Origin of the sequence: Rufibacter ruber, from assembly GCF_001647275.1 — a bacterium.
GTDB classification, from domain to species: Bacteria; Bacteroidota; Bacteroidia; order Cytophagales; family Hymenobacteraceae; genus Nibribacter; species Nibribacter ruber_C.
Map to the genome: position 1 here is coordinate 1 of NZ_LRMM01000047.1, position 40,389 is coordinate 40,389.

The 40,389-nt window shown below is 54.2% G+C and carries 28 protein-coding genes; 12 read left to right on the forward strand and 16 right to left on the reverse strand.

From position 1 onward, the window contains the following. The 3 genes from A8O25_RS15715 to trxA form a co-directional block, all read right to left on the reverse strand. On the reverse strand, positions 1 to 872 hold an 872-nt coding region (locus tag A8O25_RS15715), incomplete at its 3' end, for a TonB-dependent receptor (RefSeq protein ID WP_241499050.1). Positions 873 to 1,087: 215 nt separating this feature from the next. After that, the gene (locus A8O25_RS15720; protein ID WP_066836599.1) at positions 1,088 to 2,956 is read right to left on the reverse strand and encodes a M61 family metallopeptidase; all 1,869 of its coding nucleotides are present in this window, start codon (positions 2,954 to 2,956) and stop codon (positions 1,088 to 1,090) included. Positions 2,957 to 3,213: 257 nt separating this feature from the next. Beyond that, positions 3,214 to 3,552: a thioredoxin gene (gene trxA, locus A8O25_RS15725; RefSeq protein WP_277620019.1), complete on the reverse strand. Its 339-nt coding sequence runs from the start codon at positions 3,550 to 3,552 to the stop codon at positions 3,214 to 3,216. A gap of 160 nt (positions 3,553 to 3,712) precedes the next feature. On the opposite strand from trxA, the gene A8O25_RS15730 reads away from it, so the two are divergent. After that, on the forward strand, positions 3,713 to 4,915 hold the full coding sequence (locus A8O25_RS15730) for an alpha/beta fold hydrolase (RefSeq protein WP_161947768.1): 1,203 nt from the start codon (positions 3,713 to 3,715) through the stop codon (positions 4,913 to 4,915). A 254-nt stretch (positions 4,916 to 5,169) separates the two neighbouring features. Here the strand turns inward: A8O25_RS15730 and A8O25_RS15735 are convergent, their stop codons facing one another. Beyond that, positions 5,170 to 6,420, reverse strand: a complete 1,251-nt coding sequence (locus tag A8O25_RS15735; RefSeq protein WP_241499051.1) for an MFS transporter — start codon at positions 6,418 to 6,420, stop codon at positions 5,170 to 5,172. 288 nt (positions 6,421 to 6,708) lie between these two features. On the opposite strand from A8O25_RS15735, the gene A8O25_RS15740 reads away from it, so the two are divergent. Beyond that, positions 6,709 to 7,017, forward strand: a complete 309-nt coding sequence (locus A8O25_RS15740; protein WP_066836606.1) for an HNH endonuclease — start codon at positions 6,709 to 6,711, stop codon at positions 7,015 to 7,017. A gap of 306 nt (positions 7,018 to 7,323) precedes the next feature. On the opposite strand, the gene A8O25_RS15745 is transcribed toward A8O25_RS15740, so the two are convergent. The 3 genes from A8O25_RS15745 to A8O25_RS15755 all read right to left on the reverse strand — a co-directional run bounded on the left by A8O25_RS15745 (position 7,324) and on the right by A8O25_RS15755 (position 12,455). Continuing rightward, the gene (locus A8O25_RS15745; protein ID WP_066836608.1) at positions 7,324 to 7,611 is read right to left on the reverse strand and encodes a DUF1456 family protein; all 288 of its coding nucleotides are present in this window, start codon (positions 7,609 to 7,611) and stop codon (positions 7,324 to 7,326) included. 172 nt (positions 7,612 to 7,783) lie between these two features. Further along, the gene (locus A8O25_RS15750) at positions 7,784 to 10,285 is read right to left on the reverse strand and encodes a TonB-dependent receptor (protein WP_066836609.1); all 2,502 of its coding nucleotides are present in this window, start codon (positions 10,283 to 10,285) and stop codon (positions 7,784 to 7,786) included. Positions 10,286 to 10,610: 325 nt separating this feature from the next. Further along, the gene (locus tag A8O25_RS15755; protein WP_066836640.1) at positions 10,611 to 12,455 is read right to left on the reverse strand and encodes an outer membrane protein assembly factor BamB family protein; all 1,845 of its coding nucleotides are present in this window, start codon (positions 12,453 to 12,455) and stop codon (positions 10,611 to 10,613) included. Positions 12,456 to 12,716: 261 nt separating this feature from the next. Between A8O25_RS15755 and A8O25_RS23880 the strand changes: the two genes are divergently transcribed. Next, positions 12,717 to 13,007, forward strand: coding sequence for a YciI family protein (locus A8O25_RS23880; protein WP_074987990.1), 291 nt, complete (start codon positions 12,717 to 12,719; stop codon positions 13,005 to 13,007). A 35-nt stretch (positions 13,008 to 13,042) separates the two neighbouring features. Beyond that, positions 13,043 to 14,161, forward strand: coding sequence for a toxin-antitoxin system YwqK family antitoxin (locus A8O25_RS15765; RefSeq protein WP_066836610.1), 1,119 nt, complete (start codon positions 13,043 to 13,045; stop codon positions 14,159 to 14,161). 60 nt (positions 14,162 to 14,221) lie between these two features. Here the strand turns inward: A8O25_RS15765 and A8O25_RS15770 are convergent, their stop codons facing one another. Further along, positions 14,222 to 15,583 carry a mechanosensitive ion channel family protein gene (locus tag A8O25_RS15770; RefSeq protein ID WP_082893693.1) on the reverse strand — a complete coding sequence of 454 codons (1,362 nt, stop codon included), beginning with the start codon at positions 15,581 to 15,583 and terminating at the stop codon, positions 14,222 to 14,224. A gap of 238 nt (positions 15,584 to 15,821) precedes the next feature. Next, a complete protein-coding gene (locus A8O25_RS15775; RefSeq protein WP_066836612.1) occupies positions 15,822 to 16,334 on the reverse strand; it encodes a DUF2628 domain-containing protein in 513 nt (170 codons plus the stop codon). A 523-nt stretch (positions 16,335 to 16,857) separates the two neighbouring features. Between A8O25_RS15775 and A8O25_RS15785 the strand changes: the two genes are divergently transcribed. Then, positions 16,858 to 18,408 (forward strand): glycoside hydrolase family 10-like protein, encoded by a 1,551-nt coding sequence (locus tag A8O25_RS15785; protein ID WP_066836616.1) that lies wholly within the window; start codon positions 16,858 to 16,860, stop codon positions 18,406 to 18,408. Positions 18,409 to 18,719: 311 nt separating this feature from the next. Here A8O25_RS15785 and A8O25_RS15790 read toward each other — a convergent pair whose 3' ends face one another. From A8O25_RS15790 to A8O25_RS15820, 7 genes are all read right to left on the reverse strand, one after another. Continuing rightward, the gene (locus tag A8O25_RS15790; RefSeq protein WP_241499052.1) at positions 18,720 to 19,148 is read right to left on the reverse strand and encodes an HD domain-containing protein; all 429 of its coding nucleotides are present in this window, start codon (positions 19,146 to 19,148) and stop codon (positions 18,720 to 18,722) included. A 358-nt stretch (positions 19,149 to 19,506) separates the two neighbouring features. Next, positions 19,507 to 19,737 (reverse strand): hypothetical protein, encoded by a 231-nt coding sequence (locus A8O25_RS15795; protein ID WP_066836618.1) that lies wholly within the window; start codon positions 19,735 to 19,737, stop codon positions 19,507 to 19,509. Between the two features lie 598 nt (positions 19,738 to 20,335). Next, entirely contained in the window at positions 20,336 to 20,752 is a 417-nt protein-coding gene (locus tag A8O25_RS15800; RefSeq protein ID WP_066836620.1) for a hypothetical protein, read from the reverse strand. A gap of 217 nt (positions 20,753 to 20,969) precedes the next feature. Further along, positions 20,970 to 21,362 (reverse strand): hypothetical protein, encoded by a 393-nt coding sequence (locus tag A8O25_RS15805; protein ID WP_066836622.1) that lies wholly within the window; start codon positions 21,360 to 21,362, stop codon positions 20,970 to 20,972. 478 nt (positions 21,363 to 21,840) lie between these two features. After that, on the reverse strand, positions 21,841 to 23,568 hold the full coding sequence (locus A8O25_RS15810; RefSeq protein WP_066836624.1) for a lysophospholipid acyltransferase family protein: 1,728 nt from the start codon (positions 23,566 to 23,568) through the stop codon (positions 21,841 to 21,843). Positions 23,569 to 23,965: 397 nt separating this feature from the next. After that, positions 23,966 to 24,982: a PorP/SprF family type IX secretion system membrane protein gene (locus A8O25_RS15815; protein ID WP_066836626.1), complete on the reverse strand. Its 1,017-nt coding sequence runs from the start codon at positions 24,980 to 24,982 to the stop codon at positions 23,966 to 23,968. A gap of 6 nt (positions 24,983 to 24,988) precedes the next feature. After that, positions 24,989 to 31,339, reverse strand: a complete 6,351-nt coding sequence (locus tag A8O25_RS15820; RefSeq protein WP_066836628.1) for a T9SS type B sorting domain-containing protein — start codon at positions 31,337 to 31,339, stop codon at positions 24,989 to 24,991. Between the two features lie 934 nt (positions 31,340 to 32,273). Between A8O25_RS15820 and A8O25_RS15825 the strand changes: the two genes are divergently transcribed. The 7 genes from A8O25_RS15825 (at position 32,274) to A8O25_RS15855 (ending at position 40,262) form a co-directional block, all read left to right on the forward strand. Continuing rightward, positions 32,274 to 33,029 carry a phosphatase PAP2 family protein gene (locus A8O25_RS15825; RefSeq protein ID WP_066836630.1) on the forward strand — a complete coding sequence of 252 codons (756 nt, stop codon included), beginning with the start codon at positions 32,274 to 32,276 and terminating at the stop codon, positions 33,027 to 33,029. A gap of 195 nt (positions 33,030 to 33,224) precedes the next feature. Further along, positions 33,225 to 33,857 (forward strand): hypothetical protein, encoded by a 633-nt coding sequence (locus tag A8O25_RS15830; protein ID WP_066836632.1) that lies wholly within the window; start codon positions 33,225 to 33,227, stop codon positions 33,855 to 33,857. Positions 33,858 to 34,011: 154 nt separating this feature from the next. Further along, entirely contained in the window at positions 34,012 to 34,278 is a 267-nt protein-coding gene (locus A8O25_RS15835) for a hypothetical protein (RefSeq protein WP_066836633.1), read from the forward strand. Between the two features lie 124 nt (positions 34,279 to 34,402). Continuing rightward, positions 34,403 to 35,398, forward strand: a complete 996-nt coding sequence (locus A8O25_RS15840) for a hypothetical protein (RefSeq protein ID WP_153042785.1) — start codon at positions 34,403 to 34,405, stop codon at positions 35,396 to 35,398. A 317-nt stretch (positions 35,399 to 35,715) separates the two neighbouring features. Further along, entirely contained in the window at positions 35,716 to 37,947 is a 2,232-nt protein-coding gene (locus A8O25_RS15845) for a glycoside hydrolase family 2 protein (RefSeq protein ID WP_153042786.1), read from the forward strand. An 82-nt stretch (positions 37,948 to 38,029) separates the two neighbouring features. Further along, a complete protein-coding gene (locus A8O25_RS15850) occupies positions 38,030 to 38,692 on the forward strand; it encodes a hypothetical protein (RefSeq protein WP_066836635.1) in 663 nt (220 codons plus the stop codon). Positions 38,693 to 38,795: 103 nt separating this feature from the next. Then, positions 38,796 to 40,262: a sulfatase family protein gene (locus A8O25_RS15855; RefSeq protein WP_066836636.1), complete on the forward strand. Its 1,467-nt coding sequence runs from the start codon at positions 38,796 to 38,798 to the stop codon at positions 40,260 to 40,262. Positions 40,263 to 40,389 lie beyond the last annotated feature (127 nt).

Below are 40,389 nucleotides of genomic sequence, written 5' to 3' on the forward strand. Positions count from 1 at the left end.
TTGATCATGCGGGTGAAAACATCTACGTAGGTGCGGCGGCCAGACACTATAAAAGAGGATTTGTCTTTCTGGATGGGGCCCTCTACGGTGAGGCGGGAGGCAATGAGGCCAAGGCCGCCGGTCACGTCATATTCCTTCCGGTTGCCGTCCCGCATAGAAACGTCCAGCACGCTGGAAAGGCGTCCGCCAAATTGTGCCGGAAAACCGCCTTTATACAGTTCCACGCCCCGCACCGCGTCTGGGTTGAACACACTGAAAAACCCGAACAGGTGACTGGGGTTGTACACCAGGGCATTGTCTAAGAGCACCAGGTTCTGGTCATTGCTTCCGCCGCGCACAAAGAGGCCGCTGGTGCCCTCCCCACCTGACTGTATGCCCGGTTTGAGCTGCAGGGTTTTCACAATGTCTACCTCGCCAAACAGGGCCGGCAGCAGCTTGGCCTCGCGGGAGGTGAGGGTTTCTACGCTCATTTGCGGGGTGGAGAGCCGCTCCTGAAACCGGTTCCGGTCAGACTCTATCACCACCTCATTGAGTTGGGTGTTGGCGGGCTGGAGCTCCACGTTGAGCCGGGTGTTTCCTCTAAGCCTGATTTCCCTGATCAGGTTCTCAAAGCCCAGGTAAGAGAACTGGATTCTGTAAGTGCCGGGGGCAACGCTGAGGGTGTAGGAACCACTCTCATTGGTGATGACCCCGCTAGACGAACCCACTACCGCCACGCTGGCCCCAATCAGCGGCTCACCGGTGCCTGCTGAACGTAACGTGCCGCTGAGAGATACCTGCGCCTGCGCCTGAGCGGCGAAAGGAGTGAGGCCAAACACGGTGAGTAGAAGTAGAAAGAGCCTGATAGGTACTTGTTTAACCAAAGAATACACAAACAATTCGTTCAGATTTTTTAGGATAACGCCTAAAGGGATGATATGTTTTTAAGGTAGGAACTTTAAACCTGGTTTCCTAGAAAGGAGAGACAGGTGAAGCGTCCGTATCCCCTAAAGCGCCGCCGGATTGGGCTCTAAAAAGAAATTTCCGTTTTGGGCTGTTTTTTGAAAAACAGCCCCAAAACGGAAATCAAAAACATGTGCCAATATGGTTACAGGCCAGAGTACAGCCACGCTTGCTGCAGCGCTTTCTGTGCCGCGGTGGCGTTAGGGTCTGGGGTCAGCAAATGTGAAACGGTTTCTTCGGCCGGTACTAGTTTGGCTTGCAGTTTCACCGGTTTTACTTCGCCGTTGGCGTCTTTGCGGCCTACGGTAAGGGTGAGCATTTCGCCTTCTTTACCATTGATCACGTACTTGTTGATCAAATCTGTGGCGTTGCGCAGGGTTACGTCTTCCCCGTTGATCTGCCACAGCTGGTCTCCAACCTTATAGCCCAGTTGCTTGCCAAACGCGGTAAGGTTTTCAGTGCTGGCTACAATGATGTGCCCAGAAGGCTGGTCATACCCCAGGGTGGGTTTACCCAAAGAAATGCGTTTCTGCACGCCTGACGGCTGATACGTCACCCCCACTTTCTGGAACAGCTCAGCATACGGCAGCGGCTCATTGCCCTCAACGTACTTCCGGAAGAAGTCCCTGATCTCAGGATAGGTCAACGAGGCAATTTTATCAAACAGCTCCTCATCTTTGAATGACACATCTTTGCCATAGGTGCGGCTCAGGTCTTTCATTAAGTTGCGAAGGCCGTATTTACCGCCAGACAACTCTCTCAGCCTGATGTCTAAGGCCATGTTGAGGAGCGCGCCTTTCTGGTACACGTTGCCGTACTCCTTCTCATACTTGTCAAGAGCACCTAGGCTGAGCTCAGTAAAGGCCAGGTCATCATTGTACTGCTGCTTAGAGGCAATGATCTTGTCGCGCATCTCCTTCAGAAAACCGGTCAGGTCAGTCAGTTTCTGGTTCACCTGCACGTGGTGGGCAAAGTACTCCGTGGCGCCTTCATACATCCAGAGGTGCTTAGACATCTTGGGGTTGCTGAAGTCAAAGTTGCCAATTTCCTCTGAGTGAATGTTCAGCGGGGTCACAATGTGGAAGAACTCGTGCGCGGCAATGTTGCGCACCTGCTCAGCCAGCATGGCAGGCGGCATCTCAGGGAAATAATACACAGATGAGTACGAGTGCTCTAACGCGCCGTACGCGCCCGTGCGGTTCTGTTTGTTGTCAATGTAAATCAGGAACGCATATTTGTCTACCGGCAGAGTGCCGCCCAGGTAGTTTTTCTGCGCCTCCAGAATGGTTTTGATGCTTTGCGCCAGGTTTCTGGAGCGCTGCCCGCCGCCGGCGGCATAGGTGGAGATCAGCACCTCTGCGTTGCCCACCTTCAGCATGGCTGTGTCAGGGCGGCTGTAGAGCATAGGGGCGTCTACCAGGTCATTGTAGTTGGCCAGGCGGTAGGTGTCTGAGGTAGGGGTGCTGCTCACGGTGCGCAGGGAGGTGGCGCCGTAGAACTCTTTGGGTTTGTTCACCTGAATCTGGTAGGGCTCTTTGGTCAGACCGTCAAAATACCCGAAGAAGCCGTGCGTGTTGATCAGGAACACTTTGCCCTCCTCAATGTCTGTGGCGGCCGGTTCAAACACAATGTCTTCTTTCTTAGGCGTGTCCCAGGTGTCGTTGACCAGATAGGTGATCTTGGCAAGTTTTTTCGCCTTTTTGATTTTCCAGCTGTTCTGGTCTACCCGCTCCACGTCCAGCTTTTTGCCTTTTTTGTCATAGGCGGCAAAGTCCTCAATAAACTTCCCGAAGTCATACACCGCATAGGTGCCCGGTACCATCTTGGGCATGTGGTACACCACCTCGTCTTTGTCAAAGTCTGGGGTGAGCAAAGACACCTGCAGTTTGTCTCCTTTTACCTGGCCCAGGTCAACAGAAAAACGGTAAGTGGGGGCAGATTTATCTTGCGCCTGCATAGGGGCCTGCAAGAGCACGGCCAATCCTAGTGCCGCCAAAGATCTTTTTAACATCATATTAGTTGAATAGAATGATCAGAAAACGAAAGATACAAGCTTTCAGGGCGAGTCTTTGCAAAATCCTTGCCTTTTCAGGGCTGTACAGTTCCTTTCTGCTTCTTTAGTCGGTGGGGCGGGCTAAAAATTACACGGCAGCCGGCTAAAAATAACCCCGTGAAATGGGCCGTGATGGGGCCGGGCGCTTGCAGAGGGTCTTGGAGAAAGAGCGAAAGCTTTCTGTTTTTGGCCTGTTTTCCAGAAAACAGGCAAAAACACTACGGCAGGTGCTGCTGCACCACCTGGGCCAGTTGCTGCGGCGGCACCACGCCAGACTGCCGCCAGAGCTGTTTGCCCTGGTGAAACAGCAGGAGCGTGGGTATGCCCTGCACCCGGTACTGCTGCGCCACTGCCGGGTTCTTGTCTACGTCAATCTTGATCACCTTCAGCTTGCCCTGAAACTGCTGGGCCACCTGCTGCAGAATGGGGGCCATGGTTTTGCAGGGGCCGCACCAGTCGGCGTAGAAGTCTACCAGCACCGGCATGCCGGGGCTGTTGATCAATTCCTGAAATGATTTCTTGGCCATGTCTGTTGCACGTTTAGTACAGGCAAGTATACGGAAAAAGCCAATTCCAGATCAAGCCATTCGCGTAAAAAGAGGGATTCTGTTTTAGGCCTGTTTTGGCGAAAACAGCTCCAAAACATCTCGCTGTAGAAGGAACTTAAATGTGGGGGAGATCCTTGAGAAAGTATAACTTATGAAAGGAAGGAAAGCGTTGAAAACTATATTATTATCTGCGGTGCTGGCCATGTCTGGCTGGTTTTCGGGGTGCAAAGAGGCCGAGGTGCTGGAAGAGAAGCCGGTGCAGGAGGTCCAGAAAGACCTGCTGGTGTCGGCAGAGAAACTGACCACTATTCAGGCCGCCAGCCTGCGCCAGATTGCGGTGTCTAACGGGCAGTCACAGCTGGCCACCCTGGTGAAGTATGACGTGGACGTGTACCGGTTGACGTACCTCACCACCTACAACGGGCAGGAGATGAAAGCCTCCGGGCTGATGGTGTTGCCGTTGAACCTGACATCGGCGGCACCGATATTGAGTGCCCACCACGGTACCACGTTTGACCAGAAATACGCGCCCAGCAATTTCCAGCTGAGCTCTTTGACAGGTTTTGAAGCCTTCGGCGCAGCCGGATACCTGACGTTGGTGCCTGACTTTATTGGTTATGGCGTCTCCAGGCAGGTTCTGCACCCGTACTATGACATGAAGCACTCAGGCACGGCGGTGGTAGACATGATCAAGGCGGGCAAATCTTTTTTCAGGAAGAACAACATCAAGGCGTCTGACAAGCTGTTCCTGGCCGGTTACTCTGAGGGCGGCTACGTGACGCTGGCGGCGCAGAAGGAGCTGGAGGAGCACCCGGAGCACGGGTTAACAGTCACGGCTTCGGGCGCGGGGGCCGGGGGCTATGACCTGGAGGGCATGCTGGGCCGGGTGGTGTCAGGCAAGCCGTATGATTATCCCGCCAATCTGGCGTTCATCCTGCAGGCCTACAACCAGACCTACGGCTGGAACCGCCCGCTCACCCACTTCTTCCGGGAACCCAACGCCACGCGCATTCAGGAGCTGATTGACGGTACCCGCACCAGCGGCTCCATTAACAGTGCCCTGGACAAAGACCCGGCTAAGCTGTTCAACCCTACGTTCCTGGCGGCCTTGAAAGGCGATGGCGAGCAGGCGTTGAAGCAGGCATTGAAGCGAAACAGCCTCAAGAACTGGGAGCCTAAAAGTCCCACCAGACTTTACCACGGCACCGCTGATACCATGGTGCCCTTTGAGAACTCGCAGGTGACGGTTGACGCCATGAAAGCGGCCGGAGCCCCTGATTTGAAGTTTATCCCTATCAAAGGCGGTACGCACTTCAGCAGTCTGGAGCCCATGATCAAAGACCTGATTCCCTGGATGGAGGGCATGAAGTAGCAGACAATAGCCTTCTCTGGCAAACAGCAATCCCCGCCGGGTTCCCGGCGGGGATTGCTGTTTTTGGCCTGTTTTCAGGAAAAGAGGCCAAAAACAGCTTTCCTTATTATGGTAGGGCGTATTTTCTATTTGCTCATTCGCCAGGGTATGGCCGAGTCTGCCGACTCAACATGCGTGGGCACAGGCGTATGCTAGCGTGAGAGAACGCTTCACTGTTTTGAACCTGTTTTCAGGAAAATGGCCCCAAAACAGACTTAACTCACCTGTTTCAGTTTGCCCACCACCAGCATAGAAAGCAGGGTGAAGACGGTGGCAATGATGCCCACGGTGCCAAAGCCCATTAATTGCTGAGAACCGGGGGCGTTGGTGATGACCAGACCTGAAAGGAAGGCGGCCAGCCCAGACGCCAACTGCTGCACAGACGAATTAACGCTCATGAAGCTACCGCGCAGGCGCGGTTCTACGCTGGAGGTAATCATGGACATGGCCGGTACAAACCTGGCCCCAAACACTATGAAGAACAGCGTGGTCACTATAAAGGCCTGCCAGTGCGGCACCTGGGGCAAATGCGTGACAATGAGAATGGGGATCACCGAAAAGACCGCGGCCACCATGAATACTTTCTTCTTGCCAAACCTGTCGGCCAGGCGGCCGGCCCATTGGGAGGTCACCACCGTCGCCAGCCCCCCAAAGAGGTAGATGTAGCTCAGCTCCGCCTCGGCGAAGCCCACGTTGGCCACCATGTACGGGCTCAGGAACGGCACCACGGTAAAGCCCGCCAAAGAGAGCACCACCATGAGGGCGAAGGCCCATAGGCAGTTGGGCCGGGTGAAAATGGCCTTGAGCACCTGCGCCGGGTGCTGCGGAACATGGTTCAGCAGGTGGTTGCGCATGGGGGGCAGCAGGCGCCAGGCCATGAGCAGCACCAGCACGCAGAGACCGGTCAGCAAAAAGAAAGGCGCGTGCCAGCTGGCGTGGCTGGCCAGGTACAACCCCAGCGGGATTCCGCCAATAGAGGCAATGGAAAACGCAGCCATTACTTTGCCCGTGGCGGCCCCGCGCCGCTGCTCCGGTACGGTATCCCCAATAATAGCCAGCACCATGGCCCCTAACACCCCTCCAAAAGCGCCGGCAAAGATGCGGGCGGCCATCAGGAATTCAAAGGTGGGCGCCAGCGCGCAGGCCAGGGTTCCTGCGGTGAAGCCCACGTAGAGCGCCAGCAGCGCAATCTTCCGGTCAAAGCGGTCAATAAAAAAGGCACTCAGCAAACCAGAGAGGGCCGCACTGAACGTATAGGCTGAAACCAGAAACCCAAACTCACGGGGGCTGATTTGAAAAACACGCATGAGCTGGGGCCCCAGCGGCATCATGATCACAAAGTCCATGATGTGGGTGAACTGAATGGCGGCCAGTATAAAGATTAACCAGCTTTCGCGCAGGGCGGGGGCTGGGGTCTGTGACGATAGCGGTGGGGAAAGTGACATCTTCAAAGTAAGTAAGCCCAAAGCTGTACGCGGTTAAGTAGGAGAGGTTTAGGCCGCCCGTACAGCAGGGCCGCGAAGGTAAGGATTTTGTCTTGACCTGAAACAGGCCGGGGGCAAAAGTTGTTTAGGGCATGTGTAGGCCAGGCCAGAGCAAGGTTCTTCAATAGCAGTTCTTCAGCAGCTTTGCAGCGCTAGAAGGGCAAAAGCGGGTTCCTGCCATAGGTTTAAAATAATGTACCCAGGCACCTGACCAGCCAGTTGCGTTTACCAAATCAAATTGTAAACACGCTTTTACCACACAGAAAGACCGTGGCGAAGAAGAAAAAGAAACCAGTAGAGAGCGCTGACCCCACCTGTGCTTTGTGTGGCCGGGAAGTGGGCTTTACCACGCTGCACCACCTGATCCCGCGGGAGGAGGGAGGCCGCCACGGCCCCACCGCCCCGCTTTGCCAGCCCTGCCACAGTACCGTGCACCTCACGCACACCAACAAAGAACTGGCCGTGCTCTACAACTCTATTGAAGCGCTGAGAGGCTCTGAGGAACTGCAGAAGTACCTGAACTGGGTGAAGACCAAGCGGCTGGACAAGATTACCAACCGCCGGGGCAAGCGCAGATAAATAAATGGTTTTTGTGCCTGCTGGAGCCAAACCTCTGGTGTCTGGGAGATTTCTTCTCAAGAGAGCTGGAATGGCATTCCGCCGTGGGCGGATTGAGGGGGACTGAATCCAATGGGGGAGGGGAATTCTGTTTTGGAGCCGTTTTCAGAAAAACAGCCCCAAAACAGAAGGGAAAGCATCTGGTGACAGCAGTGTTGCCAGGTAAAAGCACGGCTGAAAAGCGGCCAGCTGAAAAAAGGCCAGCAGCACTAAGGGCCAGCAGGGCTGTTTTAGTGCTGTTTTCCTGAAAACAGGCCGAAAACGGAATTACCTGTTGTCTGGTTTGTTTCTCCTGGGCGGATACGCTTTGGGCTGGTCTGCTGCGGGTTTACGTGGTTCCTGGGGGCCCCGCAGGTGAATGATCAAACCGTTCAGGAAATTGCGCAGCAGCTGGTCTCCGCAGGGCTTGTAGTTGGGGTGGTCCTCCTGCCGGAAGATAGCCCCCAGTTCGCTCTTGGTGACGTTGAAGTCTACCAGTTTCAGGATCTGTACAATCTCATCATCGCGCAGCTGCAGGGCCACGCGCAGTTTTTTCATTATATCATTGTTGGTCATGCCTGTGCGGGGTAAGGTATAAGAAGCCTCATTCTTATACGCGGTTTTTTCTGAAAGGCCAAAGGTACCGCTGTTCCGGTAAAATGAAACAGCCGCCCCTGTTTTTCGCCTGAAATTGGAAAAGGAGGGCAGAAACAGGGGCGGCCGCTGGCTTCACCGGGGATACGCTACGTTAACCTTTCTTTTTAGCCCCTTCGCCGGTCAAGCGCTCCAGGGCTTTGTCCCGCTTGAACTCCATCTTCCCAAAGCGGTAATTGAAGCTCAGGCGCACAATGCGGTTGTAGTTGTTGTTGAAGTTGAGGTTGTTGGAGTTGGTGTTGTTCACCGTGGTTCTGATGGTGTTGAGGCTGCTGATGAAATTCTCCACATTCAGGCTCACGCCCGCCTTGCGCTTGAGAAACTCCTTGCGCAGGCCCAGGCTGTAGGAGTAGTTGGCGGTGCTTCGGCTCTGGAGCGAGATGCGGGGCGAGTTGTAGGAGGCGGCGGTCTGCACGCTGAAGTCTTTCTCAAAGCGGTAAGAGAGGTTTCCGCTGAGGTTGTACATCCAGCCGGCCCGGCTCACGGCATACTTCCCTACAAAGCTGTACAGGTCATTATAGTACAGGTTGAGGTTGAGGCCCGCCTGCCCGTTTTTCTTGATGCGGGTAGAGGCAGATACGCTGGTGCCGTACACGGCGTTTTTGCCCAGGTTCTCAAAGGTGGTGTTGAGGGTGTCACTGCTGGGTGAAACCGGAAACTGGTAGTGGGCAATGTCATTGTTGGTCTGCCGCCAGTAGGCAGAGGTGTTGACGCTGGTATTTTTGATGAGCCAGCTGTAGTTGACGTCAGTGTTATGGGTGAGCTCAGCGTCCAGGTTGGGGTTACCATACCTGATGTTCAACTGGTTGCTCTCATTGCGGTACGGGTTCAGCTGGCCAATGCCGGGGCGCTGAATGCGGGTGGAGTAGCTGAGCCGCAGGCGCTGGCCTTTGGCAAAGTTGCGCATGACCATCACGTTGGGCATGAAATTGTGAAACGGCTTGTCCAGGTTGGTGTCTATGTTGTTGGTGTTAAACTGCCCCTGTACGTTGGTGTACTCATAGCGGCCGCCCAGCCTGAAGGTGTAGGTTTTCTTGAACCGGTAGGTGTAAGAAAGGTAGGTGGAATACACATCCTGGTCATAATTGAACCGGTTAGACCTAACCGGATCCAGTTGCAGGGGGGCGTTTGCCGTTCTGGCAAACGAGAAGCTGTAGTCACTGGATGAGTTGCGCAAGACCGCCCGGGACCCAATATCCAGGCTGCCCCACTTGTCAAACGGGTGTGAGTAGTCTGCCTGAAAGGTGATTTCCCGGTTTCGGCCCTGGTTGTCGCTTTCCTCGCGGCGGGTGATGGTGCCGGTGCGGTTGTTTTCTGCTAACTGGTAGTCACTGCCAGACTGGTTGTTGTTGAGGATGGTGAGCACGTCCAGCTCCTGGCCTTTTTTCTTGAATTTCCTTTTGTAGTGCAGGTTCATGTCCAGCCCGCTGGAGCGGCCGGTGTTCTCCATGTCCCTGAACCGGAAGTTGTTCACGCGCTCTTCGCCCGCCGGGGTGAACTCATTGGTGGTGAGGGTGCGGTCACTCAGGTTGCGGCCAGCGTTCAGGCGCATGCTGGCGCTAAGGGAGGTATGCTCGTTGAACTCATAGTCGCCCCCCAGCTGCGCGAAGATGGAGCGCCCGTTGTTGTCAAAGGTGCTCACCTGCTGGATCTGTTTGGTGGGCGTCTGGATGGTGTTCTCCTCCCTGAAATACTGCTGCTCAGACTCAGAGTCTCCGTTGCGGTCATTGAAGTTGCCGCCAACCGTAGCCCGTATGCCCACCTTTTTCTTTCTGATGTTCAGGTTGGAGTTGAGGTTGTTGGTGCGGTTGCCCAAGGTGCCGGTGACAGAACCAGTCATGCCTTCTACTGAACTTTTCTTGGTGATGATGTTGACCACCCCGGCCGTGCCCTCTGCGTCATATTTGGCAGACGGGCTGGAGATCACCTCTACTGATTTGATCATGTCGGCCGGAATCTGCGCCAGCGCCTCTGCCAGGTTGTCACCCAGCATGGAAGAAGGTTTGCCATTGATCAGGATCTTGATTTTGGGGCTGCCGCGCATCTCCACGTTGCCGTCTATGTCTACGGCAAGGGAGGGGACTTTCTTCAGCACATCGGCGGCGGTGCCGCCAATGTTGGTGATGTCATTCTCTGCGTTGTAGACCAACCCGTCATCTGTTTCCTGGATCAGGTCTTTCTCAGCGGTCACCACCACTTCCTCCAGGGCTTTGCTGTCGGTTTCCAGTAAGATGCTGCCAACGTTCTGGCTGGAGGCCCCGGCAGAGACGGTGATGGGGTGCAGCCTGGTTTTATAGCCTACAAACGAGACGGCCAATACATATTCCCCCGGCGCCACTCTGGGCATAGTGAACGCGCCTTTGTCATCACAGGTGGCCCCGTTGAGCGGCTTGCCGGCTTTGTCTTGCAGGGCTACGGTGGCAAAGTCAACCGGCTTCCGGGTCACCGCATCTGCCACCGTTCCGGTTAAAGTCACCCCTCCTGTTTGCCTGCTTTCTACCAGGGCAGCAGAACTGGCGCTAGATGTTGCCGGGAGCAGCAGAACCAGAAAGAAGAGGGCCAGACAAGCCAGGTGCTGGAGGGGAATGCGCATCATGCTAAGAAATATACAAAGCCAGGTAGATCAATAACAGGTAAGGGGAGCCAAGCCGGGGCTGGTTTTAGTTGCACTCAGCTTGCCTGGGCTTTTAGACAAAGTAGAGAGTAATTGGTTTAATCCCAGACACTTCTTTTAAGTATATTTTTGAAGAAGCGTCTGGGATACTCTGGTGCGTGGCACCTGCCCGCCTGCTTTGTCAGCAGCAAGACCGGTTATGGGTAGAGGGCCTTTGGCCGAAGGCACCCCAACCTTTGACCGGCTCCTGAGTCTTTTTCAGGCAACACAGGCTGGAGTAAAGCAAAGGGTGCCTGTTCAGGAGAAGCTAGAAAGAAAGCATTTCTACTTTGCCATCCATGGTGGCGGCAATCAGTTTTTTCTTGGGCCGGGCATTCACCGTGTTTACCATGGAGTTGTCAATCTTGTGCGCCCAGTTAACCTGTTTGGTCTGTGGGTTGATGCTGTAGACCACCCCGCTCTTGGTTCCAAAGAAAACAGCCCCGTCTTTCTCAATCAGCATAGACGGCACGTGCTCATAGCCAAACCCGGCGTTCATTCTCCAGGCAAGTTTAGGGGCGGTTTTGCCGGTTTCAAAGGCCACCACCTCGTCTTGCATGGTTTTGCCATAGACCAGTTTCTTGTCTGCAGAGAGGCCTAGGGACTCCCGCACGGTGGCTTCTTTGCTGCGCCACAGGGCCTGGCCGGTGTTGCTGTCCAGGGCGGTGATGAACCGGTCTGGGGCAACAAGGTACACCACCCCGTCATGCGCCACCGGAATGGCCATGGCTGGGGAAAACATGCGGTTAGGGGAGCCGTTGTTCCACTTCCAGGCAAGGGAGCCGTCTTTCTGGTTCAGGGCGTAGAGGTGCCGGTCCCAGGCGCCAAAGATAATTTTTCCCTCATACAGCAGCGGGGTGCTGACCACTGCGCCTTCCAGGCCGGAGAAGGCCCAGAGCTGTTTGCCGGTTGCAGCCTCCAGGGCTCTGAATTTGCCGTCACTGGCCCCAATGTACACCACGTCTTTCTCTACCAGCGGCGAGCCCAGCACTGAGGCCTCGGTTTTGGTTTTCCAGGCTAGTTTCCCGGTCCTGGCTTCTAAGGCATAGATGTGCCCGTCACCGGAGCCGAAGATGACCAGCTTTTTATAAGCCGCGGGCGAGGAGAAAATTCCGCCACCGGTCTGGTACGTCCATTTTAGTTTTCCGTCTTTCTCTGAGAGCGCCTCTACTTTGCCCACGCTGTTCCCAAAGATGACCAGGCCGTTGGTAGACAAGGGCGTAGAAATCACGTTGGCGTCTGAGTGGTAGCTCCACACCTTCTTTACCGCCGGGTACGTGGTATTGACGGCATACGAGGGGCGTTCAAACGGTTTGGCGGTGTCATATGAGCGGGTGCCCAGGGCAATGCGGCGCCAGACGGGTTTGGTGCCCACCCCCGGGGTGCGCTCAGAAAACAGTGCCGAGTCTTGCCGCACCTCTACCAGGTTGTACCCGCCCACAGGGTCTTTGGCCCGCAGGTTGGAGCGGCCAATAGTGCCGGGAATGCCTTCGGCGTCAAAGGGCTGGTTTACATGGTAGTGGCCGCAGAGCGTAAACTGGGTGTTCTGCTTCTTAAGGCGGTCTGTGGCTTCATACCAGTTGTCCAGCCCTTTGTCAAGCGGGTAATGGTTGATGAAGATGATGGGCTGGGTTTTCGGCGTAGCCGCCAGCACGCTGTCCAGCCACACGGTGGCATCACGCGGGATATGGCCGTCTGACATGCGCACATACGGCCCGGAGGCGCAGGCAATGAGCTTGTAGCCGTTGTGCTCAAAGGCAAACTTGTCATACCCAAACTCCCGTATGAAACTCACGCCCCCAGACTCTGACCAGCCGGTGTCATGGTTGCCGGGAATGATGTAATAGGGTTTGTTCAGCTGACTAATAATGCTTTTGGCCAGTTTGAGTTCTTTGTCTGTGCCCATCTCCGTGATGTCACCGGTGAGCAGTACAAAGTCTACGTCAGGCATCTGGTTGATATCAGCCACGGTGCGCTGCAGGTCTTCTTCGGCGCCGCCGCTGGGCGAACCAATATGGGTGTCAGTGACAAAGGCGAATTTGAATTTCTGTGCAAAACTGCTGCTGTGTTGGAGGCACAAGACCAGGAGCACCATTTTAAATACGTGTTTCATAAACAGGGGAGAAATCTTTGGCGGGTTAAGTATAGAGGTTTTGGTCTTGGGGAGCAAGCCAGACGGGTCATGTTCTTAAATAATATTAAAAATATAAAGCCTGTTCCATTGGTTTCTGTTTTCGGGCTGTTTTTCAGAAAACAGGTCAAAAACAGAAACCGGCGGCGGCACACGGGAAGTATATTCCAGAAAGGAAGTGGCGGCGCAGGTACGGCTTCAGGGAATTTTTCTATTTTTAGGAACACAAACGAAACATATTCTGTGAAACAGTATTTGATAACCGGGTTAGACTATACCCATGAAGGGGCGTTAGACCACCGTATGACCGTAAGGCCCGCGCATTTTGAAATGGCTAAAAAGCTGAAGGCCAGCGGCAACTTCCTGCTTGGGGGCGCCATTCTGAACGATAAGGAGCAGATGATTGGCTCTACCCTGGTGTTGCAGTTTGAGCAGGAAGAGGAGCTGCAGAAGTGGATGGACGAGGAGCCCTACATTCAGCAGAAAGTCTGGGAGAAGGTAGAGGTGAAGCCGTTCAAAGTGGCCCAGGTGTAAAGAAACTGGTCAGCGCTGCTGTCCCCCCCCCTTCTATGAAACATTTCTTATTAAGCATGGGTGTCACGCTCTGCGTAACGGTTAGTGCCCTGGCCCAGCCGCCCACCGCCCCCAGACGCAATGTGCGGTTGAAACCCATTGGCAAAGACAGTGTGAATTTTGCCTATGACCAGGACTATTACCTGATTGAAGACAGTTGCGCCCAAATCATACGGCAGGCACATTATAACTTTAAGCAGCGCAAGTTCTTTGGGAAGTTCAGAGACGTGAGCGCCCAGGAGAGGGAGCTGGTGCTGGCAGAAGGAACCTTCACCCCAGAAGGCCTCAAGACGGGGCCCTTCCTGTACCGCAACCTCAACGGAAGCCTCAGGGCCAAGGGTGATTTCCAGGAAGACAGGTTCACCGGCCGCTGGGAGCTCTATGATGAAAGCGGCAAGCCGCAGCTTGTTTTTGAGGCTTTACCAGCCGGAGTCAAGATTCTGGAGGCCTGGGATGCAGAAGGCAAGCATACCGTGCAGAATGGGGCGGGCACCTACTCAGAGTCTAACGGCGCCATCAAATGGACAGGCAAGCTGCTGAACGGCACTCCTGAAGGCTACTGGAAAGGCAGCCGCCAGAATGACCGCTCAGATGCCATCCTGATCAGCGAAACCTTTAAAAAAGGGGCCTTTGTGAAGGGGAGCGGGCCCACCGGAGACTACAAAGACGCCTCCCGCCTTAAACTGGTGGGCGAAAACCTCTTTCCGTTCCTGAACGCCGAAAAGGTGCGCCTGTCCAGGGTGCCTTGCAACGGTACCGCCAGAAAAAGATACCAGAGTGCCCAGTACAAGTACGGGAACGCTTCCTTCTCTGAGGAGATCAAAAACAACGTGCGGGCGTTTCTGTCAACCGTAGACCTGAAAATATATGAAAACGAGCTGGAGCTGGAAGGTGAGGTGAATGAAAACGGCCGGGTGGTCAGGCTCCGGAGCAACAACGCCTTTGACATGAAGATTGTCTCTGGCCTGAGCAAGGCGCTGGAGAGGCTGCCGTCTTTAGAGCCCCCACTGGCCGACGGGAAACCAGTGACCCAGAAGATTGTCTTCCATTTCACGTTCAGCCAGGGCGGGTACCGGTTCACCTACCGTTTCCTGCCCATGGCCCCGTCTAACTAGGTTTTGCGGTTGCCCTGCGTCTGTTTTGGCCTGTTTCTCAAAACAGCAAAACAGACGCTTTTATTCTTTAGGATGAACGTCGCCAAACTCATTGATGGCCACCGGGGCGCCCTCTGGGCTGATGAACTGCACCTGTTGCCTTGGGTAAACGGCTTTGATCACGCCCACGTACTCTGGTTTGTTAAGCTCCTGCACTATCCTGAAGGTGAGCTCACTCTTCCATTTCCTGCGTTCGCGGGCCCCCACCAGATAGCGCACGGTAATGTTGGTCCAGGAGTCTTCCAAGGAAACAAACACCTGGGGCTTGTCAGCAACGGGGTCTGCCAGTTCAGCGCGTTGGAGCAGCTTGGCGTATTGGCGGGCGGGCTCCATCATGAGGTTGCCCAACAGGTCCAGGGCCACCCGTTCTATCACCGCCATGGCCACGTCTAGTTTTGACTCATTGGCCACGGCTACGGCCAGTTCATCCCACACGTAGGGGAAATCACCGGTGAGGTTGATGACCGTGCCGGTGAGAATCTCATTGTTGGGGAACGTGACCATTTGGCCGGTAGGCTGCTCAGCCTGCACAATGCCGGGCTGGTAGGGTGCGCCAATTTCCCAGACAGTGGTGGTGAGAAAGTCAATGCGGTACACATCGCCAAAAACTTCGCCTACCCGTATGCGGTCGCCCACGCGGTAATAGCCTTGAAAGGAGTTGAGCAACCAGCCCGTAAAACTTTCAATGGGGGTTTGCAGAGACCAGGACAAGGCCAGGCCCACCAGCCCCAGGGACCCCACCAGCGCCCTGATGTCACCGGCCACCACGCTTACGGCCAACCCAATGGCAAACAGCCAGATGGAGAGGGAAACTAGCGTGAGCACGCCCCCTGAGCTGTGCCAGTGGCCAATGGCCTTTTTCAGAAGTTGCTTTAACAGCCTGGAGAGCAGCCAGGCCAGCACCAGCGCCCCAAGTGCAATGAGGACCCTGGGAAGGTTGTAGTAGAAGCCGTTCCAGATTTTCTGCAGGGCGCCTATGGCTTCACCGGCGGCGGCCTTGCTGGAGGCGCTCAGGGAGCCGTTTGCCAGGGAGTCCTGCGCCTGTTCCAGAGAGTCTGGCAGGAGAAGAGAGTCTGTAGGAGACAACCCGGAGGAGTCAGCGGCCCCCGATAGCGTGTCAACTTCCTGCAGCCCCAGACCCGCTTCACTGGGGGCCACCACCATGAGGAAGAAGCCCGTGATGGCCACCGCCAGAATAGAGGCCTGCCTGAAGTTTTTAAGTCGGTTTTCGGCCCCTTTTACGGCAGATCCCTTCCGCTTGACCAGGCGTTTTCTTTGCTGGCGGGCCGCCAGGCTTCGTCTGGAGGGGGTGGTGCGGCCTCTGGGGGCAGATGGGGTGGGGGAGTTGGTTTTCCTGTATCTACTGGTACTGATTTTCCGCATAAAGCTTCTTTAGGTGTGCCCCTGCTGATGCAGCTGCAAAGGGAGTCCCTTTTTATACGGGAAAACAAAACTTAGGCTAAGAACACCCCATGGCGGGCCGTGCCAGACCAAGATGTCTGGGCAGCTACTGGTGGAATGGTCTGGTAAAGGTATTTTTCTGTTTTAGGGCTGTTTTTTGAAAAACAGCCCTAAAACAGAAAAGCCAGGGCAAAGGGGCGGGCAACGCCACCTGCCAAATTTATCTGCCCAGGAACTGGTTCAAGAGCAGATAGACCAGGAACAGCGCCGCGAGCAGGATGTGGGGAAGGTAAGTGATGCTGCCTTGCCGCTGCAGACGCAGGGCGGCCTGTTCTTCATCCTTTTCTTTCTGCAGCATCTTGGTCACCCGGGCCTTTGCCTGCCGCAGGTACAGCCAGTTCCCCAGAAAGCCAATGGCCAGGCTCCAGAAAAGCGCAATGAAATTATTAATCAGCTGCAGGGTCTGCGCAGCAATCTGCTGAGTGAGCGCCAGGTAGTTCAACAGAAAAGACACCCCGGCCACCACCGCCACCACCGCCAGCGCCTGCACATACAGCTTGCGGTACAACATCCAGAACAGCCCAAAGAAGAAGGCCCCCAAGTTAAAGGTGAATCTGGTGCCGGCTTGCTGCTGGGCCAGTTTATAAAGATAGTAGTCAGCGTCTACGCCAAAATAGGCGCGGTAAAAATCTTGCAGGTCGTCATTGTCTGGGGCTGGTGAGTCAGCTTGCATGGCTGTAAATGAGGTTAGGAAGTACTATACGGTAAAGGTACAAGATTAGCGGAGTTTCTGCTGCAGGGCCTTTTGCTGGGACCTGGAGCTGAGGCTGCTTCCAGAGGCCTCTCACCCCTGGCACAAGGCGCGCTTCTTGGCCCTTAGATCGGCTGCCGCTGCAGAAAGACCGGCTTTTCCTGTTTTTGGTCTGTTTTACAAAAAACAGGTCAGAAACAGCGGCAAAAGATAAGACCTGTGCGCCAGCGGCAAGCGACAGCCACAGAGGCGCCACATCCTTAATTTATTTAAAAACCTGCAAAATTTTTGTTTTCTTGCCGCCGCTTGCCCCACCCCTCAGGGGCTGTGTTTACTTTTTAGCTTCTTCCGCGAATGCGGGTAGTCACCGTTGCCGCTGAGGAGGTTTTTAATTAGTAGCCCAAGGCTTTTACGGCGGCAATGCGGTATGTAATAAGATGGAGTACAGCTTTCAACCCAATACTTAAGAAATAACCCCTATCCCTCAAACCTTAACACACCAAACATGATTAAAAAGTTATTGGCGGTTTCTGGCCTCTGCCTCACTGTTCTCTTAAATTCCTGCACTACCTCAAAGCCGGTGGCGAAAGAGGAGCCGGTGCGGCAGCCTGGCCCCGCGGTGGTGGGGCCAAAGGCAGACAATGAGTTCAGGGCGGCCTGGGTAGCCACCGTGGCCAACATCAACTGGCCCAGTAAACCAGGTCTAACCACTGAGGAGCAGCAAAAGGAAGCCATTGCCCTGCTTGATTTCCTGAAGAATCATCACTACAATGCCGTGGTGTTCCAGGTTCGGCCGCAGGCCGATGCCCTGTATAAGAGTGATCTGGAACCGTGGTCTTACTACCTCACCGGGGTGCAGGGTAAAGCCCCGGAGCCGTATTATGACCCGCTGGAATTCTGGACCGAGGCCGCCCATGACCGTGGTTTGGAGCTGCATGTCTGGCTTAACCCGTACCGGGCGCACCACACCGCCGGCGGCCCGGTGAGTGAGCAGTCAATAGTGAAGAAGCGCCCGGAGCTGGTGGTAAAACTGAAGGAAGGCTACCACTGGATGGACCCGGCCCACCAGGGCACCCAAGACCATTCTTACGCCGTGGTCATGGACCTGGTGAAGCGCTATGACATTGACGGCGTGCATTTTGATGACTATTTCTACCCGTACCCGTCTTACAACGGCGACCAGGATTTTCCTGATGAAGTCACCTGGGCGGCCTACCAGAAGTCGGGCGGAACGCTCTCCCGGGGAGACTGGCGGCGGCAGGCGGTGAACCAGTTCATTGAGCGGCTCTACCGGGGGATCAAAGCAGAGAAGCCGTATGTGAAGTTCGGGCTGAGCCCGTTTGGGATCTGGCGGCCCGGCTACCCCGCCTCTGTGCAAGGGTTTGACCAGTATGAGCAACTGTACGCAGACGCCAAGCTGTGGCTCAACAAAGGCTGGGTAGATTATTTCACCCCGCAGCTGTATTGGAAAATTAACCAGATCAACCAAAGCTACCCGGTGCTGCTGGGGTGGTGGGAGCAGGAGAACACCATGCGCCGCCACCTGTGGCCGGGCATAAGCGTGGGCAATGACAGCAGTGAGGTCAACGTGCGCGAAATTCTGAGCCAGATCATGATTTCCAGGGGCATGCTGCCTAACAGCAAAGGCGTGGTACACTGGAGCATTTCGCAGGTGACTAAGAATCCGCCCATGGCGAAGGCCCTTCTGAACGGCCCTTACAGAAATGACGCGCTGGTGCCGGCCAGTCCCTGGTTAGACAACAAGGCCCCCGAGGCCCCGGCGGTAAGCACTGAACTGGAAGGTGACTCTGTGCGCGTGGTCTGGATCCCGAAGAACGAAAAAGACGCTTTCAGATCTGTGGTCTACTACCAGTACGGCAACAACTGGAGCTACAAAATCCTGAACCGCCATGACCGCTCTTTCACGTTGAAAAAGACGGTGGCCGCCAACCCCGCTACCCTCCTGCCGCTCAACAAGGTAGCAGTGGCCACCGTGGACCGGGTGGGGAACGAAGGCGCACGCAAAGAGATAGAAGTGCCCAAAGAAGGTTTGTAAACTGCCCTGATTTACCAGCAAGGCCTGACGTATTTTTAGAATACGTCAGGCCTTGCTGTTTCAGAAGCTGGGCCGGCGGTTGTGTCTAACGCAGGGCAGGTTCTGTTTTTGGGCTGTTTTTCAGAAATCAGCCCAAAAACAGAACCTGTTTTTCCTGATCATGCAAGCTTCTCTTGTTGAGTCAGGGGTTTCAGGAAACGGGTTGTAACTGCAGCTCCTCAGCATGCGGCTGAAGCGTTTGAATGATGAATTCAATGTGTTCGGGCAGGTCAATGCCCAGGAGCTCGGCCCCTAGCCTCACTTCAGAGCGGTCAACTGAGGCGGCAAAACTGGCTTGTTTCAGCTTCTTCAGGACAGACTTTGCCCAGGCCTTGCAGCCGCTGCGGCCTTACCTGGGCACAGGCTACTACAAACCCCGTGATTTCATCACAGCCCAGAAGAGCTTTGTCTAGCAGCGTGTCATGGGAAACACCCCAGTGGCTGTAATGGGCAGCGATGGCGTGCGCCATGGCGTCTTCGCCGCACTCCTGCAAAATGCCCACCACTACCTGCGGGTGGCGGTCTTGGAATGCTTCATAGTCGGCGTCATGCAGGAGGCCGGTGTTGCCCCAGAGTTCCTGGTCCTGGGCTAGCTTTTGGGCATACCCGCGCATGACCAGTTCAACTGTGCGGGCATGGCGGAGCAGGCTTTCGCCTTTGGTGTACTGGTGCAGTATCTGGACGGCTTCTTCTCTGGTCATGGCTATGGCAGGTTTAAGGCAGAAAGATAATTTCTGCTTTGGCAGAATGCAAAGGAGAGAAACCGCCCCTTCTGTTTAGGGCCTGTTTTCTGAAAAACAGGCCCAAAACAGAAGGGGCGGTGAAATGCCTGCTTTAAGTATTGGCATTTTGTTTCATAAGCCAAAACACCAAGTTTGAGGTTCTGCCTGGGCGGTTTTGGAGCCCTAGAGGGCAGTTGCGAAGAAGATAAAAATTCTTGCCAAGGCCAAGGCTGTGTGCAGCCCCAAAGGTTCAATTAATAATGTGCCCTACAGAGCGTTGAACTTGAACGCTGCCAACAGATTTATTTTGCAGGGGAATGCCTTCGGCGGTGCCGTCTTAGTGGTGGTGATGGTGGTGGTGATCATCTTCTGGGTTGTGTCTCAGGTTCTGGATGGTGCCAAACAGAAACAGGGTGCCCCAGCAGAGGTAGAGGTAATGAAAGGATTCTACCTCTTTGCCCCAGAGATGCAGAAAGAGCTGCGCCAAAGCAGACATGATTACGCCGGTGAGGGCAATGAACTGGAACGAGTTCATCTCTTTGGGGTTGAAAATTTTAGACCATTCCATAAGGTGCCAAATTAAACTGTCTGCCTCACAGCAAACGTGCTACATCTTTTGGTATACGTTGAAAGGGAAGCCAGGGGCAAAGGTTTCAACCAGGGGGTGGTGGGGCGCCAATACCAATTCAACTGCTAAGGTAGCTGTTTCTGTGAAACCTAAGGCGGCAGCCGGAGATTACCCGGAAGAATTATTGCCTGAGGTAAAGCATAAAAGGGTAGGGTTTTGTTCAGCCTGGAGACTCAAATCAACACCAGGTCAAGCGCTTGACTACTTGTGCCCGCCATTTTGTGATTGACTCCCTTTGCTGCCTGCCTGCCTGGCTGCGGCCATTCCCAGGTTCACGCGGTCTAACGGAAATCAGGTGTAGGCAGTAACCCTGGCGCGAGACTGACATCGCTTAACGTAAGATGCGGCGAGTCGCCAGATTAGCGGGGCCGTTAGGTTGACCCCCAACCGTACCTTAGAAGGGGTAGGCGTAACCTCTGCTACCACCTGTAGAACCAAAAAAGCTAAGCCCCGTGGCCGGCAGTAAACCAGGCGCGGGGCAAAAGCTGTTTTGGGGCTGTTTTTGAGAAAACAGCACCAAAACGCAAAGAAAACGCGGTCAGTTCAACCTGCCCATGGCAGACGCTAACGCCTGGCTGGGGCGGGTGAATTCTACGCGGTTCTCCCGGAAACGCTTGTACTGGATGTACTGCTGTGCGTTGAGCAGGCTGAACATGCGCTGGTTGTAGTGCTGCTCCACCTCGTCTACCCTGAGCTCCAGGTCCCGGGGGCGCAACTGGTGAGCCTGGGTAGACAGCGCCATCAGTTTAGTGAGGCGTTCTCGGTTGTATTTTTTTACCTGAATAAGGGTGCCCTCGGGTAAGTTCAAGGCAGCTCCCATCTCCAGGGTAAGCCGGTCTGCCATACGCTCTGAGGGAGTGGCTTTCTGCGCAAAGCCGGTAGAGCACCAAAGGGAGAAAATAAGAAAGAAAGCGATGAAAGTAGATTTGCCCATGTTCTTCAAAGAAATAATCATCTGCACGTTTGAACAGTGTTTTCACCCATTTGAGAGTGGTCACAGCGGCATGTACGGCAAGGAAAGGGTTGGTGTTTTGGCTATTACACAAAATGGGAAAGAGAAAAACAGCCGTCCGGAGCAAGGGCCTGGGCGGCATTGCTCAGAAACTACTGAGAACAGCAAAGCCCAGTTCTCTGAGAGCTGGGCTTTGCTGTGGAAATATTTCTGGTTAACGTTATTTCTTGGGAGCGGCAGATGCTGACTGTACCAGGGAAAGGAAGTTGGCTTCTGGCTTGGTTTTGAACTCTGCGTAGGCGGTCACCTGGCGGGAATTCAACATTTTGAAAAGCTTCTCTTCAAAATCATCTTCAATTTCACGTAACCGCACCTCGCGCATCTCAGCATCATCTGAGTACATCTTTTCCGCCTCGGCGGCTTTCACCAGGCGCTCTGAGTTCAGGTTCTTTAATTTGATGTATTCATTCTCGTTCAGTGACATAGACTCCACCATCAGGCGGGTAATATCACTGGAGGCTTTCTCTAGCGCTGGGTTAGAAGGGGTGTTTTGCGCAACGGCGCTTACAACCAGGGCAAACAGGAAATACAAAGTGAGAGTAAAGTTTTTCATAGTGGTAATGGTAGGGGTTGAATAATTTGGATGCTGTGTTTTTAGTGTGAAAGTGTGTTAGTCTTGGTAATGTTAAATTTTGTGATATGAGTGTTTTTACGGAGATTGCTATTGGGTGTTTTGAAGAAAGGCGCTAATTGGCCTATTTGTGAGAAAGTTATAATCAACTTGTTTTTAAAGTGCAATTTTAGCAGGTGAAAGAGTGTTGGAATTATGTAATATTGATGATGTTGAATATTTAGTTTTATGTATAAAGGAATAGAAATAAAAAAGGCTGCCCAGGGGGCAGCCTCGCAGGCAGGCAGAGCCTGCTTGAAATGAGTCTTTCAGGCTTTAAAGGGGGGCAGAACCCTGCCTTCGTATTTTGTTGCCTTTATGGCGTTGCTGAGAAGATTAAAAACCGCAATGGAAGAACCTCTCGCGGCCCCTAGCCGCTTGCAAGGCCAAAAGCTAAACCTGCTGTTGAATTGAATGTGCCTTAACTGACTATGCGGTGGAAGAGCCGTTCTGTCTCTGAGGGCAGGTCTTCAACATTCATGACCATGAACCCGTCCAGGCTGTTAGAGAAGGCGGGGTCAATGTTAAACCCTATGATTCTGGCGTTCTGGAGTAAGTACCGCTTCAGTAAGACTGGCAGCCCCTGCCGCCTGGGCTCTATCTCTTTGATCAGGTTGTCCAGATCAGAAAGGCCAGACAGGCGCTGCTGCAGAACCTGCTGGTGGGTGGCCTGTTTAACATTGGCTCTGAACGCCTTTCTGGGTTTCACATACTTGGCCAGCTCAGGGTCATAAAAGTGGTTTTTGATAAACTGCACCATGAGTGACTGCGAGAGCTGGCTAAAGCAGCTGCTGATACTCACCGGCCCAATCAAGTACTTGTAGTTGGGCTTCTCCTTTAAAAACAGGCTCAACCCTTTCCAGAGCAGGAGCAGCGGAAGGGCTTTGCGCTGGTATTCAGGCCTGATAAAGGACCTGCCCAGCTCCAGCGAATGCTTGAGCAACGGGACCAGCTCCTTTTTGATTTTGAAGAGGGAGTTCAGGTAAAAACCGATTTTGCCGTGCCGCTTCCAGATTTCCTTTCCTTTGCCTACGCGGTAGGCACCCACCAGCTGGCGGGCGTGGCGGTCATACACAAACAGATGGTGGTAGTGGTGGTCATACTGATCCAGGTCAATGGCTAGCCGGGTGCCTTCACCCACCTGCCGGAAGGTGATTTCCCGCAACCTGCCAATTTCCCGCAGCGTGTGGGGGATCTGCCCGGCTCTTGCCAGGTAGACATCAAAGTGCAGGTGCGAATATAGCTTTTTGGACGGAGGCAGGTTGGCCAGCTCCTCCTCCAGCAGCGCAGGGGCCGTCTCCGGGACAACGGGTGCCGCCTTGGTGCCTTTTTGCGCCAGGGTTTGCGACGGCAGGGTAAGGGCGTAGGTTTTCGCCCTGATGAAAGAGAGAAGCTCTGTTTTCTGGTATTGTTGCCAGTCACCTGCGGGTATAGGTTTCCCAATGCGCACCTGTACCTGGTGCCCTTGCTTGTTCAGTAACTCGGCTGGCAGCCGGGCGGTCTGTAACAGCGGGTGTACCATGCCCATGAGCAGAAAGGTGAGGCTGTTGTGGCCGCTAAAATGAACCGGCAGCACAGGTACGTCTGCTTTCCTGATCAGTTTTGCAACAGACGCCTGCCACGGCTTGTCTACCACCTGCTGGGTGCTCATCTGCCAGTTTGAAACTTCGCCCGCCGGAAAGACCCCCAGCGGGTGGCCCTCCTGGAGGTGAAGCAGTGCCTGCCGCATGCCGGAGATGTTTTTCCGGGCTTTGCCGTCAAAGGGATTGACCGGCAGAATCAGGGAAGAAAGGTTGGGGATGGAGGCGAGCACCTCGTTAGCCAAAACTTTGGTGTCTTGTCTTCTCTGGGAAAGCAGCTCTAGCAGCAAGAGGCCGTCCAGGGCCCCGTACGGGTGGTTGGCTACGGCAATGAATCCGCCGGTGGCGGGAATATTCCTGAGTTCCTCTGCCTCAAAGGTGTAGGTGATAGACAGCTGCTGCAGCAGGTTGCTGATAAACTCATTGCCCTCCAGGGTGGCGTTGCGGGAGTACAGTTGATTGATCTGGGTCAGTTTGAGAAGGCGCATCAACAGGCGGCCCCACTTGTGCTGCTGCAGCTGCTGTAACGGCTGAAGGGGGAGGAAGGCGGGTTGAGATAAGCTTTGCATGGTGCGGCTCCTGGTTTGCTGCAGTTGACGTATGGTTTCTCCAATGCAAAACTACCTGTGCCAGATTACCTTACCGTTAATTCAACTTTATCTGTTTATCAACTCTTTACGCCTTGTGGTCACGGGTGTTAAGGGTTGCCGTGGAAGGTGGAATGGCTGGCAGAGGAGTGTAGTTTTCTGTTTATGGCCTGTTTTCCTGAAAACAAGCCAAAAACAGCAGGGGGTGCCAGCCCTGCCTCACCAGCAGTTGCGTGCGACAAGCAGGCGGGGAATAGGGAATGGCTGTTTTCTCTAAGAATTAACGCTAGGCGTTAGGGGGAAAAGCAAACTCCTGTTTTCGGCCTCTTTTTAGAAAAGTAGGCGAAAACAGGAGTTTGCATCTGAAAAGGTGAGGAAACTACCAGAGCCACTGCGGGCAAAGCAGGCGGCCTTTGTTCTGGAGTTTGAGACCTATGATCAACTCGTGGCTGCCGGCGCTGGCGCCGTTCAGTTCGCTGGTGGTTAAGTCATATGAGTAGCCTATGTCTAAGATATAGTTCACGTTGATACCCGCCAGGGCAGCCATGGCGTCTCCGTGCCGGTAAGAGAGACCCGCCCAGATGCGGTTGGCATAGGTGGCTTTCATGTTCAGGTCAACAGACACAGGGCTGGGGCTGGCCACCTTCACCATGACAGAGGGCTCCAAAGACAAGTCATAGCGCAACCGCAACCGGTACCCGGCCGTCCCGAAGAAGTGGGGCTGCAGCTCTTGCTGCAGGGTGTTCATGCCTTCGTTCTTAGAGATTTTGTCTGTGAGCAGCTGGGCGGCAGAAATACCCACATAAAAGATGTCTGAATAGATCCAGGTGCCCAGGCCAAGGTCAAATTTGGTCTTGGTAAGCTGCCCCGGCTGCAGGGCATTGTCGTTTTGGTTGGCCAGGTGAATGGCATTGCCATCCAGGCGGGCTTGCACCAGGCCACCGGCCATCCCCACTGACATGTTGATGCGTTTGGTGATGGGGTGGTGGTACGCATACGTCAGGTTGAGGCTGGTATTGCTCAAAGGCCCTGTTTTGTCAACCTGTGCCATGGCGCCAAAGCCGTGGTGGGGCCGTGACTTGTGGAATTTATTTGCGCGGTTGTTGTTGACAGGCATCTTTGGGACAAACCCTTTCCCTGCTTTGGGGAGGTTAGAGTTCCGGTCGCTCATGCCCAGAGACGTATGCCCGCTAATATAATAGGTGACAGGGGCCCCTTCAATCCCCACCCACTGCCTGCGGGTGCCCATACGCACGTCTGTGTAGCTTTCAATGCCGGAGAGGGCGGGGTTTAACAGGTAGTTGTTGAACAGGTATTGGCTGTACTGGGGCTTTTGCTGAGCGGCAGCTGGCATGGCCAGAACCAATAAAAACAATAGTTGTGCAAGCTTTTTCATCTATGCTTACTTGATAATGGTAACGTTCCCTGAAAGTGGTGGCTTTTTGTCATCTAGCCTGATGATATAGTAATAAGTGGCCGCAGGTAGGGGCTGGCCGTTGTACCGGCCGTCCCATGGGGTGGTGTATCCTTTTGATTCAAATACTTTGTTGCCCCAGCGGTTGAAAATCTCCACACGGCAATTAGGGTACGCTTTAAGGTCTGGGAGTTCCCACGTCTCATTCATGGAGTCTCCGTTGGGGGTAAATCCGTTGGTCAGGTTCACAGGGTGGATGACAGTCACTTTTACCTCGTCTGTAGACACACAGCCTTCTGCGGTGGTGACGGTAACGGTATACACCTGGCTTTCCAGTCCTTTGAATACTGGGTTGGCGATGTTGTCTTTGGTGAGGCCGGTGCTTGGGAACCATTTGTAAGACACCCCGCCAGACGCAGTTAACTCAATGTTGTTGCCGCTCTCCACGCTCACGTCTTCGCCGGCGTAAGCTGTAGGGGCAGGAACGGTCACTGTTACCGGCACCCGGTCACTGGCACAACCTGAGGAAACCGACTGAACATAGAAGGTGGTCGTATTTTGCAGCGGCAAAGTGGTATAGGTGACGCCATCAAAAAGTTTTTTTCCGCCCTGCTCGGCATCATACCACTCTACCACTGTGCCAGAGGTGCTGATGCTGGCTGACAGCGTGGTGGTGGTGCCTGCGCAAATGGTGGTGCCCTGGGCAACAGGAGGTGCTGGTCTGGGGTTCGCAGTGATCATTACCGCGGCGCTGATGATGTTATTGCAGCTGCCGGAAAGGACCCTTCTTCTAAACCAGGTGGTGCGTTGCAGCGTGCCGGGGGTGTAATGCTGTTCTGAGGAGGTTCCAGCCGCGGTGGTGAAGCCAGTGGATTCACTTGTGGTGCTGCTTTCCCAGACATAGGTAAACGTGCCGTTTCCTCCCGAAGGGGTAGAACCCGTCAGCCTGGCCGGTGAAGAACCCACGCAAATGGTTTGGTCAGTACTGATGGTATTGTTGGTCACCGCCGCAAACACGGTCACTTTCACCGTATTAGAAGTACTGGTAGAGGCACCTGAGCTTACCTTGCGGCGGAACCACGCAGTCTGTTGCAAAGCAGCCGGGGCGTAATTCTTGTCATCTGCAATGCCGGGGGCGGTAACAAAACCAGACGTAGGGCTGGTGGTGCTCATTTCCCAGGCGTAGCTGAAGTCGCCGTCACCACCTACCGGGTCAGAGCCGGTTAAGGTAGCCGGCGTTGAACCAGCACAGATATTCTGATCTGCGGTGATGGTGTTCTGGCTAACGGCAGTTCTGATGGTGATGGTGACTACCCCGCTGATGTGGCGGCAGCCGCCAGAGATCACAACCCTTCTGAACCAGGTAGTCTGGGTGAGAGGGCCAGGGGAGTACGTTCTGCTGTTTCCATTTTCCTCTATGGCCGTAAAGCCGGTAGAGGAGCCGGTGGTGCTGCTCTGCCACTCAAATGAGTAGGTGCCGTTTCCGCCGGAGGGAGTGGTGCCAGAAAGGGTATTGGGCTTGCTGTTGCCGTAGATCACCTGGTCTGCCGTGATAAAGTTGTTGTTGATGGCAGGGCTTACCGTGATTTTAACCGGCTCGCTTACGTGCGGAACACAGTTTTCTGACTTAACAATTCGGCGGTACCACATGCTCTGGAATAACGTGCCGGGGGTGTAATTGGGAGATGTGCTGGAGCCGCTGGCATTAGTAAAAGTCATGCCGTCTGCACTGCTCTCCCACTGGTAGGTGAACTTGCCATTGCTCCCGGTGGGCACGCTGCCCAGGATGGTGGCTGCGGCACTTCCGGCACACACTTGCTGGCCTTCTGCCAGTATATTATTCCCAATTGGGTCCAGTACGGCCACCGCTATTGAAATGCGGGGGCTGGCACAGTTGCCTCTCACCGCCTGTACATAAAACAGGCTGCTCTGGAATAGATTTGAGGTGGTGAAAGAGGCGGTGCCGCGGGCTACGGCAGTGCCGCCGGTAGGCTCAGTATACCACTCATATACCACATCTGTCAGGGGGCTTTTCACGGTCAAGGTAGCCCTTTCAGAATGGCATACCGTGACGGCGGCTACCTGTGGAGCTGCAGGGAGCTGGCTTACTGTTACTTTGACCACGTTGCTGATGGCTCCGGCACATGCCCCGGCCGTTACTCTTCTCCGGAACCAGGTGGTCTGGGTTAATACTGCGGGGGCATAATCCTGGGCCGTAGCTTCTCCCGCTGCTGTGGTAAACCCAGAGGTGGCACTGTTGGTGCTGCTTTCCCAGACATAGGTGTAATTGCCGTCTCCTCCGGTGGGCAATTGGCCTTTCAACAAGGCTGGGGCTGTCTGGGCGCAGATGCTTTGGTCATCACTGATGGTATTTTGGGCAATAGCAGGTTGTACCTCTACTTTTACCGCTTCAGAATAATCAGAGCAGGGGTATGAGGTGACTTTTCTGCGGTACCAGGTTGTCTGTTGTAGCACGCCAGGGTTAAAGTTGATCTGGTTGCTGATAATGCCGGTGATTGGACCAAAACCTGAAGTGGCGCTGGTGGTGCTCATCTCCCAAGCGTATTGATAGCCATTGTTGCCACCGGTAGGGGTGCTGCCTACCAGCTGCGGAGAGGTGGTGCCGGCGCAAATAGTATGGCCAGAGGCAATAGTATTGTTTTCTATTACTGGGTTTACCGTAACAGTGACCGCTTTTCTGACGGAAGAAGGGCAGCCGCTTAGGGAAACGGTTTGAGCATAGTAAGTGGTGGTCTCTTCCAGCTTTGGTGTTGTCAGGGCATGGCCTTCATGGATCAGGTTGCCGCCTGTTGGGGCGTCATACCACTGTACCCGGTAATCACTGGAGGCAGGGGTGGCGGTTAGCACGGTGCTGCTGCCTTGGCAAATGGTCACATTGCTGGCCGTTGGGGCAACTGGTAAAGGCAGTACTGTCACCTTGATGGCTCCGCTGGTTAAGGTACACTGGCCAGAGAGGGTAACTCTTCTATACCAGACAGTAGCTGAAGTGTTGGAGATGACACCTGGTGCATAGGTATCGTCAGTGCCATTGTTCGGAATGGTAGTGAAACCGGCAGTAGCACTGGTGGTGCTTTTCTCCCATCTGTAGGTGTAGGTTCCATCTCCGCCAGTGGCGGCCTGCACTTGAATTGCCGGAACCGGTGAGCCTGCGCACACCGTGATGTCTGCCGGCATGGTTACGGGAACAATAGCAGGGGTAACGACTACTTGTACCACGTTAGAATATTCAACACATGCTCCCATGGTCACCTTGCGTCTGAACCAGGTAGTGGTTCTGAGGGCGCCAGAGGAATAATTCTGCCCAGTGAATGTTCCCGGAGCGGTGGTAAACGTTTGCTCATCAGTACTTACTTCCCACACGTAAACAGGGGTGCCGTTGCCGCCGGTTGGTTTAGTGCCGGTAATGGTGGCAGGTGTGGCGTCCTGGCAGATGGCGGCCACCTGTGCGATGGTATTGTTGGCGATAGGAGGTTGAACCGTCACTTTTACCGCGGTGCGCGACACGGTACAACCACCGGTGGCGGTGCTTTGTACATAGTACGTAGTGGTAGCGGTGAGGGCAGGCGTTTCAAAGGAATCACCGGTAAATAAGGGCTCTCCGCCAATTGAGGAGGCATACCATTCATACGGTCCGCCGGGGGCAGTAGCCGTTAAGGTGGCGGTGGCGCCGCTGCAGATGGTAACGCCGGCTGCCGTAGGCGGTTGAGACAATGGGTTCACAGAAACCTGAACCGCAGCTGTGTATTGAGCACAACCATCTATGGTTACTCTCCGGCGGAACCAGGTAGTCTGGGTCAAGTTGCCCGGTTGGAAAGACTGCTGGTTGTTAGTACCTGTTGCCGCGGTAAAAGAGGCGGTGGCGCTGGTCGTGCTGCTTTCCCACAGATACTGAGGAGTTCCTCCGTTTCCGCCGCCAGGCAGTGATCCCTCAATCAAAGCCGGTTTGGTGCCAGAGCAGATTGTTTGGGCTGCTGTAAGAAGGGTATTGCCGGTTACGGCCGGTACTACGGTTACTTTGACCGGGGCAGACACACTAGTGCAGTTGCCTGAGGCAGAAGTAACGGTACGTCTGAACCAGGTACTCTGGGTAATTTTACCAGGGCTGTAGTTGGCAGAAGTTCTGGTATTAGCGGCAGAGGTAAACGTAACCCCATCTGTGCTGCTCTCCCATAAATACTTAAAGGAATTGTCACCTCCAGACAGCGTACCTCCGGTTAAGGTAGTGGCCGTGCCCCCAAGGCAGATGGTGTGCGCCTGGCCAATGGTATTGCCTGTAATAGCAGGGTAAACTGTAACTTTAATAGGGGTACGGTTGCTGGAGGCGCAACTTTCTGGGGTGACAGTAGCGGCATAATACGTGACCGTGCCAGCAGTGAGAATAGGGGTGGTAAATTTCTCACCCGTTCCCAGGGCTTCTCCGCCAGTGGCGGCCGCAAACCAGGTTACCGTGCCGCCGGTGGCGGAGGCGGCTAACGTGGCAGAACTACCAGCGCAGGATATAATTTCAGCTACTGCCGTGGTAGGCGCGGCTGGCAAAGGCTGAACGGTTACGGTCACCGGCACCCGTTGTGGTGCCGTACAATTATTGGCAGACACCGCCTCTACATAATATGTGGTAGTTGCAGTAAGGGCAGGGGTGGTGAAGGAGGCATTTGAGCCAAGGACAGTGGTGGCTTCTTGAGATGCATACCAGTTGTACCGGGCGGCGTTGCCCTCTGCTGTAAGAGTGGCAGTTGTGCCGTAACAGATAAGGGCTGGGGCAACCTTTGGTAACACGGGTTGCTCCAGAATTGTCACGGTCTGAACCGCTGCCGTAGAAACCCCACATTCGTTCCAAATCTCTACTTTCACCTGAAACTGGCCCGGATCTGTAAAGTTGATGGTAGGATTGGCCTCGGTGGCCATGTTCGCATCAGCGAAAGAGGCGCCGGCTCCCTGCAGGGTCCACTGGTAGCGGGAAATAGTGCCGCCTTTGGTGTCATACACCGGGGCATGCGCAGAGTTGGCGGCGGTGAAGGCAATGGTCTGCGGGCCGCAATAAGTGGCAGTGGCAGGCAATGTAACCGTAGGCTTGTCTCTGATGATGATTTCCTCTGTGGCGGTGGTAGTGCCGCAGGCGTTTTTAGCCGAGAGCTTAACGCTGTATTTGCCGGGCTTGGTGAATAAAAAGACGGGGCTGGCGTCTTTGTCTGTACCACTGGCGTATGTCACCCCTTCGGCGGGCAGTACTGACCAGGTATATTGCACGCCTGTGCCTGAGGAAAGGTTGCTGACCGCCACTTTGTTAGGGGTACAGCCGTTCAGTTGCTCCGGTAACAGCTTGAAAGCCGCTACGCCCGGCTCCTGAACGGTGATGGTTTTAGAGGTCTCATCGCCTTGGCAGGTAGAGCTGCTGCCTACGGGGTCAACTTTTAACTTGATCACGTAGACACCCGGTTGGGTGAAAATAATAGACGGTTTCTCTGAGGTTGAGCTGGTGGCGTTGGTGTAGGTCCAGCCAGTGGCAGGTTCAATAGACCAGTTGCGTCTGTAGGCGCCGCTGTTGCTGGGGTTGTTCCCGTTGAAACCTCCCGTAGACTCGTCCTGGAAATCTACCTTCTGGTTAACACAGACAGGGCTGCCTGGTTTAAAGGAAAAACCGGCAATGGGTTTGGAGGAAACAATGATACCGCTTACTGAAGATGTGGTTTTGCGGTTTACACAGTCAATTGCCTCGCCGTAGATGGTAAAGCCGTTGGCTGTTTCCCTTGATGATTTAGTGAAGGTATGGGTGATGCTGGCCGGTATGGTGGCCTGGGTGAAGTACATAGGCTCACTGCCATCATCAAACCAGATTTTATAGGTGGTAGAGGGGGAGTTGCTGGTGATCCCCGTGATCCCGAAGGTGAAGGTGGCAGGGGCGCAGTCTGAGGTGTTACCTGGGCTTTGCAAACCAAAACCAGGGTTGCTGCCGTTAAACACAGTGTAGGTTTTACTTTCAGTGCAGCCGCTTTGGCTGGTGACAGTGACCTTCAGGTCAAACTTGCCCCGGGTTTTATACGTGTGGTTGGCAACGTCAAAAGAGGCCGGATACGTGTTTTTCTGCCCGTCACCCCACTCAATGGTATACTCTTTGTTGGTGGCAATGGTGGTAGACGTATTGTAGATCTCCAGCTTGTAATCATAGGAGCCCACAATAGAGCTACACTGAATAAAGTTCTCAGCATTGGCATCTGCTATGCTGGGGTCTGGCTGGTCTGGGCAGCTTTGGGCGTAAGAGGTTAAGCTCCAGAAGAGAAGGAGGCTTAAGAAGCACAGTATTTTTTTATAGGGCGACATGGTGCCGAGAAGGTAATGGTATGACACGTACTAAAAGTCAGAAAGCACTAAGTGAAAAGGCAGAACAACTGCTGGGTTCTACTTTATACCTGGTGGGAGCGGTGCTGCCCAGAAAGCATGTCTTCTGTACTATTAAAAGATATCTGCCGCAGGGCGTATTGCGCCATCACCTGGCAGGGCTGGGGGGAAGTTTGAGGGGAAGATGTTATAAATAATGAGTATAATGGTTTCATAGGTTTAAAGTTGAATTGCACAAATGTAACACTTGTGCGAGGTTGTTGGTTTATGTTAAATATCGTCTTCGTTAGAAAAGTGATGTTACTATGGCTGTTTTAATGGCGGTAACATGTTATCTTTCAATATTAGTTCAAACCTTCGGATAAAATTCCCGTATTTATCTCACTTAAACAATATAAACATTTTAATATTGTTTATAACATATATTGGTTGTATTCCTTTTGTTAAGAAAAGTGGTAATATTGTACAATTATGTATAGCTGCCTAAGCTTCTAAACATAATTTTGAAATGTCTCCGAGATTGGTTTACTTTAACTACAGGTTTGAAGCATTCATCTTGCTAAATGGGGGGTTCGGCTAGTGACTACTCCCGCTCGCCGAAATACTTTTTGCAAAGAGAATTAACCTAGTACCTTTGAGACATCAAAACAGCAAAACAGTTGCTGGTTAAGAAATTAAGGAGCAGCGAGGCACTCTTGCCTTGGCAGGGGCGTCAAAAGATCTGGTGCTTATTGGGGGATATGCTACAGACGCTGATGACATTTGTTTCGCCTGCTCCTACCCATCACAGACCTCTCAGTGAAAACTGAGAGGTCTTTTTTTTCGCAAGGTTTCCGGCCTTGATCCCAACGCGCCTTTTCCCGTAAGGAAGGGCATGCGTGTACCTCATCTCCCTTTGCACCGGGTAATCTCCCAAATGTTACACAAGGCCCGCCAGCTGAGGGCGGTGCGCTGGTTGCAGCGCAGGTTTCCTGCCTTGTTCCACTTCCTGCTGCAGCGGTTCAACCCAAAGAAACTTTACGGGCTGCCTTTGACACTGGTACTACTGGTGGGGGCGGTGCAGCTCAGCCTGCTCTCTGAACTGACAGAGCAGGTGATGGAGGCAGAGGAGATGGTGCAGGTAGACCGGCAGCTCACCTCAGCCCTGTACAACGGCAGAACCTCCCTGGGGGCCACTTTTTTTCTGGGGGCCACCCAGCTGGGGGGGCAGTTGGGGGCCATTGGGCTGGGGCTGCTGTTGTCGTTTTTCCTGGCGCGGCAGAAACGGTGGCGAAGCATACTGGTGTTCTGGCTTGTGCTGGGGGCGGTGGGGCTGTCAGTGCGCTACGGCAAAGAGTGGCTCCAGCGGCCCAGGCCCGAAAACGTAGCGTATGTGACCTACCAGCATTTCTCCTTCCCCAGCGGGCACTCCACTACGGCCACCGCCTTGTTTGGGATGGGGGCCTACCTGTTGGCGAGGCACGTGCGGCAGCGGCGCTATTGGCTGTACACAGGGGCTGCAATAGCGGTGGTGCTCGTTGGCTTTAGCCGCATGTACCTGGGCGCACATTACCTCTCAGATGTGCTGGCGGGGTTTCTGCTGGGGAGCCTTTGGGTGCTGGTGGGCATCAGTCTCCTGGAATGGCTCCAGTACCGGCGGCGGTCCGGCACGTCCCCTTCTGCCGCCCCGTAACTCTGCAACCGCATGTCTGTTTTAGGGCTGTTTTTCAGAAAACAGCCCTAAAACAGCCCTCCTGCATGGTTCTGTGCTGAGGCTTCCGGGTTTGCCCAAACGGCCTGGCCAATGCATGCCCGCCCGGCTATTGCTTAGGCAGTAGAGCAGTTTTTCAGTATATTTGGGCTGTTCCACTAACCAGCGCAAGCGTACATGAGGCAGAATCTAACTGAAAACGAGCGGGAAGTCATCAAACTCATCAACTTTTTCAAGAAACGGGGAGAACGTCTCGCTGAGGAAGGCTCCCTCACCCAGGAGCATGAAGATTTAAACGCCGCCTGTGAACGCCTCACTGAGAAGATTTACCGCCACGCAGACTTCCGGCAGCAGGTGCTGGAGAAACACCAGACCCTCAAAGGCATTATTGAAGACAACGCCCAGTGCCCTACCTGCGGCAAAGCCGATATGCTGAAGAAAGTAAGCGTGGTCAGCAATGAGCTGGGCTGGAAGATGAACCGCTACAAGTGCCGCCGTGACAACATAGAGTTCACCTGGAACCGGCCCAACAACCCCTGGGACATGATTCCTTTTCTGGAGGTGTGCCTGCAGGAGCTGGACGCCAACATTGCCAGCGCCGAAATGGACGGTGCCCTGAAAGACCGGGCGCAGGAGGCCCGTGACCACATGGCGGTGAGCCTGGAGCAGCTGCGGGCGGCAATTTTGTCTGCTGACACTGAAAAAGCGCAGATGGAGGAGCAGGACAAGGAAATGGCCCGCATGCTGCATGAGTTTAAAAAATACCTCATGATAGAGAAAATCAAGCTGGAGCCCTTCAGCGAAAACTAAAAACACGCTACTGTTCAAGGTGAATCCCGTTTTGGGGCTGTTTTCAGAAAAACAGCAAAGGGATTCGTCATACTATGGTAATAAACAATTCAGGCGGGCTGCGTACAAAGAAGTACGGCGGCAGTGGTTGCCGCTGTTGTAAAAGCAGAAGACCATGCCTATTGAGAAAGACAACATCACCAACGCCAAGGATAGCCAGCGGCTGCCAGAGGAGAACCCCACCCCCAACCAAGGGAACCAGTCAGAGGCAGAGGAAATTGCCAAGCCAGACCGCGGCGGCAGTGGCACCCAGGCCATAGAGGCAGATTACCTTGATGCCGTGCCAGAGGGCTCCCACGCAGAAGGCAACATTGCCGCTGACAACGAAGAAGACGCCTGGAAGCTGGACGGGAGTAATGCCAACAACCTCAGAACCAAATAAATGAATTGTCTGCTGTGTGCGGGTTTGCTGTTTTTGGGCTGTTTTTCTGAAAACAGCGTAAAAACCGAAACGGCCTGCGCGCCGTTTACAAAAGGAGTTTGAGTTTCACTTAATGCTTAACCTCATGAACAGAGACTATAATAACCAAGACTTCGGCCGTGACCGGGATAACCGCCAGCGCGCAGATGAAGACCAATACCGCGGGGCCTACCGCTTAGACAGTGACCGTGGCCATGAATATGACCGCCTCAACCAGCGGAATAATTTCAATGACAACGACATCAGGAACGACTACCGGAGCCGTGACTACTACGGGTCAGACCAGGACCGCCGCTCCGGCTCAGACAACCGGGGCCATGACTATGGCCGCCGCCCCAACCGCGAAGGTGAGCGCTTTGATGACCCCAATGTTTTCCCGAGCGAAAGCAACAACGGCTTGCGCAACGCCGCCAGAAACTACGGCAACATGGGCAGCTTTGGCGGAGCCCAAGGCTGGGGCTCCTCTCAGAACGGCTCCCACAGCAATGACTCCGGGCAGAACAAATGGGCCAGCGGCCATGGCCGCCAGGAAGGCCAGCCTGTGAACCGGCAGGTGTACGGTGCCTACCGTGACCACAACAGCTTCGCCGAAGGCGAACGTGAGCAATACCAGGGCTCTGGCCGCTACGGCTCCCAAGGGGCAGACAACACCCGCGGGTGGAAACCGGCAGACCGCGCAGGCGCTAACGGAGCCGTGCACAGCCTGGGCACCAATGATATCTCCCGCCGCGGCGATGACAGCCAATATGAAATCTATGACACCGCGCAGTCACACTACAACCGCGGCCAATACGGCCAGATAGCGGGTGGTGGTGCGTACATGGGCAGTGGCTATGACAAGCGCACCCGTGCTGAATACAGAGACCAGTTAGACTATAATTCAAACCCGCGTGACCACTACAACCAGCAGGGTGAAGGCATGCGCAGCGAGAACTACGGAAACCAGGCAGGCTCCCTGAGCTGGGGCTATGACCGTGATTTCAGGTCAGAGGAAGGCCGTGAGCGCAGATATGACCCCATGAGCGGGCACGTGCGCGGGCAAGGAACCCAGCCGCCGTCGCGCGAAGATTTTAACTGGTAATCTATTATTGCCCACCCATAAAGGAGGCCACCTGCTACAGGTGGCCTCTTTTGTTATCAGCCCTCTCCGGAAAGCGCGGCGCTGGTAGTATGAATATAAGGGGTGGTGTTTTTGTAGCACGGCGCCCAAGGGCAGGCAACGCTTCTGCCGGTCGCACTCCCCGTTTTTAAACCTACTCAATAGGCAGGCTCCAGGCTTTTTACCCCCGGCCTACATTATTCCTAGCATTTGCGACAATAGTGACAAGCGGTTCAGGGGAGTGGGGGTAATATTGTATCGTTAACCTTTCTGTTGACCAAACCTTAGCGTGACCTGATATGAAGAAAAGCCTGTTATTGCTGTTCGTGTTCTTGTGCGGTTTCTTTAGCCATGCCCAGGGGCAGAAGCTGAATCCCGGGGGCATGAAAACCGCCTGGGGCGAAAAAGTGACGCCTCAGAATGCCTGGCAGCAATACCCACGCCCGCAGTTGGTGCGCAGCCAGTGGCTCAACCTGAACGGGCAATGGGACTACGCCATTCTGCCCAAAACATCGGCGCAGCCGAAGAAATATGACGGAAAGATTCTGGTGCCTTTCTGTGCCGAGTCCAGCCTGTCGGGCGTAGGCAAATTGGTCCTGCCCGACCAGAAGCTGTGGTACAACCGCACGTTTCAGGTGCCCGCCAACTGGAAAGGCAAAAACGTACTCCTGCATTTTGACGCCGTAGACTGGGAAACCACCGTGTGGCTCAACGGCAAGAAAGTAGGCGAGCACCGCGGCGGCTCTGACCCGTTCACCTTTGACATCACCCCGCATTTAAAATCTGGCACGCAAGAGTTGGTAGTCTCAGTCTGGGACCCGACCGATGCTGATGACCAGGCGCGCGGAAAGCAGGTGCTGGAACCCAAAGGCATCTGGTACACACCCGTGACCGGCATCTGGCAAACCGTGTGGCTGGAACCCGTTGCCAAAGCCCACATTTCGTCGCTGGTGCCCGAAGCCAACATTGACCAGAACAAAGTAATCCTCAAAAACCAAATCAGCGGTGCCACCGGCAAAGAGAAGCTGGTGGTGAAAGTCCTGAAGAACGGCAAAGTGGTAGGCGAGAAAACCGCCAACGCCAACAGCCCACTGGAGATTGCGGTGCCCAACGCTGATTTATGGACACCGTACAACCCTGCCCTGTATCAACTGGACGTGCAATTGACCAGCGGCGGCAAAACGCTGGACAAAGTGAACTCCTACTTCGCCATGCGGAAGATTTCCAAAGGCAAAGACGCACAGGGCTACGAGCGCCTGTACCTGAACAACCAACCGCTGTTCCAGTACGGCACGCTGGACCAGGGCTGGTGGCCAGACGGGTTATTGACCCCGCCGTCAGACGCGGCCATGCGCTATGACATGGACGTGCTCAAAGACATGGGCTTTAACATGCTGCGCAAACACATCAAGGTAGAGCCGTCCCGATATTACTATTACGCAGATTCCATTGGGCTTTTGGTGTGGCAGGACATGCCCTCAGGGTTCAAGACGGCAGAGAAAGAGGTGCAGCACGTAAAGGCCGAGGCCAAGGAAGATTGGGCGCGCCCGGCGGCTTCTGCGCAGCAGTATGAAAGAGAGTGGAAAAGCATCATGGACCACCTCAAGTTCTTCCCTAGTATTGTGGTGTGGGTGCCGTTCAATGAGGGCTGGGGCCAGTATGATACCAAGCGCGTAGTGGAATGGACCATGCAGTATGACCCTACCCGCATCACCAACGGCGTAAGCGGCTGGACCGACCGCGGCGTGGGCCACATGAACGATGCGCACCATTACCCCGGCCCCGGCATGGAGCCCGCCGAACAGAACCCCGGCCGCGTGATTGTGCTGGGCGAGTTTGGGGGATTGGGATTGCCGCTGGAAGGCCATATCTGGAACCCCAACATGCGCAACTGGGGCTACCGCACCTACAAAACCTATGACGAGCTGGTGAAGGAATACACCAAACTGATGTACAACATGTACCCCATGGTGCACCGCGGGCTGGCCGCCGCCGTCTACACCCAAACCACCGATGTGGAAGGCGAAGTGAACGGCCTCATCACCTATGACCGCAAAAAAGTAAAGCTGGACCCTGAGCTGCTGCGCATGCTGCACCAGCCGCTGTACAGCGCGCCGGGCACTTCATCGGCCCTGGCCGCAGATTCAGAGATAAAACCACAGACTTTGCTGGTGGCTACCAATCAACCCACCTGCGTGGGGAAGGCGGAGTTAAACAAAAAGGAATTCAGTTCGGCCACCGCCCCGGTGCAGTTAAAAAAAGGCGATAGCCGTTGGGCGGCCTCTACTTTCAGTGTAAACCAGGCACCTAAAAACCTGCAACTGCGCCTGCTGGCGCACGGCGATGCCAAAGTGTACCTGAACGGAAAGCTGGTGATGAACAAATTCATCAACACCAAGCGCCACTATGACGAGATTAACCTGAGCGAGTACGGGCACTATCTGAAAAACGGCGAGAACCACCTGGTGGTAGAGCTGAAAAACACGGGCAGCCCATCGCCCTTTGACTTTGGGTTGTACACGTTTCAGTAGCTTGATTTTTCTGGAAGCGCTAGGGGGAGAGAGCCGTTTTTAGCCTATTTTTAGGAAATCAGCCTCAAAACGGAAAACCAAGATGAGAACAATGCCGCAGCTTTTATTCGTTCTGATTTTCAGTATTTTCTGCACAAGTTGCCAATCGGCAGAGCCGAAAGCAGATAAAGCAGCGGCAGAAAATATTCAACCGGGGCAGAAAGTAAAGCCTAATGCCGCTGTCTCCGCCGAACCTGCCAAAGCTGTTGAACACGAAGTGGCGGCTAGAAAATATGATTACCTGGAGTGGGACAGCATTTTGATAAACAACAGAGTTCCTTTGAGTACCAACCGGCGAGTTGTAGAGAAACACTTAGGGAAACCTGATAGTGTGGTGACACCAGATTATGCACATGTCTGTGGCAACTGCCATTTCTGTGTTGGCATGGACCCTCCGCCTTACAAGTTAGTATATATTAAAGGATTGAGATTAGAACAGCTACAAGATAGTATAGCTTTTTGGGGAGCAGATTTTAGGAAGAACAAAAAGTTATTCCTCACAGATGGGAAAACTAGGTTTGACCGCACTACAACTCTTGAGAAAGTTAAAAAGCTTTTTAATTATGAAACATTGAAAAGAAATGAAGACACTGGTGGCTTCTGGATACGTTTACAGCCTTCAAAAATAATTAGTGATGCAAGTTTCATTTTAGAGTTTGATGAAAGTGGATATCTAACAGAGTTTAATTTTCATTTCCCTTGTTAACAGAGGAATGTTTCCGTTTTCGGCCTGTTTTGGCCAAAACAGGCGAAAACGGAAATCTCAACAACATAACATGCTTGAATAACAACAGCAACTTCGCATCTTTATGAAGCATAAAATAGTACTCCTGTTCTGCCTTTTTACTGCGGGTCTCTTTGCCACCTGCAGCCAGAAAGGACAGACGGGCCAACAAGCCAAAGCCCCCGCCAAACAGCCCAACATTGTCATTTTCATTGGCGATGACCTGGGCGTAACTGACATTGGCCCCTACGGCAACAAAGTGGTACGGACGCCTCACCTGGACGGACTGGCCAAAGAATCTCTGCTGTTCACCCGCACGTACGCCGGGTCGCCCACGTGCGGGCCATCGCGCAGTTCATTGCTCACGGGGTTGTATCCGTTCCGGCACGGGGCGCACGGGAACCACAGTGGCGTGAAGGAAAATACCAAGTCGTTGATTCATTATTTGCAGCCGCTGGGGTACCGCGTGGTATTGGCGGGAAAACTGCATTTCGGGCCGGAGGAGGTGTTTCCTTTTGAGCGCATCTCCAAAACCAACGTGGCCGAACCGGGGCACGAGAAGAACCCCGGCCTGAATTGGGATTTGAACCTGGGCCCCGTTGACCAATGGCTCTCGCAACAAAAGGAGAGTGACAAGCCGTTCGTACTCATTGTGGCCGACCACAGTCCGCACGTGATTTGGCCGGAGAAATCAAGCTACAACCCACAGCAGGTAGATATCCCTTCGTTCCATATTGACACCGAAGACACCCGTAAATCCCGTGCGCGCTACTATGAAGACATTACCAAGATGGACGGCAACGTGGGCAAAGTGCTCTCCAGCCTGAACCAGCACGGCCTTTCTGACAATACCCTATTTATCTTTACCGCCGACCAGGGGCCGCAATGGCCGTTCGCCAAGTGGAGTTTGTATGACTACGGCATCAGGACGCCTATGCTCATCAAATGGCCAGGTCAGGTGAAACCGGGCAAGACCGAGGCGCTGGTGTCACAGGTAGATTTGCTGCCCACGTTCGTGGAAATAGCCGGCGGCCAGGCACCTGCCAACGTTGACGGGAAGAGTTTCTTGTCGCTTTTACAAGGCAAGAAAAACACACACCATGACGCGGTGTTCGCCTCGCATACCGGCGACCGGCTCATGAACCGCTCTCCCAGCCGCATGTTGCGCAACAGCCGCTACAAGTACATCTTGAACATTGCCCCCGAAGAAGAATACCACACCCACATGGACAAAGCCAAAGACCATGACGGCGGCCGTGAGTACTGGGATTCCTGGGTAACCAAAGCCAAGACCGATGCCCATGCCGCCGCCGTGTTGCAGCGCTACCACCGTCACCCCAAAGAGGAACTCTACGACCTGCAAGCTGACCCTACGGAGATGAAGAACCTGGCCGCAGACCCTAAATTTGCCCAAATGCTGGCGGGTTTCAGAACCCAAATGGCAGCTTGGCGCAAAGGTCAAGGCGATTTTGAAACCGGTCCGGAAGTCATCAAAGACACGCCCCAGCCCAAAGGACAGAAGCCAGTAGCGCCTTATGTATTCTTGGATTAATGCGTGAAGGATTGATGGTGTGATTGAATGAGTACTGTGATGCTCCGCTGCATCTCGCCGGTCAGCTCCACATACCTCAAAAGAATGATGGTGTCGGTGATGGTGGCAATGTCACCCTCGGTGATGG

Excerpts from the sequence above, each read along its gene's own strand:
- A8O25_RS15720 (WP_066836599.1), bottom strand. The coding sequence starts at position 2,956 with ATGATGTTAAAAAGATCTTTGGCGGCACTAGGATTGGCCGTGCTCTTG.
- A8O25_RS15745 (WP_066836608.1), bottom strand. The coding sequence starts at position 7,611 with ATGACCAACAATGATATAATGAAAAAACTGCGCGTGGCCCTGCAGCTG.
- A8O25_RS15750 (WP_066836609.1), bottom strand. The coding sequence starts at position 10,285 with ATGATGCGCATTCCCCTCCAGCACCTGGCTTGTCTGGCCCTCTTCTTT.
- A8O25_RS15755 (WP_066836640.1), bottom strand. The coding sequence starts at position 12,455 with ATGAAACACGTATTTAAAATGGTGCTCCTGGTCTTGTGCCTCCAACAC.
- A8O25_RS15765 (WP_066836610.1), top strand. The coding sequence starts at position 13,043 with ATGAAACATTTCTTATTAAGCATGGGTGTCACGCTCTGCGTAACGGTT.
- A8O25_RS15770 (WP_082893693.1), bottom strand. The coding sequence starts at position 15,583 with ATGCGGAAAATCAGTACCAGTAGATACAGGAAAACCAACTCCCCCACC.
- A8O25_RS15775 (WP_066836612.1), bottom strand. The coding sequence starts at position 16,334 with ATGCAAGCTGACTCACCAGCCCCAGACAATGACGACCTGCAAGATTTT.
- A8O25_RS15785 (WP_066836616.1), top strand. The coding sequence starts at position 16,858 with ATGATTAAAAAGTTATTGGCGGTTTCTGGCCTCTGCCTCACTGTTCTC.
- A8O25_RS15790 (WP_241499052.1), bottom strand. The coding sequence starts at position 19,148 with ATGACCAGAGAAGAAGCCGTCCAGATACTGCACCAGTACACCAAAGGC.
- A8O25_RS15795 (WP_066836618.1), bottom strand. The coding sequence starts at position 19,737 with ATGGAATGGTCTAAAATTTTCAACCCCAAAGAGATGAACTCGTTCCAG.
- A8O25_RS15800 (WP_066836620.1), bottom strand. The coding sequence starts at position 20,752 with ATGATTATTTCTTTGAAGAACATGGGCAAATCTACTTTCATCGCTTTC.
- A8O25_RS15805 (WP_066836622.1), bottom strand. The coding sequence starts at position 21,362 with ATGAAAAACTTTACTCTCACTTTGTATTTCCTGTTTGCCCTGGTTGTA.
- A8O25_RS15810 (WP_066836624.1), bottom strand. The coding sequence starts at position 23,568 with ATGCAAAGCTTATCTCAACCCGCCTTCCTCCCCCTTCAGCCGTTACAG.
- A8O25_RS15815 (WP_066836626.1), bottom strand. The coding sequence starts at position 24,982 with ATGAAAAAGCTTGCACAACTATTGTTTTTATTGGTTCTGGCCATGCCA.
- A8O25_RS15820 (WP_066836628.1), bottom strand. The coding sequence starts at position 31,339 with ATGTCGCCCTATAAAAAAATACTGTGCTTCTTAAGCCTCCTTCTCTTC.
- A8O25_RS15825 (WP_066836630.1), top strand. The coding sequence starts at position 32,274 with ATGTTACACAAGGCCCGCCAGCTGAGGGCGGTGCGCTGGTTGCAGCGC.
- A8O25_RS15830 (WP_066836632.1), top strand. The coding sequence starts at position 33,225 with ATGAGGCAGAATCTAACTGAAAACGAGCGGGAAGTCATCAAACTCATC.
- A8O25_RS15835 (WP_066836633.1), top strand. The coding sequence starts at position 34,012 with ATGCCTATTGAGAAAGACAACATCACCAACGCCAAGGATAGCCAGCGG.
- A8O25_RS15840 (WP_153042785.1), top strand. The coding sequence starts at position 34,403 with ATGAACAGAGACTATAATAACCAAGACTTCGGCCGTGACCGGGATAAC.
- A8O25_RS15845 (WP_153042786.1), top strand. The coding sequence starts at position 35,716 with ATGAAGAAAAGCCTGTTATTGCTGTTCGTGTTCTTGTGCGGTTTCTTT.
- A8O25_RS15850 (WP_066836635.1), top strand. The coding sequence starts at position 38,030 with ATGAGAACAATGCCGCAGCTTTTATTCGTTCTGATTTTCAGTATTTTC.
- A8O25_RS15855 (WP_066836636.1), top strand. The coding sequence starts at position 38,796 with ATGAAGCATAAAATAGTACTCCTGTTCTGCCTTTTTACTGCGGGTCTC.